The sequence below is a fragment of the Streptomyces sp. NBC_01508 genome (genome assembly GCF_045040315.1).
Taxonomy (GTDB): domain Bacteria; phylum Actinomycetota; class Actinomycetes; order Streptomycetales; family Streptomycetaceae; genus Streptomyces.
Genome location: NZ_CP109419.1, coordinates 685565 through 743235, shown reverse-complemented (window position 1 = coordinate 743235; position 57671 = coordinate 685565). Strand labels below are relative to the sequence as shown.

Sequence of the window (57671 nt, the reverse complement as noted above, 5' to 3'; positions counted from 1 at the left end):
CCGTGGCCGCCACACCGCCCTGCTGTACGCCGGTGACGAGGCGACGCCCGTACGCGCGGTCAGCAGAGGATCCTCGGAGAAGCACTCGAAGTGCCGCCCGCCGAGTGGCGACCGGTGCAGATTCAGCGTCGGGGCGAGCAGCACCTGGACGCCCTTGCGGCGCGCCTCGGCGGCCAGCAGCCCGCCGAGCTTGCGCACCAACTCCTCGTCCCAGGAGGCCGCGAGAGCGGTCGGTGACGGCAGTACGAGGGAGGTCTGCCGCTCGTCCCAGGCCTCGCCGCGTACCCCGGCCGGTCCGTCGGACATCGTGAGAGGGCGCAGCCCCACGGCCGGTTCGGCGTACGTACGCCAATTGCTGGCGCCCGTCAGCAGACGGACCTTCTGCCCGATGTCGAGCTTCTCCAGCAGTCGCTCGGTCTCGGTCTCGTCCTCGGCCATGCGGGCCCCCTTCAATCCCTGCTTCAATCCTCTTGGAGAGCGCTCTCCCATCGCCTCGCCCCAGACTCGCCGGACGGTGCGGGGCCTGTCAATGCCGGTCTCCGGGCTGCGACGACGCACAGCGGGCGCACACGGTGCGCGCGGGCTCCCCGGGTGAGCCGTCAGGTGAGCCCTTGTCATTGCACAAGCGACTGCCCTAAGTTGACCGATTGCGACGTGTCCCAGACGTCCGTACCAGCCAGTGGGGGAGCCGCGATCATGGCCGCAACCGGTCGGCACCGCAGATATCAGCCGAGCCGTATCAACCGTGCGTCGCTCACCGTCACGGCGAGCGGCGCGGGCATCGCGCTGCCACTCATCGGGGCGGGCACGGTCAGTGCGGCGCCGGTGGACACGTGGGAGAAGGTCGCGGCCTGCGAGTCCACGAGCAACTGGCAGATCAACACCAGCAACGGCTACTTCGGCGGGCTCCAGTTCAGCCAGTCCACCTGGGAGGCGTTCGGCGGCGGCCAGTACGCGGCGCGCGCCGACCTCGCCACCAAGGACCAGCAGATCGCCATAGCCGAGAAGGTCCTCAAGGGACAGGGTCCGCAGGCGTGGCCCCACTGCTCGGTCAAGGCCGGCCTCACGCGCGGCGGCGACGCCCCCGACGTGTCACCGGGGAACGCCGCGTCCGCGCGCAAGGCGAGCGACACGACGAAGAGCGCGCCTCGCAGCGATCCCAAGAAGGCCGCGTCGCCCACGTCCGTGCCGACCGAGCGCGAGGGCTACACCGTGGCGGGAGGCGACTCGCTCTCCGGGATCGCCGCCTCCGAGGAGATACGGGGTGGCTGGCAGCGGCTGTACGAGGAGAACCGCAGGGTCATCGGCAGCGACCCCGATCTGATCTTCCCCGGGCAGAAGCTCGTCCTGCGTGTCCCGTCCCCGGCGAAGGACAAGCCGGCCGCCGAGGCGCCCGCCCCTCCCAAGAAGGAGGAGGCGAAGAAGCCCGCCGCGAAGGCGCAGCCGTCCAAGCAGGCCGAGAAGCCCAAGCCGAAGCCGCAGGCGCAGAAGCCGAAGGAACAGCCCAAGCAGCAGGTCTCGAAGCCGAAGACGGCCGAGAAGCCGAAGCAGTCGTCCGACTTCAGCGCCCCGGTCAGCGCGGGCACCGGCACCCCGTACCGCAAGGCCGGCTCCTGGGCGAGCGGCTACCACACCGGCGTCGACTTCCCCGTTCCCACCGGCACGTCGGTGAAGGCCGTGGCGGGCGGCACGGTCGTGTCGGCGGGCTGGGAGGGTTCGTACGGCTACCAGGTCGTCATCCGGCACGCGGACGGCAAGTACAGCCAGTACGCCCACCTGTCGGCGCTCAACGTGCGTGATGGTCAGAAGGTGAACGCGGGTCAGCGCATCGCGCGTTCAGGATCGACCGGAAACAGCACGGGACCGCATCTCCACTTCGAGATGCGTACGGGGCCCGGATACGGCTCCGACATCGACCCCGTCTCGTACCTCAGGGCGGGTGGCGTCCGCCTCTGAGCGGACGGTCCGCCGCACCGTACGGCGCATCGCCTTGTGCTCCGGCCTGTGCTCCGGCTTGTGCGCCCCCCGGCACGGGATCAGGTGCCAGGCCGCGCGGTCCGGCGAGGCGTGGTGGTGCGCGGCCGTCGCCCCGGGCGTCCCGGCGTCCGGCGCCGTATCGGCCGATTCCAAGGCGTTCGCCGTCGCGGTCGCCGCCGTCTGCGCTGCGAGCCGCTCCGACGTCAGGAGGACCAGTCCGCCGGCGGTCAACACGCCGAAGCCGAGGGCCAGCAGGGCGCCCGTCAGGCCGTACCGGAATCCCTCGTTGAAGAGGGTGAGCCCGACGGCGGCGGCGACGACCGGATTCACGACCGTGACCGTGGCCAGCGGGGCGGCGAGCCCCGCACCTCGGTAGGAGGCCTGCGACAGCAGCAGACCGGCCGCCGCGAGGCCCGCTATGACCAGCATGCTCGGGACCTGACCGGTGAACGTGCCCTCGGTCCAGTTGACGGCGACGGTCTTGGTGAACACCGAGGCGATACCGAAGGCCACACCGGCCGACGCGGCCAGCAGCACACTACGGACGGCCGGACGGTGCACGGCCTGCGCGATCAGGAACAGCAGGGCCACCACGCCCACGGCGGCGCCCGCCACCACCATGCGCTCGCCCGAGCCCAGCGAGTGGGAGCCGGCGGAGCCGGTCAGCGCGAGCAGTCCGGCCAGTCCGAGCGTCGCCATGAGGGCGCCGCGCCAGGCGGCGGCCCCCGCCTTGCGGCGGACGAAGACGGCCGCCATCGGCAGCGCGAAGACGATCGTCAGCGCGCCCAGGGGCTGTACGAGGCTCAGCGGGCCGTACGCCAGCGCCACGACGTGCAGCAGCGCACCGACGCCGTTCAACGCCACAGCGGCCCACCACACGCCGTGGTGCAGGGGCGCGTAGGGACGGGCGGGCGTATCCGCCGCGACGCGCTCCTGAAGGATCGCCCCGGCCGCATACGCGACCGCGGAGACCAGTGACAGCAGCACGGACAGCGCGAGTGCACTCATATATCCACGATCTCTCGCCTGGTGCGATTAGTCGTCGTCCTGAAGACGGCATTCCGACGTACTGCTGTAGTAGTACGTCGGGAGGGCCGGAGTCATTCCCGCGGTGGTGGCCCCCGCCCCCGGGTGTAGGCGCCGGGTGTACGAGGTGCCCCGGTCCGGGCACCTCTCGCGACCACCGGACGTTACGGAAAGTGACGGCAGGTGGTCATCGGGGAAGGAGCGCGGATGGATCTCGTGGAGGTGGGATCCGTGGGCGGGTTCTTCGCCCTGCGGACGGGGGCGGTCGAAAGGCTCGCGACACCGGGGGCGCACGGCGGCGGGTACCTCCCGTTCGCACAGATCTACGCGGGCGACATCGAGCCCCTGTCGGCGCGCGTCGACACGGTCGCCGCGAAGCTCGGCGCGCCCGAGCGCCGGGTCGCCGCCTCCGTCGCGCAGTTGGGGCTCGCCGCGCGGCTGTGGTCGGTCGCGCTGGGCTCGGCCGCGCTGCGCGGCGAGGTCCCGGACCTTGACCCCGCCCGGCTGTTCTGGGATCCCCGCGGCTCCTCACCCGACGACCTCCGGCTGCCCGAGCCACGCGTCTTCCCGGTCACCGGGACCGCCCCCGGCGGCGCGGTCACCGGTGCCACCCCCGTCACGGACCTCGCGGCGGCGGTGCGCGAGGTGGTCCAGTACGGCCACCTCGTCCCCCTGGCCGAGGCCGTGCGCGCCGACGGCCCGATCTCCCCCCGCCTGCTGTGGGGCAACGCCGGCTCCGCCCTCGCGGGAGCCGTACGCGAACTGCGTGCCTGGAGCCGGCGGACCGGCCGGCCCGATGCGGGCGAGCGGGCCGCCGCGATCGGCGCGGAGCTGTTCACCCACCCCGACCTGCGATCCACCGGCGTTTCGCGGGACGGATCCTTCCGGCGCCGCAGCTGCTGCCTCTACTACCGTTGCCCGTCCGGCGGCCTCTGCGGGGACTGCGTCTTCGACCGGCCGCCGCCGCGCCCTTCCGTGGAAGAGGTTTCCGGGTGACCATGACATTGCTGAGATCGTCGGGCGACGGGGGTATGGCGTGAAGGTCGGGCTGCTCACCCGGGAGTACCCCCCGGACGTGTACGGAGGCGCGGGCGTCCATGTGGAGTTCCTGGCGCGCGAGCTGCGTGAGCTGACCGACCTGCGCGTGCACTGCTGGGGCGAGGACGGCGGCCGTGACGGGGAGCGCGCCCCGGGTGTCGTACGGCACCGGGCCGCGCCCGGACTCGAAGGTGCCAACGACGCGCTGCGCACCTTCTCCGTCGATCTCGCGATGGCCGCCGCCGTCGAAGGCAGCGACCTGGTGCACTCGCACACCTGGTACGCGGCGCTCGCCGGCCATGTCTCCAAGATGCTCCACGGCATCCCGCATGTGATGACCGCCCACTCGCTGGAGCCGCTGCGGCCCTGGAAGGCCGAGCAACTGGGCGGCGGATACGAGCTGTCCGGCTGGGCCGAGCGCTCCGCGATGGAGGCGGCGGACGCCGTCGTCGCCGTCTCGCACGGCATGCGCGCCGACATCCTCGACTGCTATCCCTCGCTCGACCCGGACCGGGTGCGGGTGATCCACAACGGCATTGACACCCGCCTCTACCACCCGGACCGCGGCACCGGTGTGCTGGAGCGGATCGGCATCGACTCCGACCGCCCCTTCGTGCTGTTCGTCGGCCGCGTCACCCGCCAGAAGGGCGTCCCGCACCTGCTGCGCGCGGCCCGCGCGCTCGACCCCGAGGCACAGCTGGTGCTCTGCGCGGGCGCGCCCGACACGCCGGAGATCGGCGCCGAGTTCCGCGAACTGGTGGACGAGCTGAGCGCGAGCCGGGACGGGGTGTTCTGGATCCCCGAGATGCTGCCGCGTCCCGAGGTGGTCCAACTGCTCAGCCACGCGACCGCGTTCGTCTGTCCCTCGGTGTACGAACCGCTGGGCATCGTGAATCTGGAGGCGATGGCCTGCGGCACCGCGGTCGTCGCCTCGGCGGTCGGCGGTATCCCGGAGGTCGTCGACGACGGGAGTACGGGCCTGCTGGTGCCGTACGACGAACGGCACCCGGAGGACTTCGAGTCGGCCCTCACCGAGACGCTCAACCGGGTCCTGGACGATCCGGAGTCGGCGGTGGCGATGGGCGCGGCGGGGCGGGACCGGGCGGTGCGCGAGTTCGGCTGGGACCGGGTGGCCCGTCGTACGTACGAGGTGTACGAGGAACTGCTCAAGTCCCGTCAGCACGGGTAGAAGCACAGATCCGGACGACCGGTAGTGGGTCGCGAACAAGGGAGCGGCGATGCGCGGTGGACCTTCGGTGCTCGGGATCGTGCTGGCGGGCGGGGAAGGCAAGCGGCTGCTGCCGCTGACGGCCGACCGCGCCAAACCGGCGGTGACCTTCGGCGGCACGTACCGCCTGGTCGACTTCGTCCTGTCGAATCTCGTCAACGGCGACATCATGCGCAACTGCGTGCTGACGCAGTACAAGTCGCACTCGCTGGACCGCCACGTCAGCACCACCTGGCGGATGTCCAGCCTGCTGGGGAACTATGTGACGCCGGTGCCCGCCCAGCAGCGGCTCGGACCGCGCTGGTATCTCGGCAGCGCGGACGCGATCCTCCAGTCCCTCAATCTCGTCCACGACGAACAGCCCGACTACATCGCGGTGTTCGGGGCCGACCATGTGTACCGCATGGACCCCCGGCAGATGCTGCGGCGGCACATCGAGAGCGGCGCCGGGGTCACCGTCGCCGGTATCAGGGTGCCGCGCGCCGAGGCGTCGCAGTTCGGGATCATCACGCCGGGCCCGGACGGCACCCATGTCGACCGGTTCCAGGAGAAGCCGGCCGACGTGCCGGGGCTGCCGGGCGACCCCGAGCGTGTCTTCGCCTCGATGGGCAACTACCTGTTCACCACCAAGATCCTCGTGGACGCGCTGCACCGGGACTCCGAGGACCGGACCTCGGTCCACGACATGGGCGGTTCGATCCTGCCGATGCTCACCGAACAGGGCATGGCGCAGGTGTACGACTTCGACGACAACCATGTGCCGGGCGAGACACCGCGCGAGCACGGTTACTGGCGTGATGTGGGCACGCTCGACTCGTACTACGACGCGCACATGGATCTGATCTCCCGCCAGCCGGAGTTCAATCTCGACAACAGACGCTGGCCCATCTACACCCACGCCGGCCAGCTCCCGCCGGCGCGGTTCGTGGCGGGCGGCATCGCGAGCGAGTCGATCGTGGGTCCCGGCTGTGTCATCCGGGGTCAGGTGACCCGCTCCGTGCTGTCTCCGGGCGTGGTGATCGAGGAGGGCGCGGTGGTGCAGGGTTCGGTGCTGCACGACAACGTACGGGTGGGGCGCGGCGCGGTCGTCCGCGGCTCGATCCTCGACAAGAACGTGGACGTCCCGCCCGGCGCCACGATCGGTGTCAATCCGGGCCGGGACGAGGAGCTGTACACGGTCTCGGAGAACGGGGTCATCGCGCTCGGGAAGGGCCAGGTCGTCATCTGACGGCTGTCCCGTGAATGGCCCCCGGCGGGGCGGCCCAACTCGGCCCGCCGAGGCGCAAATGTTGCTCAAATCTGATTGGGCCCGTCGGCAGTCGCGGAAGAATCCCGGGCGGGGATCTTCACCGATCACGGGAGAGCCGATGGCCGAGGAAACGCAGGAAATGAAGCGCGCGGTAATCGATCTGCGGATGAAAGAGTACGACACGCTACGCAACGAGGTCACGCAGAGGATCAACGCCAGGCAGCAGATGGCGGGTTACGCCGCCGCGATCACCGCCATCACCGCGACGTGGGGCGGAGAACTCGGCCCGTGGCGGTTCCTCGTCGTGGCGGTGGTGTTCATCGGGTCCGTCGGATATCTGCGCGACAGCAACAAGGCGATCCAGCGTGTCGGTCTCTACCTCCAGGAGTTGGAGAGCGAGATCAACGACCTGGGGCTGGAGTTGTACGGTCGGCGACTCCTGTCGTGGGAGACACGGCGACAGGAACAGCGCGATCGGGAGAAGACCCTGTGGCGGGTCACGGGAATTGTCGGCGGATGGCACCTGCGCAGGCCGGCCAGGGAACTTCCCACACCTCGCGTCGCGGGCGAGGAGTGAGGTGAGGGCCGAGGCCGAGGGCTGACACCCGCCGGCGGTCGGTTCGAGCCGTGCTTCGAGCGGTGCTTCGAGCCGTGCTCCGGGCACGGTGATCACCGCCGTATGATGCTCTGCGTGAGCCAGTTGCTGACCCTCGAAAAGCCATCCAACGCGCGAACTCGGCGTCTGTGTACGTCTCGTGGCGTATTCGCGGTATTGGACACGGAGCCGGCGGATCTCGTTCCGTACCGGGGGACCGCGCTCCTCGTGCCGGGATTCATGGGCAGTAAAGAAGACTTCCTCCCCGTGCTTTCCGGCTTGAGCCAAGGGGGATACCGCGTCCTCGCCATGGACGGCCGGGGCCAGCACGAGACCGGCCCGGCGTCATCGGCGCCCTCGTACGCCAAGTCCGAACTCGCTCGCGACGTGGTGGCTGTCGCCAGGCGGCTCGACGCGGGTGCCGTGCACCTTCTGGGGCACTCCTACGGTGGGTTGATCGCCCGCGCGGCGGTCCTCGACACCTTGGGTGACGCGTCCCTGTGGGCATCACTCACTTTGATGAACTTCGGTCCCGGACCGGTCTCCGCCGCACAGCGGGAGCGGCTTCGGATGCTGCTCTCAGGGCTGGAGTCCATGACGCCGGCGGAGATCTGGCCGTTCATCGAGAATCAGGAAAGCGATGTGGCGGTGGGAGTACGGGAGTTCCTGCGCCGCCGCTGGCTCGCGAATGCTCCGGAACACCTGACGGCGGCGGCGGATCAGATGCTCGGCGAAACCGATCTCACCGCACGCCTGGCCGATATCGATCTCGCGAAGGCCGTTGTCTCCGGTTCACCTGATGCCACTTGGCCGCCGGAAGAGGTGGAACACATGGCGCACCGTCTGGGAGCGGACCTCATCTCGCTGCCGGGAGGCGGACATTCGCCCAATGTCCACCTCCCGGATGAGACGGCCACGGCCCTGATCGATTTCTGGGACCGGTGCGGGACAGCTTTCTAGCGCGGTGGGCTCAGTCCAGTCGGTGCACCGTGTGGTCCCCGAACCTCAGCTCGGCGATGTGCGAGAGCATGCCGGCATACGAGGTGAACAGCGGTTCGGGGACGTCCTCGGGTGGCTCGCCCTCGTAGTCGGCGTCCCACAGACTCTCGGTCGAGAAGCCGTAGATCTGAAGGTCATCGGGATCTGCCAGGTTGATCGCGAGATCCGAGTGTTCGGTGTCGTACTCGCCGCCGAAGACGTACATACGCGCCCGCTCGACCAGGAGGTCGCGTTCGTCCGGGTCCTCGGGCATGGCGTCGACGTCGATCTCCCGCCAGGTCTCCCTTTCGCGATCCGCGCAGTAGCAGTCGAAGTCGTAGCCGTCGAACCGGGCGTGCACTCGCGATTCGGTCGAATGAACGAAGGACAGGGTTGTCATCGCCCGGCGGTACCAACGCGGCAAGGTCAGCTGATTTCTGCACTCGCACCCGTGAAGTGTGTGCTCCAGCTCCCTGGTGAACGTCAGCTCCGGAAATCCGCGCAGAAACGACAGATAACCGCTCCGCTCGGCGTCCGAAAGATCAGCGGCGCAGACCCAATTCCGTGCGTCAGCGGCGGTACCCGTCTCATACACGGCCTGAGTTTCCCCGGTGAAGTGGGAGCATCCAGAGATGGAGTGAGAGTGCCGAACTGTCATCCGAATGTCCCTTGGTTCACATTTCACCCGCCACGCACCACGCGTCGAGGGCCGCGACGAGGACCGCGGCCTCGTGACGGACGGCGATTTTGTCACACCGCGTGGCCACGGCCGCAGACGCGTCACATCATCCGCCGCCGCCTCCCCAGCCACGTCTGCGCGATCACCACGACCGCCAGGAACGCGCCGCTGACGACCTGTTGGTACGCCGAGTCGAGCGAACCGATCTGGTTGATGACGTTCTGGATGACCTTCAGCAGCAGCACGCCCACCAGCGAACCGCTGATGAAGCCGAAGCCGCCGGTCAGCAGCGTGCCGCCGATGACGACCGCGGAGATCGCCTCCAGCTCCATGCCGGTGCCGAGGATCGTGACGCCCGAGACCAGCCAGGCCGCGTTGAGCGCCCCGGCCAGTCCGGCGCACAGGCCGGAGAGGGTGTACACGGTGATCTTCGTACGGGCCACGGGCGCGCCCATCAGCGCCGCCGCGTCCTCGTTGCCGCCGACCGCGTACACGTACTGGCCGAACCGGCTGCGCCGCAGCATCACGGCGCCCGCGACGAAGAGCGCCACCGTGATCCACACCGGCACCCCGATGCCCAGCAGCTTCTCCTGGCCGAGGCTCGCGAAGAAGGACTTCTCGTCCACCAGATAGGTGTGGGAGCCCTCGTCGGTGATGGCCAGCAGGATGCCGCGGGCGGCGAGCATCGCCGCGAGCGTGACGATGAACGGCGCGAGCCGGGCCTTCGCGATCAGCAACCCGTTGACCAGGCCGATCAGACCGCAGACGGCGAGCGGCAGGAGCAGCGCCACGAGCGTGCCGTACTGCGAACCCCAGGCGCCGAGCACCCCGCCGAGCGCGAAGAGCGAGCCGACGGACAGATCGATCCCGCCGGTGATGATCACGAAGGTCATACCGAGGGCGACGATCGCCAGGAACGCCGACGAGACCGCCATGTTCTGAAGGTTGTCGCCGGTCAGGAAGGTGTCGAAGCCGATCGACGCGCCGACGGCGACGAGCAGCAGCGTGACGAGCGCGCCGTGCTGCTGGGCGAGCGCGCTGAGCCGTTCGGCCCGGCTCGCGCCGAGCGGCGCGTCGTCCGTGTCCTTGCCGGAGGCCCCCTTGCCGGGGGAGGGGCCGGTGCCAGTGGCGCGGGCCGGACGCTCCGTGTGGGTGTGGGTCATCGCCTTCCCCGTTCGCGAGCCGCGTAGACCGCGAGCACGATCACGACGGCCTGGGCGATCTGCGTCCAGGAGGGCGGCAGATCGTGCTTGATGAGCGTCGCCGTCAGCAGTTGGATCAGTACGGCGCCGGCCACCGTGCCGCCGATCCGGATCCGGCCACCGCTGAGCGGGGTGCCGCCGACGACGACCGCGGTGATCGCCGACAGTTCCATCAGGGTGCCGAGCGAGGTCGGGTCGCTGGCCTGGAGCCTCGCGGTGGCCAGTACACCGGCGATCGCGGCGAGCACGCCCGCGATGACGTAGACGAGGATCAGGACGCGGCGCACCGGGAGTCCGGCGAGCTGCGCGGCGGGCCGGCTGTCGCCGATCGCCAGGAGCTGCCGGCCGAAGGTCGTCCGCTTCACGGTGAATCCCACGGCGAGTGCCAGGGCGGCGGCGATCAGTACGAGATACGGGATGCCGAACAGGTCGCCCGAGCCGAGCGCGGACATACCGGGGTCGCGTACGTCCTTGAGCTGCGGCAGCAGTACGAGGGCGATACCGCGTCCCGCGACCATCAACGCCAGTGTGGCGACGATGGGCTGGACGCCGATGAACGCGATGAGCGAGCCGTTGGCGAGACCGATGACGGCGCCGCCGAGCATCGCGACGATCAGCGCGATCCATGGCCCGTAGCCGAGATACAGCGACAGCAGGGACGTCGACAGGGCCATCACGGAGCCCACCGACAGGTCGACGCCCTCGCTGCCGATGGCCAGTGCCATGCCCAGCGCGACGATCAGCACCGGTGCCACCTGGACCGCCTGGGTACGGAAGTTCTCCGTGGACAGGAAGTGCGGGGTGAGCGCGATGTTGACCAGCAGCAGGACGGCGACACCCGCGTACACCCCGTAGTCCTGGAGCAGGCGCAGCAGTCGCGCCCGGTCGACGGGGGCGCCCTTCAGGGCGAGTTCAGTCATGGTCCGTCTCCCCTCCTGAGGAGGTCGTGTCGACGGGCACGGCGTCTGACGCGGCGTCCGGCGCGGCGTCCGGCACCACGATCGCCGCGGCGTCCGGAGCGACCGTCTTGAGCGCCGCGTCCGACTCCGGGGCCGCCGCGATCGCTTGCAGCAACCGGTCCTCGGTGACGTCGTCCCCGGTCAACTCCGCGATCACGGCGCCGTCCTTGAGGACCACCACCCGGTCCGACCCCTCGATCAGCTCCTCCATGTCGGAGGAGATCAGCAGCACCCCGAGCCCCTCGTCGGCGAGTTCGTCGATCAGGCCCTGCACCTCGGCCTTGGCGCCGACATCGATGCCACGGGTCGGTTCGTCCAGCAGCAGCACCTTGGGCCGCATCGCCAGCCAGCGGGCCAGCAGCACCTTCTGCTGATTGCCGCCGGACAGTTCGCCGACCTTCTGGTACGGCCCCGACGCCTTGATCCGCAGCCGCTTCATGAAGGTGTCCACGATCTTGTCGACCTTGGCGTCGTCCACCAGACCGAACCGGGAGAGTCCGGGCAGCGCGGCCAGCGCGATGTTCTCCCGCACCGAGAGGCCCGGGACGATGCCCTCGGCCTTGCGGTCCTCCGGCAGCAGGCTGATGCCGGCCCGGATGGCGGCGGGCGTGGAGCCCGTACGTACGGCGGAGCCCGCGACCACCACCGTCCCGGAGTCCGGCGGCAGCGCGCCCGCGATGGCCTTGGCCGTCTCGCTGCGGCCCGAGCCGAGCAGCCCGCCGAGGCCCACGACCTCACCGGGCCGTACCTCGACCGACACCTGGTGCAGCGTGTGGCGAACCGTCAAGTCCTGTGCGCTGAGCACCGGTTCACGGCCCGCGTGGTGGTCACCGGTGAACTTGGTGACCCCCTCGCCGCTCACCTCGCCCATCTCCCGGCCGAGCATCAGCGACACCAGCCGCAGCCGGTCGAGTTCCGCGATCGGCCCGGTGTGCGCGAGCTTGCCGTCGCGCAGCACCGTGACCTGGTCGCAGACCTCGTACAGCTCGTCCAGCCGGTGGCTCACGTACACCACCGCGATGTCACGCTCCTTGAGCATCCTGATCACGCCGAACAGGGTGCGCACCTCGCGCGGTTCGAGCGACGACGTCGGCTCGTCCATGATGACCACACGCGCGTCGACGGAGACCGCCCTGGCGAGCGCCACCATCTGCTGCGCGCCGACGCCCAGCGTCCGCAGCGGACGTTTGACGTCGACCCGCAGCCCGAGCGAGCGCAGCGCGTCGTCGGCCTCGCCGTGCATCCGGCGGAAGTCGATCAGCCCGAATCTGTTCCGGGGCTCGCGCCCCAGGAACAGATTGCGCGCCACGCTCATCAGCGGGACGAGATTGACCTCCTGGTAGATGGTGGAGATCTCGGCGTGCTGCGCCTCCAGCGGGGTCTGGAAGCGCACGGGACGCCCGGCGTGGACGATCTCGCCCTCGTCGGGCTGGTACACACCGGTGAGCACCTTGATGAGGGTGGACTTCCCGGCGCCGTTCTCGCCGATGAGCGCGTGGACCTCGCCCGGAAGGGCGGCGAAGTCCACGCCGTCGAGCGCGCGTGCGCCCGGGAACGTCTTGGTCAGACCGGTGACCGACAGCACGTCAGAAAGCCTTGCCCAGATCGGCCTTGGCGTTGTCCGGGGTGTACGCGCCGTCCTGGATGACGATGTCCTGCGCGACCTTCTCACCCTTGGTGAAGGCGTCGAGGGTCTGGAAGGCGAGCGGCCCGAAGCGCGGGTTGGACTCGACGACTCCGGAGATCCAGCCGTCGACGATGCCCTGGACGGCGTTGCGCGTGCCGTCGACCGTCACGATCTTGACCGCCCCGGCCTTCTTGCCCGCGCCCTTCAGGGCGTTGACCGCGCCGAGGCCCATCTCGTCGTTCTCGGCGTAGATGCCCTTGATGCCGGGGTTCGACTGGATCAGCTGCTCGGTGACCTGCTGGCCCTTCTCGCGGGCGAACTCACCGGTCTGCTCGAACACCACCTTCAGGTCAGGGGCCTTGGCCGCGATCTGGTCCTTGAAGCCCTTGGTGCGCTCGGTGGTGACGTTGTTGCCCGCGGCGCCGAGCAGGATCGCGACCTCGCCCTTGCCGCCGGTCGCCTCGATCATCTGGTCCGCCGCGCGCTTGCCCTGCTCGATGAAGTCCGAGCCGATGAAGCTCACATAGTCCTTGCAGGCGGTCGCGTTGATCTTGCGGTCGATCGTGACGATCGGGATCTTCTTCGCCGCGGCGGTGCGCAGCACCGGGCCCCAGCCGTCGGAGTTGAGGGGCGCGATCACCAACAGGTCGGCGCCCTTGGCTATCAGGTCCTGGACGTCGCTGATCTGCTTGGAGAACTGCGTCTGGGCGTTGGCGGACAGGAGTTTGATCCCGCGCTCCTCGGCCTCGGCCTTGATGGACGCGGTCTCGGCGATCCGGAAGGGGTTGGCCTCCTTCTCGGACTGCGAGAAGCCGACCGTGGCGCTCTTGAGGTCGATCTTCTCGCCGCCGAACTGCGTGATGTCACAGGTCTTGTCGTCCGCGCCGGGCGTGGCGACGACCTGGCCGCTGTCCTTGTCGCCGGCCGACGAGCTCTTGTCGGAGCCGTCGTCCTCCGACTTGGCGCAGCCGCCGAGGGCGAGCGCGCCGACGAGACTCGCGGCGAGGACGGTAGTGGTGGTGGTACGGCGGACGGCGGAAAGCTTCATGGGGATCCCCATCTCGGCGCGGCCCCGGCGACCGGGACGCTCGCGGGAGGTCGGCTCGTACGGACTGGCGTGGACTGGCGGACTTGCGGACCGCCGGGCGGCCGGTGTTGACCGGCCGGCCGCCCGACGGACTGCTGGAGTGTGGGTGGTGAGTCGTTCGGAACGGTTTTTACATCGTTGTACGGAGGCTGTAAAGCCTTCGCGCGATAACGGCTGTGCGTGTGGGGGCCGTTGGCGCTCTCAGTGGCGGTCCCGGCGGCGGCCGAGGGTGCTCTCCCGCTCCACCAGCCTGAAATCGGCGCGGAGTTCGCGGGGACCGGTGCCGACCGGGTCTCCGGTGCCCAGCAGCCGGTTGACGACGGACCGCACGGCGAGCCGGGCGATGGTCTGTTTGTCCGGCGAGATCGTGGTGAGGGTCACAGCTCCGTAGCGGCCCTCCGTGATGTCGTCGAAGCCGACGACCGCGACGTCCTCGGGGACCCGCAGCCCCCGCTCGGACAGCACCCGCATCGCCCCGATGGCGATCAGGTCGTTGTACGCGAAGACCGCGTCCGGCGTCACGCCCGAGTCGAGCAACTGGTTCATCGCGTCGGCCCCGTTGGCGTGGTCCCAGCCGCCCGTCGGGGCGATCAGGGAGTCCGGCGACGGCAGTCCCGCCGCCTTCAGCTCGGCGCGCCAGCCGCGCAGCCGCAGATGCGACGGTTCGTTGACCCGGTCGGTCCTGGCGCCCAGGAACGCGATCGTGGACCGGCCGAGACCCAGCAGATGCCGTACGGCCAGCCGGGCGGCGGCCACGTTGTCGATCGCGATGTGGTCGTACGGCAGGTCGTACTCCCGCTCCCCGAGCAGCACCAGCGGCGCGTCCTGGTCCCGGCCGAGCAGATCCTCGGTCTCCAGCTCGATGGGGCTCAGGATCAGCCCGTCGATCACCCGTGCCCGGAAGCCCTGGCTGACCAGGATCTCCTGCTCGCGGCGGCCCCCGGTGTGGTCGAGCAGCACTGTGTACTCGTGCTCCGCCGCCACATCGATGACCGAGCCCGCCAGCTCGGCGAAGTACGGGTTGCCCAGCTCGGGCACCGCCAGCGCGATGATCCCGGTGCGGCCCTTGCGCAGATGCCGGGCCGTGAGATTCGGCCGGTAGCCCAGCTCGTCGATGGCCAGCTGGACCCGGGCCCGCATCGCCGGCGTGACATGCCGGTAGTTGTTCACCACGTTCGAGACGGTCTTGATGGAAACGCCCGCTCGTTCCGCGACGTCCTTGAGGCTGACGGTCACCGTATTTCCCCTCCGAGGCCGGCCCGAAGGTCGCCCCTGCCCAATCTGTACAACGTTATATACGTTGCGGGACGGCTCTTTGTCATGGCCCTGGACAGAGAGTGGAACGGCATGTTGTCATGCCAACTGCCGTTCCTTCCAACGTTGTACAGACTGTCGCAACGAGCCGCCACCCTCAGTAAGCAGGAGGATTTGTGCGCATCAGAAGAAATCTGGCCCTTTTGCTCGCCGCCGTCCTGGGCGTCGCCGGACTCACTGCGGTCCCGGCGGCATCGGCCGCGGACGACCCGGTCGTGCCCCACGGACTCAAGGGCGAGTACTACTCCTCGTCCGCGCCCGGCGCCTTCGACTTCCACGAGTTGAAGGCCACCGGATTCGACCCGCGGATCGACTTCGACAACCTCGACTCCCGCCTCTCCACGGCCACCGGCAGCGCCGACCACGCCACCGTCCGCTGGACCGGGAAGATCGTCCCTGAACAGAGCGGCCCGCACACCTTCTCGATGATCGGCGACAACGGATTCCGGCTGTGGGTCGACGGCGAGATCGGCATCGACCACTGGGTCAACGACTGGGAGAAGGAGCAGACCGCCGACCCGGTCGAGCTGACCGGAGGTCAGGCGTACGACATCAAGGTCGAGTACTTCGAGGACATCGGCGGTTCGAATCTCCATCTGAACTGGACCGAACCCGGTGGCTCGAAAGAGCCGGTGCCCACCTCCGCCTTCCGCCTCCCCGACGGCTACGCGTACGACGGTGCCATCGCCACCACCGTCCTGGCCGACGGCCGCACGCTGCGGATGGAGTTCGCGCAGCGGCTCGCCGCGCCCCCGGCCGGTCTCGCCGACCATCTCGACGCGGTCATCGGCGGCGCCGAGTGGCCGATGACCTCGGTCAAGAAGGACCCCGAGGACGCCCGCAGCCTCCTCGTCGGCCTCAAGGAACCCGTGGTCGGCCAGGGCGGCTCCGCCGATATCCGTTACGACGGCCGGGGCGGCCTCGTGTCGCGGGACGCCGACCCCGTCGGCGCGTTCTGGAGCAGCGGGCCCAACACGTCCGAGTACCAGCTCTCCACCCCGTGGGCCAAGGACGTCGGCCCCGACAACGCGCTGCCCGAGTACCCGCGGCCGCAGATGACCCGCGACGCCTGGCGCAGCCTCAACGGAGAGTGGCAGTTCGCCGCCGCCGAACAGGGTGAGCGCCCGCCGGTGGGCAAGAAGCTGCGCGAGAAGATCCTGGTGCCGTACCCCGTCGAGTCGCGGCTCTCCGGTCTCGAACGGCACGAGGACCGGATGTGGTACCGCCGTACCTTCACCGTCCCGAAGGGCTGGGACGTCGGCGACGGCAGGAAGGGCGGCGACGGCCAGCGCCTCAAGCTCAACTTCGACGCCGTCGACTGGCAGTCCACCGTCTACGTCAACGGCAAGAAGGTCACCGAACACAAGGGCGGCTACGACCGGTTCTCCGTCGACATCACCGACGCGCTCAAGCCCGGCCGTACGCAGGAGCTGATCGTCGGCGTGTACGACCCGACCGACGCCGCCGGCGGCGAGAACCCGCCCATGGGCAAGCAGCGCCTCGACCCGAGCGGGATCTTCTACACCTCATCGTCCGGCATCTGGCAGACCGTCTGGATGGAGCCCGTCGCCGCCGACCACGCCGACTCGCTGAAGCTCACCCCGGACGTCACGGGTCAGAAGCTGGCGGTCGAGGTGCGCGGGGTACGTGACGGAGTGCCCGTCACGGCCACCGCGTACGACGGCAAGCGCAAGGTGGGCACCGTCAAGGGCCGCACGGGCGCACCGCTCAGTGTGCCGGTGCCGGACCCGCGCCTGTGGTCACCGGAGGATCCGCACCTGTACAAGCTCGACGTCAGAGTCGGCGGCGAGCGGGCCGTCGACCGGGTGGGCAGCTACTTCGGTATGCGCTCCATCGCCGTCGAGAACGTCGACGGGGTGCCGCGCACCGTGCTCAACGGCAAGCCCGTCTTCCTGATGGCCACCCTCGACCAGGGCTTCTGGCCGGACGGACTGCACACCGCGCCGACCGACGCGGCGCTGGCGTTCGACCTCAAGAAACACAAGGAGCTGGGCTACAACTCCGTGCGCAAGCACATCAAGGTGGAGCCGGACCGGTGGTTCTACTGGGCGGACAAGCTGGGACTCCTCGTGTGGCAGGACATGCCATCGATGCCGAAGTCCCCGGCCGCCCCCGCCGCGGCCCAGTTCGAACACGAGATGAAGGAGATGATCGACCAGCACGCCAGCAGCCCCTCGGTGATCATGTGGGTCCCGTTCAACGAGGGCTGGGGCCAGTACGACCAGGCCCGGATCGCCGACCAGGCCAAGGGCTGGGACCCGACGCGGCTGGTCAACAACATGAGCGGCGTCAACTGCTGTGGGGCCGTCGACGGCAAGAACGGCGACATCGCCGACGCGCACGGCTATCCGACGCCGGTGCTTCCCGCGCCGGACGGGAAACGGGCGCTGGTCACCGGTGAGTACGGCGGCCTCGGACTCGCCGTACCCGGCCACGCCTGGCCGGTCCAGCACACCTATGTCGGCGTCGACCAGGACAAGTACACCGACGAGTATCTGGGGCAGCTCGACAACGTACGCGACCTCGCCTGCCGGGGGAGCAACGGAGCCGTCTACACCCAGATCACCGATGTGGAGGGTGAACTCAACGGGCTGCTCACCTACGACCGCAAGGTCATGAAGCCCGACGTCCAGCGGCTCAAGGCGGCACACGAAGCCCTGATCCGCGACGCCTCCGACCCGGCCTCGATGGAGTGCGCGAGCTCCTGAGCCGGATTACCGGGGCGCCGGGCGGGCCGCGAACGGCCCGCCCGGCGCCCGCCCGTTGGCCGAACACCTCGGCGCGCCGGGAATAAGCAGGTCGGAGCCCGGACTTGAAACTGACTGGCGCCGCAGCGCGGCCACCGACGTCAGCAGCCAGAGCGAGGGATCACATGCCCAAGGCGTACGTCTACACCCGGTTCGGCGGCCCGGAGGGCGAAGCCTTCATCGACCTGCCGAAGCCGGCCCCCGGCCCCGGAGAGCTCCTCGTCGCCGTCCGCGCGGCCGGCGTCAACCCGGTCGACTGGAAGCAGCGCACGGGCTACACCCGGCCGGGCTCGACCCCGAAGCCGCTGCCCACCGTGTTCGGCAGCGACGCGTCCGGAGTGGTCGAGCGGGTCGGCGAGGGCGTGCGCGGATTCGCCGTGGGCGACGCCGTTTTCGGCAACCCCGTCACCGGCGGATACGCCGAGTACACCCTGCTGCCCGCCGCCATCACCGCGCACAAGCCGCACGCCGTGTCGTTCACGGACGCGGCGGCCCTGCCGACCGCGGCGGCGACCGCGTACGACGGAGTCAAGCAGCTGGACCTGCCCGCCGGCGCGACGCTGCTGATCACCGGCGCCGGGGGCGGTGTCGGCGTGGCCGCGACGCAGATCGCGGTCGCCGGCGGCATCCGCGTCGTCGGCACGGCGAGCGCGGGCAAGAAGGACTTCGTGGAATCGCTGGGCGCCGTCCATGTCCCGCCGGGTCCCGGGCTCCAGGAGCGGGTGCGGGCCGCCGCGCCCGACGGCGTCGACGCCGTCTTCGACCTCGTCGGCGGCGCGGACCTGGAGGCCGTCGCCGGACTCGTTCCCGACCTGGCGAAGCTGATCAGCGCGGGGGACAAGCCGCGGGTCGTGACCCTGGGCGGCGCGGCGGTCGTGCGGCTCCGCACGGCCGCCGTCCTCGAAGAGGTGGCCGACCTGGTGGTGGCCGGCTCCCTGCGGCCGTACGTGACACGGACGTTCGCGCTGGCCGAGGCGGCGCGGGCGCTGCGCGCCGTCGAGGACGGGCACGCGCTCGGTAAGATCGTCATCGAGGTGGGCGCGTGAGCACCGCCGAACCGTTCCGGGCGCCCGGCCGCCCCTCGTACCACCCGCTCGACAATCCCGTACTCGCCGGGCTGACCGGCCCGCACGCCCACTTCGCCGAGCGGCGCGGCCGGGTGCTCGGCTACCGGGCCGAGGTGTCGCCGTGGCTGGTCATGCCGGACGAGCCCGACGCGCGGGACTGGGCGGACGCCGCCCCGCTGGTCGGAGTCGACGGCACGGCCGCGCTGGCCGGGGCGCGTGTGCTGCCCCCGGACGGCTGGGAGGTCACGTTCCAGGTGGACGGTGTGCAGCTCGTCGACGAGTCGGTGGACGCGGTCCCCGACGAGGAGGCGGTGGTCCTCGGCGTCGGGGACGTACCGCAGATGCTGGCCCTGGTGGACCGCACCAGGCCGGGGCCGTTCCGGCCGCGCACCATCGAGATGGGTACGTATCTGGGCATCCGCCGCGACGGCGAACTGGTGGCGATGGCGGGGGAGCGGATGCGCCCGCCGGGCTGGACGGAGATCAGCGCGGTCTGTACGGCCCCGGAGTTCCGCGGCCAGGGACTGGGCGCGCGGCTCGTCCTGGCGGTGGCTGCGGGGATCAAGGCGCGTGGCGAGACCCCGTTCCTCCAGGCGGCGGGGGACAACGAGAACGCCGTCCGGCTCTACGAGGCACTGGGATTCCGGCTGCGCCGCCGGATGCCGTTCCTCGGGATCCGGGTCCCGGAGCCGTCGCGCGTCCCGGCGACGGCCGGCGGCTGAGCCGAGCCGAGCCGAGCCGAACTGGACTGAATTGAGCTGAGCTGACACGGTCTCAGCCGCACCGCGCATGTCGGTGGGGCGGGCCGGCGGTCTGTGGAGACCGCGGGCCCGCCCCACCGGTCGGGGTGCCTGGCTACGTCCGAATCGGCTCACCGCTCCGAGTCGTCCGGCCGGCCCGCTTGCGCATCTGCCCCGCCCTCATCGCAGCGGCCCCACAGATGAGGCCCAGCAGGGCGACGAGGCCACCCGCGATGACGCTGCTGAGGAACACGCCACGGTCGGGGCTGGAACCGACGACCCATGGTGCGGCGACCATCCAGGCGCCCATCAGGACGAGTGCCCAGCTGAAGCCGTATGTCCGGGTCGGTGTCGCGGAGAATACGAGGGCCAGGACTGCGATCGCGATGCCCATGACCACGTTGTGGACCACGAGACCCGGCTGGCTGGTCGTGTAGTGAAGGATCCACGGTGAGAGGGCGATGAACAGGCCGGCGAGAAAGATCGGGCCGTCCAGCAGCGCCACATCACGTCCACCGAGCACGCGGGCGTACCTGGCCCGCATCTCTGGTACGTCAGGGTGAGCGCCTATGTCTCCCCTGGTGTGTGTGACACCAGGGTGAGAACCAACGTCTCCCCTGGTGTGCGAAACATCGGCCATGAGTCTCGACTCCTTCGGTCATGAGAGGTTCGACCGTGCTGCACCGGATCGAGCGGTACATGACTATTCTGCCCCCTATTCACCTTTATGTGTAGTTGAGCGTGAACAAATTGCCCGGTACCTCATGGCAAACTGTTCGAGGCCGCTCGGCCGGACGGCCGTATCCGTGAGGGCTTGACGGGCCGCCCGGACGGGTGAGCGCCCGGACGGGTGAGCGCCCGGACGGGTGAGTGACGAGTGATGGGGAACGGCGACCGGCGATGACGTTGACAGATGACGGGACCACGCTCGGCGAGAGCGGACCGGATACCGCGTACGGCGCCGACGGCCACGGCCCTGAGGAGCGCGGCCCCGGCGAGCGTGGCCCTGATGCCTACGGCCCCGGTATCGACCCCGAGCGCATGGCTGTCTGCCTCGCCGTGCTCGACGAGCTGGACAAGCTGGACGTCGACCACCCCGACGCGGTGGCCGTCCGCCGCGCCACCGCCGGGATCTACCGGACCGTCAAGCAGCGCCGCCGCCAGGAGCGCCGGGCGGCGAAGACCGCCAACGACAAGGCGGTCACCGAGGCGACGGCCACCGGATCCGCCGAGCGCATCGACGACGAGACGCAGGGCCTGCTGCCGTCGTCATCGGCCGCCGGCGAGATCGCGGGCATCCTCCAGCGACCGCGCTCCTGCTACATCTGCAAGACGCGTTACGTCGAGGTCGACGCCTTCTACCACCAGCTCTGCCAGCCGTGCGCCGCCGAGAACCGGGCCCGCCGGGACGCCCGTACGGACCTCACCGGCAAGCGGGCCCTGCTGACCGGGGGCCGCGCCAAGATCGGCATGTACATCGCGCTGCGCCTGCTGCGCGACGGCGCGCACACCACCATCACCACCCGCTTCCCCGGCGACGCGATCCGCCGCTTCAAGGCGATGGAGGACAGCGCCGACTGGATCCACCGCCTCAAGATCGTCGGGATAGATCTGCGCGACCCGGCCCAGGTGGTCGCGCTCGCCGACTCCGTCGCCGCCGAGGGTCCGCTGGACATCCTCATCAACAACGCCGCGCAGACCGTACGCCGCTCCCCGCAGGCGTACAGCGAACTGCTGGCCGCCGAGTCCGCGCCGCTGCCCGCCGGTGAACTCCCGTCCTCGCACGTCATCGGCGCGTTCGGCAGCGGTGCGCGGGCCGTGCTGCCCGCCGGTGGCGGCGGTGGCGAGGCGCTGAGCGCGTCGGACATCACCGGTCTGGCCCTGGTCGGCGGCTCGGCCACGCTCGCCCGTATCGAGGCGGGCACGGCGATCGACGCGGGCGGTCTGGTGCCCGACCTGCACGACACCAACAGCTGGATCCAGACTGTCTCCGACGTCGACCCGGTGGAGCTGCTCGAAGTCCAACTCTGCAACTCCACCGCGCCGTTCATCCTGATCAGCCGACTGCGCCCGGCGATGGCGGCAGCGGCGGCCGAGCGCACGTACGTCGTGAACGTCTCCGCGATGGAAGGCGTCTTCAGCCGCGGCTACAAGGGCGCCGGCCATCCGCACACGAACATGGCGAAGGCCGCGCTCAACATGCTGACCCGGACCAGCGCGCAGGAGATGTTCCAGTCCGACGGCATCCTGATGACCGCCGTCGACACCGGCTGGATCACCGACGAGCGCCCGCACCCGGACAAGATGCGCCTCGCCGACGAGGGCTTCCACGCCCCGCTCGACCTGATCGACGGCGCGGCCCGCGTCTACGACCCGATCGTGCGCGGCCAGGGCGGCGAGGATCTGTACGGCTGCTTCCTCAAGGACTACGCGCCGGCCAACTGGTAGGCGGCCGACCGATGGCGGGCGGGGCGCCGTCCGCCGTGGTCTCCTGACATTGTCCGGAAGTGACCCACTTCTCAGACCCCATCGAGCGCGCCCCCGCTCATTTGGTTAATGTAAGGCGCACGGACGCCACCCAGGGACCCACGAAGGTTCCTCGGCCGTCCGGGGTCCGGCCTGCAACCAGGCCACCGCCCCGCCCGAAAACCGGCGCCACCGCGACCGAACCAGCCCTTGCCCCTGCCCCGTTCGGCGGTCGGCGCCCGGTACGAGTCCGGAGTCGGTGCGTCCGGGGTTACGCGACACAAAGGAGTGCGCGGTGACACCTGAAATGGCTCAGCACGACAACAGCCCGGCGGAACAGGGCGGTGGACGGGGCCGCGGCCCCGAGAAGCTCCGGAACATCGAGGTGTGGGCCAGGGCCGCGCCGATCAGGCTGGCGGGCTACGAGGACGACCTCGCGGAGCCGCACATCCTCCAGGGCATCGACTAGAGCTGTAACGGAGCGGCCCACCGGGTCCGCCCGGTGGGCCGGTCCTCCTGTGCTGACGCACGGGAGGACCCTCCTGCTCCACCTGCGCCCCCCGCTTGCGCGGCAGTCCCGTGTCCGGCAGATATGGAGTCATATTCCGGACAGGACGAACAGCTGGGAGACCCTGTGCGACGCCTACCCATTCGCCGTCGGCACGCCGCGCTCGCCGTGCTGTCGGCCGGCATCCTGATCGTCGCCGGCTGTGGCGACGACGGCGTCGGCAAGGACCCGCGAGCGGCGAGGGCCGCGAAGGCGGCGGCGTCCACGAAGGTCCTCCTGCAGCCGCTCGCCGCCCCGGGCCCCGACCCCTTCACCGAGTCGACCGCGGCGCCGATGCCGGACGCCGACGCCCCCTCGGCCGCACCGGCGCCGAGCGGTCCCGGTGAACCCAGCGGCCCCGCCACCGGCACCCAGGCACTGCGCTCCGTCTCGGGCGCCACCGCCGGGCTGTACGGCGGTACGAAATCGGCCACCAGTTGCGACGTCGAGGCCCAGGTCCGCCTGCTGACCGCCGACCGAGCCAAGGCCACCGCCTTCGCCCGTGCCGCCGATGTCGGTGTGACATCCGTACCGAAGTTCCTGCGCGGGCTGACCCCCGTCGAACTGCGCGCCGACGTACGCGTCACGAACCACGGCTACCGGGACGGCGCGCCCATCGCCCACCAGGCCGTACTCCAGAGCGGCACCGCCGTCCTCGTGGACGACCGCGGACTGCCCAGGGTCCGCTGCGCCTGCGGGAACCCGCTGCGCCCGGCCGTCGCGCCGCGGGCCGACGCGGTCCACCAAGGAACGCCCTGGCAGGGCTACCGGCCCGACCGCGTCGTCGTGGTCAACCGCAGCACCCAGGCCCTTACCTCCCTGGTGATCGTCGACGCCGCCGAGAACGCGTGGATCGAGCGGAGGACCGGTACCGACGGCGACCGGGACAAGAAGCCCGACGTACCGCCGCCGTACCCCCCGGACACCGACATCGTCGATCCGTCCCTGGAGCCGCCCGCGCCGGACCGCACCGCCCCGGACAGCCCGGACCCCGGCCGCTCCGACCCGGTCACCCCGGAGCCCGACGAGTCCGACAGCGGCCCGGCCCCCTCGCCCGACTGCCTCACACCGGATGCCCCGGCGCCCGACGAGCCGCGGTCCGAGAACCTGGCGCTCCCGCGCGACTGCCCCTCGCCGCCGGAGGATCCGGACGGCGGCATCGGTCCTGACGGCCCGGTGATGCCGATGTCCCCGGAGCGGCCGGGCGGCCCCGACGCACCGCTCGACGGCGACCCGGGCGCGCTGTCCGACGACGGCTTCGCCCCGCCGGCGCCCGAGGGCGGCCCGGCCGGGTCCGGTAGCTTCCAGGGCTGACCGCCGGACCAGTCGTGATATCCGACAATTGATGACAGAGTGACTCCATGGTCGATCGGGAAGCGGGGCCCCCGTCGCTCCCCGACGACTGGCCCGCGAAGCCGGAACTGAGCCTGGTCCTCAACGGCATGGGCTGCTTCGACTGGGACCTCGGCAGCGGTCTGCTCCACCTGGACGCGGTGGCGCTGGAGATTCTCGATCTGAGCCACGACGACTACGACGGCACCCGCGCGAAAGTCATGGAGCGCCTGCCGCCCGGCGAGGGCGCCCGGCTCGACGCCGTCGTGGGGGAGGCGATCAGAGCCGGCGAGGGGTACGGCGCGTACTTCCGCGTCCGGCGCCGGGACGGCACCCTGCGCTGGACCCACTCACAGGGCTCCGTCCGCCGTGACGGCACCGGCCGTCCGCGCCGTCTCATCGGCATCGTCCGCGACGCCACCCAAGAACTCGCCGACTCGATGGCGCGGCTCGAACTCGACGAGGAACGCCGGCGCAGGACCACGGTCGTCGAGGGCGCGACGGCCGCCCTCGCGCACGCCAGAACGGTTCAGGACGTCATCGACGTACTCAAGGAGTCCGACGGCCTCGAACACCTCGGCGCCGACAGCATGGTCATGGGTCTCCTCGACTCGGGGCGCATCCATCTGGTCGCCGAGGGCCCCGCGGGCTCCTTCGTGCCGGGGACGCGCGTCACGCGGGTCGACGAGGAGTACCCGATGAGCGAGGTGATCCGCACGCTCAGCCCGCGGTTCATCGAGTCCGCGGCCGACTTCGCGGCCTCCTACTCGGGTCTGTGGCCGCACATCAGCCACCTCGGCATCACCTCGGCGGCCTATCTTCCGCTGATCGCACAGGGCCGCCCCATCGGGGCCGTCGGGCTGCTCTACGGCGACAAGATCGGCTTCACCACCGAGGACCGCAATCTGCTGGTGGCCCTCGGCAGCGGCATCGCCCAGAGCCTCCAGCGCGCCGTCCTGTTCGAGCAGGAGCACGATCTCGCCGAAGGGCTCCAGCAGGCGATGCTGCCGCGCCGGATCCCGGCGGTGCCCGGCGCGGAGATCGCCGTCCGCTACCGCTCGGCCCGGCTCGGCAGGGACATCGGCGGCGACTGGTACGACATCATCCCGCTGCCCGGCGGCCGGGTCGGTGCCGTCATCGGGGACGTGCAGGGCCATGACACCGACGCGGCGGCCGTGATGGGACAGCTGCGGATCGTGCTGCGCGCGTACGCGGCCGAGGGCCACACCCCGGCCACGGTGATGGCGCGGGCCTCGGTCTTCCTGCACGAACTCGACACCGACCGCTTCGCGACCTGCGTCTACGCGGAGGCCGACCTGGCCACGGGCGTCGTCCGGCTGGTCCGGGCCGGCCATGTCGATCCGATGATCCGCGACACCGACGGCAGTTGCCGCCGGCTGCCCGCCGAGGGCGGACTGCCGCTCGGTCTTTCGGCGGAGTTCGGCCGGCTCGACTATCCGGTGAACACCGTCGAGCTGGATCCCGGCCAGACGCTGGTCCTCTACACCGACGGACTGGTGGAGCTGCCCGGAGCCGACCTGGACGAAGGGATGCAGAGACTGGCCGGCCTGATCGCCGCCGGTCCGCGCGACCTCCAGAAGCTGGCCGACCAGCTGTGCGAAGTGGTCGACGAGCGGGGCGGCGAGGACGACGTCGCCGTACTGCTGCTGCGCAGGCGGGGCGCGTACGCCGGCAGGACCGGCGGCAGGCTCCGGCAGCACGTCGGGCAGAACGACCCCGAGGCGCTGTCGTCGGCCCGGCACATGGTCCGGGCGGCGGTCCGGGCGTGGGGCGCGGGGGACCGGTCGGACGACATCGAGCTGGTGGCCGACGAGCTGATCACCAACGCGCTGACGCACACCGACGGCGGCGCGGTCGTGACCGTCCGGGTGCTGCCGGGGGCGGAGCGGCGGCTGCGGCTGGAGGCCGAGGACCGGTCGAGCGCGCTGCCCCGGATCCAGCACGCGGGCGCGTCGGGGGTCTCGGGCCGCGGTCTGGTGCTGGTGGACGCGCTGTCCGACGAGTGGGGTGTGGAGTCGCGCGGCAGCGGCAAGTGCGTATGGAGCGAGTTTGTCGTCTCGGGCCGCCCGGAGCGGGGCGGTTGAGCGGCCGGTTGAGCGGCCGGTTGAGCGAGCCGTGGCTGGTACGGGGCGTTACAGTGACGCTAACTGAGCGTAACGCTTACGTACTTGACCGTAACCGATCGCAGGCGATTGACTTGCGGTTCCAGGATTCCCTCCCCGAGACATGAGGACCCCTTGACCACCGAGCTGCTGGCACCTCTCGATCTGGCCTTCTGGCATCTCGAATCCCCGGACCATCCGATGCACCTCGGCGCCCTCGCCGTCTTCGGGGCGGCGCCGGACGGCATCGGCGACGAGGCGCCGCTGGACCTGCTGGCCACCCGCGCGGCGGCCGTCCCCCGGCTCCGGATGCGGGTGCGGGACGTGCTGCTGCCCGTGGGCGGCGCCGCCTGGAGCGTGGACAAGGACTTCGACGTACGCCGACACGTCAGGCGCCTGGAACTGCCGCCCGGAGACTTCGCCGAGCAGACCGCGCGACTGGCCGGGGAGCTGATGGAACGGCCACTGGAGCGCGGCATCCCGCCGTGGGAGATGTACGTCCTGACGGGCGCCGGCCGGCCGGCCGGTGAAGGGTCCTTCGCCGTACTGGTGAAGCTGCACCACGCACTCGCGGACGGCATGCGCGCCGTGGCCATCGGCACCGGGATCTTCGACCAGATCGCCGACGCACGGGCCGCCGGCACCCGCCGCGCCCGCCCCGCGCCGCCCCGCTCCTGGCTGCCCGGCCCCTGGCAGGTGGCCGACATGGCGAAGGGCCGGCTCGGCGAGCTGGGCCGGGCGCTCGGGATCGGCGCCTCGGTCGTCCGCGCCAGCCGGCTCGACCCGCGCGGTACGCCTGCCCTCACCGCGGGCTCCAGCGGCACCCGGCAACTGGCCACCGCCGTCCTCACGTTGGAGGACGTACGGCAGGTGCGCAAGGCGCACGGCGGCACCGTCAACGACGTCCTGCTCGCCACCGTGGCGGGCGCGCTGCGCCGCTGGATGCTGGAGCGCGGCGAACAACTGCCGGACCGTGACCCGCGCTCCGACCCGCGCGCCCTGGTGCCGGTCTCGGGGCGGCGGCCGAGCCGGGCCCGGCAGGGCGCGGGCTCCGGCGGGGGCTCCGGCTCGGGCAACGTGCTCTCCGCGTACCTCCTCGGCCTGCCGGTCTCCGAACCCGACCCGCTGTCCCGGCTGACCGCGGTGCGCCGGGCCATGGACCGCAACAAGAAGGACGGTCCCTCGCGGGGCGCCGGAGCGGTCGCCGTACTCGCCGGTCAGCTGCATCCGCTCGCGCACCGGCTCGGCGCGCCGCTCGCGGGCAGCGCGGCCCGGATCCTCTTCGACGTGCTCGTGACGAGCGTGCCGCTGCCGCGGGCGACGCTCTCCTTCGGAGGCTGCCCGCTGCGTGAGATCTATCCGATGGCGCCGCTGGCGCGCGGCCAGTCCCTGGCCGTGGGGCTGACGACCTACGGCGGACGGGTCCATGTGGGACTCGTCGCCGACGGCAAGGCCGTGCCCGACCTCGGCGGGCTGGCGAAGAACATGAACGAGGAGCTGGACGAACTGCTCCGCGCGACGGCGCCCACCGAAGCCGCACCCGCGACGCCTGCCGAACGCCCGGAACCGGCACCCGCGATGCCTGCCGAACCCGCCGAAGCCACCGTGACGGCAGAACCCGCCGAAGCCGCCGTGACGGCCGAACCCGCCGTGGCCGTTGGGGCAGACCTGGCCGGATAGGTCGGACAGTTCCCGACGCGAGCGTGCGGCCGGGTGTCCCGAAGGTGTTGACGTCACCCAGTCATCCGATGAATATTCTGGGTGTCAACTTCGGGAGGCACACCGCGATGCGGCAGAACACGCTCGGACGTGGCGAGGTCGGCGTATCCGAGCTCTCCCTCGGAACGGCCGGGATCGGCAATCTCTACACCCCCGTCGAACCGGACCGGGCCGCGGCGGCGGTCGACGCCGCCTGGGACGCGGGTATCCGCTACTTCGACACCGCACCGCACTACGGTCTCGGCCTCGCCGAACGCCGCCTCGGCGAAGCCCTGCGCTCCCGGCCCCGCGCCGACTACACCCTGTCGACCAAGGTGGGCCGGCTGCTGGAACCCCTGCCGTTCGCGGACGGCGACGACCTGGCCAACGGCTTCGCCGTACGTGCCACACACCGCCGCATCTGGGACTTCAGCGCCGACGGCGTACGCCGGAGCATCGCCGACAGCCTGGAGCGGCTGGGGACCGACCGGATCGACACGGTCTACCTGCACGACCCGGACGACCACGCCGCCGAGGTCTTCGGACAGGCGTACCCCGCGCTGGAGCGGCTGCGGGCCGAGGGAGTCGTCGGCGCGATCGGCGCCGGAATGAACCAGACGGCCATGCTCACCCGCTTCCTCCGGGACACGGACGTCGACGTCGTCCTGTGCGCGGGCCGCTACACCCTCCTCGACCAGTCCGCCCTCACCGAACTCCTCCCCGAGGCCGCCGCACGCGGCCGGAGCGTGATCGTCGGCGGCGTCTTCAACTCCGGGCTGCTCGCCGACCCGCGGCCCGGCGCGACGTACGACTACACGGCCGCCCCGCCCGCCCTGCTGGAGCGCGCCCTGCGTGTCAAGGCCGTCGCCGAGCGGCACGGCGTCCCGCTGCGCGCCGCCGCCATCGCCTACCCGCTGCGGCATCCGGCCGTCGCCAGTGTTCTCGTCGGGACGCGGTCCGCCGACGAGGTCCAGGACGCGGCGGACATGTACGGCCGCACGGTCCCCGACGCGCTCTGGGACGACCTGCGCGCCGACGGCCTGCTGGAGGTCGGCGCCCGATGAGCGAAGCGCCGCCCCGACCGCCGACCGTGTCGGCGCCCGTCGTGGACGCCCACCACCACGTGTGGGACCTGTCCCTACGGGACCAGGACTGGATCACCGGGCCCGCCATGACACCCATCCGGCGGAATTTCGGCATCGCCGATCTCGCACCGGAGGCCCGCGCGGCCGGAGTCGGCGCCACCGTCCTCGTCCAGACCGTCACGGTCCCCGAGGAGACCCCCGAATTCCTCGCGCTCGCCGACGCGAACGAGCTGATCGCCGGGGTCGTCGGCTGGACCGACCTCACCGCCCCGGACGTCGCCGACACCCTTGCCGCGCTGCGCGAGCTGCCCGGCGGCGACAAGCTCGTGGGAGTACGCCACCAGGTCCAGGGCGAGCCCGACCCCGAGTGGCTGCTGCGCCCCGACGTACGGCGCGGGCTCGCGGCCGTGGCCGCCGCCGGGCTCGCGTACGACCTGATCGTCCTGCCGCACCAGCTCCCGGCCGCGACGGCGGTCGCCGCGCTGCTGCCGCAGCTGACCTTCGTGCTCGACCACCTCGGCAAGCCGCCCGTCGCCACCGGCGGCCTCACCCCCTGGGCCGGCCACATCCGGGCGCTGGCCGCCAGGCCCAACGCCGTCTGCAAGCTCTCCGGCCTGGTCACCGAGGCCGCGTGGGACTCCTGGACGGCCGACACGCTGCGCCCGTACGCGGAGACGGTGCTCGACGCGTTCGGCTCCGCGCGGCTGATGTTCGGCTCGGACTGGCCGGTGTGCCGACTGGCCGCCTCCTACGGCGAGGTCGTGGCCGTCACCCGCACGCTGACCGGCGACCTCGGCGAGAACGAGCGCCGTGCGGTCTTCGGCGGAACGGCCACCGCGGTGTACGGGCTCTAGGGCGTGTTGCGAGAGTAGCGCCGTCCGCCCGAAGGGCGGGGCCGACGGCGTCTGGTGCGTGCGATCGCAAGGCGGAGGATCGTTCTCGTACTGGACGTACTTGGATGATTGCGACAACGCGGCGAGTGCGCGTGCCAGGCGTCGTCGGCCAGGCGGGACTTTCGAAACATGCCCTGGGGTCTGTCGGATGGATCTTGCTGCGCTCGCGGTCCCTGGCACGCACGCTCGCCGCGTTGTCTCCCTCCTCCGCCTTGCGATCGCACGCACCGACGTGACATCAGCCGCTGCGCGGCGGGCGCTCGCTGATCCGGCCTGACCCAGACGGCAGACCGTGGTCCTGTCCGGCCCCGGACAGTGTGGCCGCAAACGTCGGCCGGGTCGCGCGGCTCGTAGCCTTGTCTGTCCTCAATCGCCGGACGCGCTTGAAAAGCCCGTCCGGCGATTGAGGACGAACCGGCCACCGGACGGACCCGGCGCAACCTCCGGACACCACCCGCGCCCGCCGGGCGTCCGCGCCGGTGCTGCGGCAGGCTTGAGGCATGCCGGAAGTCCCCGAGGTCGAAGCGCTGAGAGAGTTCCTGGACGGCCATCTGGTCGGCCGGGAGATCGTCCGGGTGCTGCCCCTGACGATCAACGTCCTCAAGACGTATGATCCACCGCTCACCGCCCTGGAGGGCGCCACCGTCACCGCGATCGCGCGGCACGGCAAGTGGCTCGACATCGTGGCGGGAGCCTCCGGCCTCCATCTCGCGATCCATCTGGCCCGCGCGGGCTGGCTGCGCTGGAAGGACGAGTTCCCCGCCGCCCCGCCCCGCCCGGGGAAGGGACCGCTCGCCCTGCGGACCGTTCTGGCCGAGGGCGACGGATTCGATCTGACCGAGGCGGGCACCACCAAGCGGCTCGCCGTCCATCTCGTACGGGACCCGGCCGACGTGCCCGCCATCGCGAGCCTCGGTCCCGACCCGCTCGCCGACTCCTTCGACCGGGACGCCCTCGCCGCGCTGCTCGCGGGGGAACGGCGCCGGCTCAAGGGCGCCCTGCGCGACCAGCGGCTGATCGCCGGTATCGGCAACGCGTACAGCGACGAGATCCTGCACGTGGCGAAGATGTCGCCGTTCAAGCCCGTCCAGAATCTGACCGGCGACGAGACCACCGTCCTCTACGACGCGATGCGCACCACTCTCGACGCGGCCGTCGAGCGCTCGCGCGGCGTCGCGGCCGGCCGGCTCAAGGCCGAGAAGAAGAGCGGTCTGCGGGTGCACGGCCGGGCCGGTGAGGCGTGCCCGGTCTGCGGCGACACCATCAGGTCGGTCGCCTTCGCCGACTCCTCGCTCCAGTACTGCCCAACCTGCCAGACGGGCGGCAAACCGCTCGCCGACCGCAGGACGTCCCGGTTCCTCAAGTAGCGCCGTACGCAAGGCAGTCACCTCCGTACGGAGGGCGCCGCCTCACCCGCCTCTGTACGGAGGGCGTCGACTCACCCGCCGACTCACCCGCCCCGTACCGTCATCAGCCGGTGCCCGTCGGCCGTACGCACCTCGAACCGGTCGATCTCGTACGGCCGCAGCGCCGAGCCGCCCCATGTGACCATCGGGCCGTCGCCTCCGGCGCGGGCGGACCACGTCATCACGGTCTCCTCCGACCCGTCACGGCCCACGGCGACCAGCGCGCACACCCCGGTCGCCGCCCCTGCCCCCGCCGCCGACTTCGACAGCTCCAGCGTGACAGCCGTGCCCCAGCCCCGCTCCGCCGCCGTCACGACGGCCGCCGTCCCGGTCCCACCGTCCGTCGCCGTCCACCGCTCGGCGGCCGGCGCCGCCGGCGTGCCGCCCCGCTGCGCCTCGACGACCGCGAACGGGCCGCCCACCGCGATCACCATCGCCGCCGCGACCAGGGCGAGGCGCCGTCCGCGGCTCACCCGCCGCCGGGCGGCCGTCCCTTCGAGCATCCGGTGCAGCAGCTCGGGACCCGCCGACACGAACGGAGCCACCCGCGCGGGGGTCTGCCGCGTGTACGCGTCGAGCTGACCCTTCACCCCGTCGAAATCGCCCAACAGCAGCGTGCAGTGCGGGCAGTCCATGAGATGGTCCTCGAAGCGGAAGGCGTCGGGCGCGTCGAGGACGCCGAGCGCGTAGGCGCCGACGTCGCGATGGATCTCGATCTCCGGGGTCCGCATGCCCCCTGATACGGGGCGCGACGGCGAATCACTCAGGCCGGCATCCCTCCGCACGCCCCGAATCCGCGCTCCGATCCGGACCCACCGCGCCCCACAGCCCCTAAACTTCCGCGTCATGCTGCGTGTACTGGCCGTGGACGACGAAGAGCCCGCCCTCGAAGAGCTGTTGTACCTCCTGCGCGCCGACCCGCGGATCCGCGGCGCGGAGGGGGCCACCAGCGCGACCGAGGCGCTGCGCCGTATCGGTGCCGCCCTCGACGCGGGTCCGGACGACCCGGCCGCCGTCGACGTCGTCTTCCTCGACATCCACATGGCGGGGCTCACCGGCCTCGACGTCGCCAAGCTCCTCGCCGGTTTCGCCGAGCCCCCGCTGATCGTCTTCGTCACCGCCCACGAGGGCTTCGCCGTCCAGGCGTTCGACCTCAAGGCCGTCGACTACGTGCTCAAGCCCGTCCGCCGCGAGCGGCTGGCCGAGGCCGTCCGGCGCGTCGCCGAACTCGTGGGGGAGCGCGGCCCCGTCGTGGACAGCGCCACCGACCAGATCCCCGTCGAACTCGGCGGTGTGACCCGCTTCGTCCCCGTCGCCGACATCGTCTACGCCGAGGCCCAGGGCGACTACGCCAGACTCCACACCGACACCGGCAGCCATCTGGTGCGTGTCCCGCTCACCACCCTGGAGGAGCGCTGGCGCTCCCGCGGTTTCGTACGCATCCACCGCCGGCATCTCGTCGCCCTCGCCCGTATCGACGAACTGCGCCTCGACGGCGGGGCCATGAGCGTGCGCGTCGGCGACGCGGAACTCGCCGTCAGCAGGCGCCACGCCAGGGCCGTACGCGATCTGCTGATGCGGCTGCCCGGCCGCTGACCAGGCTCTACGCAGGTGCGTACGGGGGAGTTGCGGGGCAGTGCCAGGGCTTCCCTCCGCCTTGACGGTCTGCCTACACTCCGGCCCTGGCACAGCGGCCCGACGCTTCAAGGGGAGGAGAGACCATGACCGCGGAATCCCACCCCAAGCGCGAGGTCGTCACCGGCGAACCCCGCCGCGTACGCCCGCTGCCCCGCTACCGCGCCCAGGCCGAGATCGACGAGCAGACCGCACTCGGCGACGCCTACGTCCGCTCCCTCATGCGCAGCCAACTCCGCGCGGGACTCACCGCGTTCGCCCTGCTCGCCGCCGTCGTCGGCACGCTTCCGCTCGCCTTCGCCGCGCTGCGCGACCCCACCGTCGTCTGGGTGGTGCTCGGCGTCGCCGCCTATCCGCTGCTGACCCTGCTGGCCTGGTGGTACGTGCGGCGCGCGGAGCGCAACGAGCGGGACTTCGCCCGGCTCGTGAAAGGCCGGCCGCTGCCGTGAGCCAGAGCTACACGGTGACGGCCGTCGCCGTCGTCGTGGTCGCCACCGTCCTCGTCGGCGGCTTCGGCCTGCGCATATCGCGCACCACCTCCGACTTCTACGTGGCCTCCCGCACCGTACGGCCCGGCCTCAACGCCGCCGCGATCAGCGGCGAATACCTCTCCGCCGCCTCCTTCCTCGGCATCGCCGGACTGCTCCTGCTGCACGGCCCCGACATGCTCTGGTACCCGGTCGGCTACACCGCCGGCTATCTGGTCCTGCTGATCTTCGTCGCGGCCCCGCTGCGCCGCTCCGGCGCGTACACCCTCCCCGACTTCGCGGAAGGCCGCCTGGAGTCCCGCCCCGCCCGGCGCGTGGTCAGCGTGCTGGTCGTCGGCGCCGGCTGGCTCTACCTGGTGCCGCAGCTCCAGGGCGCGGGCCTGACGCTGGAGATCCTGACCGGCGCGCCGAACTGGTTCGGCGCCGTCCTCGTCGCGGTCGTCGTGGTGGTGGCCGTCGCGGCGGGCGGCATGCGCAGCATCACCTTCGTGCAGGCGTTCCAGTACTGGCTCAAACTCACGGCCCTGCTCGTCCCGGCGATCTTCCTGCTGCTGGCCTGGCAGGGCGACGGACGGCCCCCGATCGACTTCACCCTGACCCAGATGTCGAGCCGCGCGGACCACCCGCTGTACGCGACGTACGGACTGATCGTCGCCACCTTCCTCGGCACCATGGGCCTGCCGCACGTCGTGGTCCGCTTCTACACCAGCCCCAACGGCCGGGCGGCCCGCCGGACCACCGTCGTCGTGCTCGCCCTGATCGGCGGCTTCTATCTGCTGCCGCCGGTCTACGGGGCGCTCGGCCGGCTGTACGCGCCCGCGCCCGCCCTCGGTACGGATGCCGACGCCGCCGTACTGCTGCTGCCCGATCTGGTGATCGGCGGCACGGCGGGTGATCTGCTGGGCGCGCTCGTCGCGGGCGGCGCCTTCGCCGCGTTCCTGTCCACCGCGTCCGGCCTGACCATGGCCGTCGCCGGAGTGCTCACCCAGGACGTGCTGCCCTCGCGCGGCGTACGGCACTTCCGGCTGGCCACACTGCTCGCGATCCTGGTGCCGCTCGGCGGCTCGCTGGCGGTCAGCGGCATGCCGGTGGCGGACGCCGTCGCGATGGCCTTCGCCGTCTGCGCGTCGTCGTTCTGCCCGCTGCTGGTGCTCGGCATCTGGTGGCGGCGGCTCACCCCGCCCGGTGCGATCGCCGGACTGCTGCTCGGCGGCGGCTCGGCGCTGGTGGCCATCGGGATCACGGTCAGTGGCGCCGTACGGTCGGGCTGGCCGCACGCGCTGCTCGCCTGGCCCGCCGTCTGGTCGGTGCCCGTCGGGTTCCTCGCGATGATCCTGGTGTCGCTGGCCACGCGCTCGCGGATACCGCCGGGGACCAAGGCCGCCATGACCCGTTTCCATCTCCCGGAGGCCCTGATGCCCCGCACCAGAGGAGGCCCCCGGTGAGCGGCGCGGCCCTCGCGGTCCTGCTCGTGCTCGGCGCGCTGCTGCTCGCCGGTGGCTATGCGCTCGGCCGCCGTACCGCGGGCGCACGACCGGACCGGACCAGCGACGTCGGTACGCCCGTCGAGCACGCGACCTTCGAGACGCTGCACACCGCGTCGCTCGCCGCGCCGCCGCTGCGCGCCGGACTCACCGAGGAGAGCGCGGGCAAGGCCGCCCGCCGGCTGCGCTCCCTGCTGGGGACGGAGGCGCTCTGTCTCACCGACCGGGACCGGGTGCTCGCCTGGGACGGTCTCGGCGAGCACCACGGCAAGCATGTGATGGACCATGTGCAGGCGCTGCTCGCCAGCGGGCGCGACACGGCCTTCGCCAGTGGCTGCGGCGATCTGGACTGCCCGCTGCGCTGGGGCGTCGCCGTGCCGCTGACCGTCGACCACCGGGTGCTCGGCACCCTCGTCGCGTACGCGCCACGGGAGTCCGCGGTCCTCGCGCGGGCGGCGGGCGAGGTCGCCCGCTGGGTCTCCGTACAGCTCGAACTCGCCGAACTCGACCGCTCCCGAACCCAGTTGATCGAGGCGGAGATCAGGGCCCTGCGCGCCCAGATCTCCCCGCACTTCATCTTCAACTCACTGGCCGCGATCGCTTCGTTCGTCCGTACCGATCCCGAGCGTGCCCGTGAACTACTCCTGGAATTCGCCGACTTCACCCGCTACTCGTTCCGCAGGCACGGGGACTTCACCACCCTCGCCGACGAACTGCACTCCATCGACCAGTACTTGGCACTCGTCCGGGCCCGCTTCGGCGAGCGGCTATCGGTCACCCTCCAGGTCGCCCCCGAGGTGCTGCCGGTCGCGATGCCGTTCCTGTGTCTCCAGCCGCTCATCGAGAACGCCGTCAAGCACGGTCTCGAAGGCAAGATCACGATGAGTCACATCACCATCAGCGCGCTCGACGCGGGCTCGGAGGCGGAGGTGGTGATCGAGGACGACGGCGTGGGCATGGACCCGGAACGGCTGCGCCGGATCCTGCGCGGCGAGGGCGGCCTGTCCACCGGTATCGGACTGCTCAACGTGGACGAGCGGCTGCGCCAGGTCTACGGCGACGACTACGGGCTCGTCATCGAGACGGGGGTGGGGGCCGGGATGCGGATCACGGTACGGATCCCCAAGTACCGCGCGGGCGTGCACGGCACCTGACCGCGGCCGGACCCGCCGTACGCGGCACGTCCCCGCTCAGAACAGATGGATCGCCAGATGGCCCAGCGGCAGCCCCAGTTGCCACGCCGGGGTCCACACCTGCGGCCCTTCCTCCTCGTGTCGCTCCGCGCCCCCGCCACCGGCCACGAGGGGAGCGCCGCCCGGCGCGCCCATCGCGTCGAGATCCGGCGCCAGCAGTTCGGTCTCCTCCAGCCACCGCCAGGCGGCCAGTGCCAGTTCGAGATCCGGGTCGGGGCGGGCGCCGCCGGTGCGCTCCGCCTGGAACGCGCGGGTCTCCAGCAGGTCGAGCTGGTGACAGACCCATTCACGCCAACCGGTGCCGTACTCGGTCAGCGTCCGCCACTCGTCCATCCGCGCCACGCCGCCGGGCCCGCCGACCGCCCCGTCGGACAGGAAGATGGTCAGGGCGAGGGCGTCGCGACCCGCTCGGTACTCAAGTGTGGTGGGCGGCATCAGATCGCCGGTGCGCAGTAGTTCGTCGGCGATGTACTCCGCGTACATCCATGCCATGGGGACGAGCAGGCCGCCACCACCGCCTTCGTCATGCCGTTCCGGACGCATTGTTTTGCGCCTTCCTTCCTCTCCGTGGACGCTGCTTCACGGAGCATTGAACCGGCGGCCGGTGCCCAGCGTGGCCAGAAGAGCAGGATCGGACAGCGGACCGGAGGCGATTGTGACGGGTGAGGCCGGCGGTGACCCGCATGTGCGGTCGCAGCTCGGTGCGTACGCGCTGGGAGCTCTCACGCCCGACGAGGACCGGCTCGTCGCCGGGCATCTGGACGGCTGTGCGAGGTGCGCCGCCGCCTACGCGGAGGTGGCCGATGGCGCGGCGCTCCTCGCGCTCTTCGACGAGGAGGACCTGTGGTAGCCGGGCAGCGAGCGGCCGAGGGCGCGCAGCGCGTAGTAGGAGCGGGACTTGACGGTGCCGGCCGGGATGCCGAGGGCCTGAGCGGCCTCGGCCACGCTCAGCCCCTTGAAGTAGATCTGCGCGAGTACGGCGCGGTGCTCCGGGCTCAGCGCCTTCACCGCCTGCCGTACGTCGAGCGCGGCGACGGAGCGCTCCGTGGCGTCGCCCGGTTCCGGGGTGGCTTCGAGGACGCCGTCGCTGACCTCGGTGGGGCGGGCGAGCCGTGAGCGGCGGGCGTCGATCGCCAGGCGGCGCCCCACGGTGAAGAGCCAGGGCCGCATGGACTCGTAGGGGCCATCGAACGCCTCCGGGTGCTGCCAGGCGCGGACCAGCGTCTCCTGGAGCAGATCCTCGGCGCGCTGCCGGTCGCCGTAGGTCAGACCGAGCAGGAAGTGGAGCAGCGCGGGGCCGTGTTCGCGCTGCAACTCCGCCAGCGCCCGCTCGTCGGTCGTCGCCGTGGCCGTGGCGGTGGTCATCGTGAACGTCCCTTCTCGCGGAGGTCGCTGCTGTCGGCGTCGCTGCCGTTGGCGTATCGGAACGCATCCGGTACGTCCGGGGACAGACGGCTCACACGGGTCTGCGACGAGCGGTCGCTCCGCGCGGCGAGTGGTGCGGTGAACGGTTCGGCCGATCCGTTTCGTCCATTTCAGGTACTTCGCCGAGTCTGTCGCATTAATCGTATTAATATGAAGATATGCATGCGTTGACCGTTTGGTCGCCTTCCTCGCCCCTGAAGGAGCCTGACCGATGACGACGCACACGCGACACGCGGCGGTCGCCGCCGCGGCCCTGCTGCTCGGCACGACCGCCGGATGTGCCGGACCGGGCACCGGGGAACCGGCCACCGACCGGCCCGTCACAAACGCCGCGGGGTCGGACGCTTCGGCGGCCGGCGGCGCCGCGGCGCAGCGCGGATTCACGCTCGTCGCCTCCGGAGACGTCCTGCCGCACGACTCCGTCATCAGCCGGGCCAACGCCGACGCGGGCGGCACGGGCCACGACTTCGTACCGATGCTCGCCGGGGTGAAGCCCGTCGTCTCGGCCGCCGATGTGGCGATCTGTCACATGGAGACCGTGTACGGCCCCGAGGGCGGGCCCTTCACCGGCTACCCGTCGTTCAAGTCACCACCCGAGGTCGCCGCCGCGCTCAGGGCGACCGGCTACGACTCCTGCTCCACCGCCTCCAACCACACCCTGGACGCCGGCGCCGAAGGCGTCAGCCGCACCCTCGGCGCACTCGACAAGGCCGGGGTCAAGCACGCCGGATCGGCGCGCTCGCCCGAGGAGGACACCCGGCCCGCGCTGCTCGACGCGGGCGGCGCCGGCGGCGCGAAGGTCGCCCAACTGGCGTACACGTACGACACCAACGACAATCCGCTGCCCGCCGGACAGCCCTGGGCCGTCGACCTCATCGACGAGGAGAAGATCGTCGCCGACTCGCGGGCCGCCCGCGCGGCGGGCGCCGACGTCGTCGTCGTGAGCCTGCACTGGGGCACGGAGTGGGAGACGGCGCCCGACGAGAAGCAGCTGAACCTCGGCGAACGCCTCACCGCGTCGAAGACCGGGGGCCGCCCCGACATCGACCTGATCATCGGCACGCACGCCCATGTCCCGCAGGCGTACGAGAAGGTCAACGGCACCTGGATCGTCTACGGCATGGGCGACCAGATCGCGGGCGAGATGATCAACAACGCCGGACAGTTCGACCCGCGCGGCACCCAGGGCTCGATCGGCCGGTTCACCTTCGCGCCGCCCGCCGCCGAGGGGGAGCGCTGGCCGGTGACGAAGGCGGAGTTCATCCCGCAGACCATGGACAACACGGTGGGACGGGTGGTCAACCTGCCGCGGGCGCTGGACGAGGACCCGTCCAGGGACGACTACCGGACCACCCGGTCGGCGATCGAGGCGGCGGTCCTCGGACGTGGCGCCGCCGCCGACGGCCTCACGATGGGCCGTTGAGCCCGCGCCTCATGAGGGGGCTCTACGGAACGACCGTCACCGGCCAGCGGCCCGCCTTCACCAGCCGCACCGCCACCGAGCCGATGAACCGGTGCCCCGCCGACTCGGACGCGCCCACCACCACGGCGTCCGCCTTCAGATCGTCGGCCGCGGTGACCAGCCCGTTGTACGGGTCACCGCGCAGGGTGTGGAACTCCCAGCGGACGTCCCAGATGCCCCGGACCCGCTCCGCGCCGGCCCGGATCTCCTCCGCGAGGTCCGCCGCGATCTCCCCGGTCGTATCGGCGACCGGGTCGCCGAGCGCGGCCCCCGACGACATCAGCGGCTGGACGTACACGATGGCGAGCAGGGCGTTCTGCCGCCGGGCGAGACCACCGGCGTACGCCGCCGCGCGGAGGGACGAGTCGGAGCCGTCCACACCGGCGACGATCACCTTGGGACCGTCCGTGCCGCGTTCGAAGGGGGAGGGCTGCTGATCCGTCACGCCAGGAGGCTACCGGCTCCCCACCGGCGGCCCCTCGGGGGTCCGCCCGGTGGCCGGTTCGCCCCCGACCGCCTGAGGGCGCCGACCGGGCCGGATATGTCGGACAGCCCCTAGAGTGCGAAATATGAGCGTCAGAATGGAGGGGGCACCGACGGCCCGCGCGGCCGGGAACCGGGGCCACGAGCGCTTCCTGAGCCGGGTGCCCGGCGCGTTCGCGGTGTTCTTCGGCGGACTCGGCCTGTACTGCGCGCTCATCGCCCTCATTCCCGCACTGCGGCGACTCCTGCGGCCCGTCTCCAGCTTCCTGGACGATGTCGCGATCCCGGTCAGCGCGAACCTCGCCTACGCCGTCTTCCTCCTCCTGCTGGCCGCCGCCGTCGCGGCCCGCAAGAAGGCCGCCTGGTGGCTGGTCGTCGCCTATCTGGCCCTGCTGGTCGCGGTCGACGTCCTCCTGCTGGCCTTCGCCGCATGGTCCTGGCTGCCCAACTTCGTCGTGTGCGGCGCCGCGCTCGCCGTACTGCTCCTGGCGCGCCGCCAGTTCTACGCCGCCAGCCGGCGCGGCTCGCTGCGCCGGGCACTGCTTGTCCTGGTGCTCGGCCTCGCCGCCGGCGTCCTGGTCGGCTGGGGCCTCGTCGAACTCTTCCCCGGCTCCCTGACGAGCGGTGAGCGGTTCGGCTGGGCCGCGAACCGGGTCTTCGGCGGACTCGTCGCCGACAGCGACTTCGACGGCAGGCCGCCCCACCCGCTGTTCTTCCTCCTCGGCCTCTTCGGGGCGCTCGCCCTCCTCGGCGCCGCCGCCACCCTCTTCCGCTCCCAGCGCATGGAAGCCGCCCTCCACGGCGACGAGGAACCCCGCATCCGGGCACTCCTCGGCGCGTACGGCTCCCAGGACTCGCTCGGCTACTTCGCCACCCGCCGCGACAAGGCCGTCGTCTTCTCGCCCAGCGGCAAGGCGGCGGTCACCTACCGCGTCGAGACCGGGGTCTGCCTCGCCAGCGGCGACCCCGTCGGCGACCGGGAAGCCTGGACACCCGCCATCGAAGCCTGGCTGGACGTCGCCCGGCACCACGCCTGGGCCCCGGCCGTCATGGGCGCCTCGGAGAACGGCGCCACCGCCTTCGCGCGCTCCGGCCTCGGCGCCATCCAGCTCGGCGACGAGGCGATCCTGCACGTCGACCGGTTCGACCTGGGCGGGCGCGACATGCGCGTCATCCGGCAGGCCGTCAACCGCGCCCGCAGGACCGGCGCCACCGTCCGCGTACGCCGCCACGCCCTCCTTACGGAGGACGAGATGCGGGAAGTCGTCGACCGGGCCGACGCCTGGCGCGACACCGAGACCGAACGCGGCTTCTCCATGGCGCTCGACCGGCTCGGCGACCCCGCCGACGGCGACTGCCTGCTCGTCGAGGCGTTCGACGGGGACGGCGCCCTCATCGCGCTGCTGTCCTTCGTGCCCTGGGGCCCCGACGGCGTCTCGCTCGACCTGATGCGCCGTGACCGGGCCGCCCCCAACGGCGTCATGGAGTTCATGGTCGCGGAACTGTGCGCGTACGCCCCCAAACTCGGCGTGCGCCGGATCTCCCTCAACTTCGCCGTCTTCCGCTCCGCCTTCGAAGAAGGCGCCCGCATCGGCGCCGGCCCGGTGCTCAGACTCTGGCGCGGACTGCTGCTCTTCTTCTCCCGCTGGTGGCAGCTCGAAGCCCTCTACCGCTCCAACGTCAAGTACCGGCCCGCCTGGTACCCCCGCTTCCTCTGCTACGGCGACGCCGGCTCCCTCGCCCGCGTCGGCCTCGCCTCCGGGATCGCCGAGGGCTTCGTCCCCGTACCGAGCCTGCGCCGGCTCCGGGGCAGGGGACGGCCCAGGACCGGCGGCAAGGGCGTCACGACGCCCACCACCACCGCCGGCCTCCCCGCCATCGACGACCTGCGCCTCACCGGCCCCGACACCGAACGCGCGACGCACGAGCAGCGCCTGCCCGAACAGGTACGCGTCCGCCACGACAAGCTGGCACGGCTGCGCGCCGAAGGCGTCGACCCCTACCCGGCCGGCGTCGCCCCGCGTACCGACACCCTCGCCGCGATCCGCGCCGCACACCCCCTCGCCGCGCCCGGCCGCCGCAGTGGCGAACAGGTCACCGTCGCCGGACGCGTGATGGCCGTACGCGACTTCGGCGGCATCCTCTTCGCGGTCCTGCGCGACTGGTCGGGCGACCTCCAGCTGGCCCTCACCCGCGACGCCGCCGCCTCACCGCCCGTGGAGCGCTTCTCCGCCGACATCGACCTCGGCGACCACCTCACCGCCACCGGCGAGGTCGGCCACACCGACAAGGGCGAGCTGACCGTCTTCGTGACGCGCTGGCAGCTCACCGGCAAGTGCCTGCGCCCGCTGCCCGACAAGCGCCGCGGTCTCGCCGACCCCGAGGCCAGGGTCCGCCGCCGCTACGTCGACCTGGTGTCGAGCCCGGACGCCAGAGCGGTCGTACGGACCCGTTCCACCGCCGTCCAGGCGCTGCGCCAGGGGCTGCTCGGCCGCGGCTATCTGGAGGTCGAGACCCCGATGCTCCAGCAGATCCACGGCGGCGCCAACGCCCGCCCCTTCACCACCCACATCAACGCCTACGACCTCGACCTCTACCTGAGGATCGCGCCCGAGCTGTATCTCAAGAGGCTCTGTGTCGGCGGCATGGAGAAGGTCTTCGAGATGGGACGCACCTTCCGTAATGAGGGGGTGTCCTACAAGCACAACCCCGAATTCACCATGCTGGAGGCCTACCAGGCGTTCGCCGACTACGACGTGATGCTCGACCTGACCCGCGAACTCGTCCAGGGCGCGGCCACCGCCGCCTTCGGATCCCCGGTCGCCCACACGACGGGCGAGGACGGCCGTCGCGTCGCGCACGACATCTCGGGCCCCTGGCCCGTCAAGACCCTCTACGGCGCCGTGTCCGAGGCGCTCGGCGAGGAGGTCGGCCCCGACACCGGTGAGAAGACGCTGCGCCGCCTCTGCGACCGCGCGGGCGTCCCGCACACCCCGCGCGACAGCCGCGGTGACGTCGTCCTGGAGATGTACGAGCGGCTGGTGGAGGAGCGGACCCAGCTGCCCACCTTCTACAAGGACTTCCCTACGGAGGTCTCCCCGCTCACCCGCCCGCACCGCCGCGACCCCCGGCTCGCCGAGCGCTGGGACCTGGTCGCCTTCGGTACGGAACTGGGCACCGCCTACTCCGAGTTGACCGACCCCGTGGAACAGCGCCGGCGGCTCACCGCCCAGTCGCTGCTCGCCGCCGGCGGCGACGTGGAGGCCATGGAGATCGACGAGGACTTCCTGGACGCGCTGGAGTACGCGATGCCGCCGACCGGCGGTCTCGGCATCGGCGTGGACCGGCTCGTCATGTTCCTCACCGGCCTGACCATCCGTGAGACGTTGCCCTTCCCCCTGGTCCGGCGCGGCTGACGCTCATCGGCTCATCCCATCGGGTGCTTTCCCCGCGCTCCGAGGTGTCGGTGAGGGACAGGACGCACCGGCCGTGCGAGCCATTGGCCATGGAAGCCATCAAAAAGGACCAGCTGATTCCGGGACGCCGGGCCGCGCTGCGTCTCGCCGCCGTCCTCGGGGCCGTCGGCCTGACCCGGCTGCTGACCGCGGGCGAGGCCCATACGCCGGGCCCGCCGGCGACCGGGAGGCCGCCGGCGGGTGCCCCGGCCGCCGGACCGCCTGCGGCGTTGCCCCGCGGGCCGTCGGCCCACAGGCTGAGCCCCATGACCGAGTTCCAGCCGCCCCGGTACCGTCCGGCCCGCCTGCCCGTGCGCACCGAGCCCTTCCTGCAGATGCCGTACCTGGGCCGCTCGATGGTGCTCACCTTCGACGACGGACCCGACCCGCGCTACACCCCCGGCATCCTTGAGACGCTGCGCGCGCACGACGTACGGGCGATGTTCTTCGTCTGCGGCGAGATGGCCACCGGGCAGCGGGACCTGCTGCGCGAGATGGCCGACGACGGGCACATCGTGGGCAACCACACCTGGTCGCACCCGGAGCTGCCGAAGCTGAGGCCGGCCAGGATCCGGGAGGAGATGGAGCGCACCAGCGAGGTGATCGAGCGGACGCTGGGCCGTCCACCGGTCTGGTTCCGCGCCCCGTACGGCTCCTGGAACCGGCACACCTTCACGATCGGCGCCGGCCTCGGCATGGAACCGCTCGCCTGGACCGTCGACACGCTGGACTGGGAGTCACCGGGCACCGGGAAGATCGTCCGCCGGGTGCTCGACGGGGCGGGCCCGGGGGTCGTGGTGCTGTCGCACGACGCGGGCGGCGACCGCTCGCAGAGTGTGGCCGCGCTGCGGGACTACCTGCCCGAGTTGCTGCGGGACGGGTACGGCATCACCGTACCGAGGCCCTGACGGCGCGGTGGGGCGGCGCACACCGCCCCACCGCGCGGGGGTCGACCGTCGCCGCTCAGCGGGTCTCCACCAGCCGGGCGAAGACCACGACGTTGCCGTCGTAGCCGCCCGCCTTCGAGTAGCCGCCGCCGCAGGTGATCACGCGCAGTTCGGAGTGGCCGGTGTCCCCGTACACCCGCGCCCCCGGGAAGTCGTCCTTGGAGAAGACCTCCACGCCGTAGATCTCGAACACCGCGACCCGCTCGTCGTAGCGGGTCACCTCGATGTGCTCGCCCTTGCTCAGCGAGCCGAGGCCGTAGAAGACCGCGGGACCCGCCTGGTTGTCGACGTGGCCCACGACGACCGCCGTGCCGCGCTGGCCGGGGGCGACGCCGTTCTGGTACCAGCCCGCCATGTTCGGGTCCTGCGGCGGCGGGGCGGCGATCCAGCCCTCCGGGTCGAGACCCACGTCGATCACGGGCGCGTCGACCTTGATCGACGGGATCGCCACGCGGGACATGGGGGCGTACGGCAGCGGCTTCACGATGGGCACGGTCGAGGGCTCGGTGACCTGTTCCCGCCGGGTGTCCAGCGCCGCCGCCGAGGCCGGCTGGGGCGGTCCGAGGGACACGTCGGCCCCGTTCCGCATCAGTGCGAGACCAGAGAGCATGACAAGGGCCAGAACGCCCCAGGGCGAGCGTTTCCTCGACTCCGAGCCGCCGTGGTCCTGGCCCATGTTTCTCCCTTCGTGGGCGCCTGGTACGCACGCTAGGCGCGGAGGTCCCGGTCGGCGAGAACTGGAGGGCGAATGGGTGGTGCGGCCGTCCGCGCCGGCCCTACTGCCCCATTCGAGTAGTCGTCATATAAATACTTCTGACGGTCTGTGACCTGCGGGTCCGTCAGGTCGCGTCGACTTCTTTCGGCGTGTCGCCTCACCGGGGTGGACCAGTGCCGAAATGCGTCGAATGTTCTGTCCGGTGATGGTTCGTCATGGAGGGCGTACTCGTCGAATTTCCCGGAGCACCGCTTTGGGGCGTCTTCCGCTGGAGGCTCAACGATGCGTGCTTCACGCGCTCTCACGGTGACTGCCGCGGCCTGCGCCGCCGTGGCGCTCTCCGCCCCGCTGGCCGGGGCCACCAACGGTCCGAGGGACATCACCGTCAACCCGTACTCCGTCCACCAGGGCGGCACGCTGCACATCACCGCCCAGGGCTGCGGCCACGGCGGCCATGTCACGTCCAACGCCTTCCCCAAGGCGCAGCTGTCGGTGAACGCCTCGGGCCACTCGGAGGCCAGGGCCCGGATCCACAACCACGCCACGCCCGGCGACTACAACCTGTCCGTCAAGTGCAGCGACAACAGCCGCATCGCGACCCACCGTTTCCGGGTGCTGGCCGGCGAAGGTGCGGAGGGCGGCCTCGGCGGCTCCATCGGCCCGAGCTCGACCGAGATGGCAGTCGGCGCCGGTCTGGTCGGCACGGCCGCGGTCGGCGGCACGTTCTTCATCGCCCGTCGCCGCCGTACCGGCAACTCGCTCGTCTGACCGGCCGGACCTCCGTACGGTGAACGCCCGTCGCCCCAAGTCCTCTCCGGGACTTGGGGCGACGGGCGTTCCGCGGGAAAGAGTCCGCGGGGAAGCGGGAGATCAGTGCTGGCGGCTCGCCGAGCGACGGCGTACGACCAGGACGGTGCCGACGGCCGCCGCGGCCACCAGGCCGGATCCGATGGCGAGTTCCGTGCCGTTCATGCCGATGAAGCTGCCGCCGAGTCCGCCCTTGACACCGCCGGGAGGCGCGATCGCCGTGGAGCTGGAGGTCGGCGTCCGGGTCGCGGCCGGGGTCGGCGTCCGGGTCGGGGCGGCAGTCGCCGTCCGGGTGGGCGTCGGGGCCGGGGTGCCGCCCGCGATGGTGAGATCGGTGGTGCCCTTCTCGCCGTTGCACGTGAAGGTCACCTCGTACATCGCGCCGGGCTTGGCGTCCCAGAAGATGGAGGCGCGCGCCGACCCGCCGGAGGGGATGGGGGTGTCGTCGAACACCCCGGACTCGGCGGTGGCGGTGCTGCTGCAACCGGTGACCGTGAGGGTCACCTGGCCGCCGGCCGCGATGACCGAAGGGGTGACGGCGAAACCGAACGGTGTGACGGGGGCCGCCGCCGTGGCCATGGCCACGGCAGGCGTAGTCAGTGCGAGTGCGACCGCTCCCAGCAGGGCGGCGGACGCGGCACGTATCGCGCGCATGGACAATCCTCCGGGTCTTCGAGGAGCAGCGCGGAACTGATTTCCGCAGATGGCGGGAAATGCACCTCGATACCGGCACGCTAGGAGCGCCTTACCACAGCCGCGATCGCAGTCGGGCGAACGGGTTGTCCTGTCACCCGACCGGCCGCGCGTGTCCGCGACCGCCGGACGGGCTCAAGAGGCCCGTCCGGCGGTCGGGGACCGGCCCTACTCACGGATGTGCGGGAACAGGTCCACGAACGGGGCCGCCGTCGCGGAGATGCCCCGGCCGTACGGCGCGTCGAAGTCCCAGATGAGGAAGAGCAGAAAGGCGATCAGGGCGCTGAACAACCCCGCCAGGAGCAGTTCCCGCCAACTGCGGCGGATCTGGAGCGTGAAGATCAGCCCCACGGTCACGACGGCGCCGGTGATGAGGCCGAACCAGACGACCCCCGGCATGGTCGCCCCCGCGTTCTCGCCACGGGCGCCCCGCGAGTCGTCGGCCGCCGCCACCTGGTCGACCAGCGGCTGGTAGGCCTGCGCCTCGTGGTCGTCGGCCGGCACGTAGTCGGTGACGCTGCGCCGGACCTGCTCCAGCAGCGCCGTGCCCTTGTCGCTGAGGCTGTTGTGCTCCGACATGTGGGGCCACTCCTTGTGGACCACGTACGAGACGTACGCGTCGACGTCGCCCCGGATGCGGTCGCGCACCTCGGCCGGGTAGACCTCGGACCGTGCCTGCACCTCGTGCAGGGCCTGGGCCTCCTGGCGTACGGACTCCTGGGCGCCGCCGCGTGCCTCCCAGACCCCGGCGATCGCCAGTCCCAGCACGATCGCGTAGACCACGCCGATCATCATCGTCATGTATTCGAGGACGTCGGGGCTCTCGGAGGGGTCGTCGTCGGCCGGTACCCGGCGGTTGTTGATGAGGACGATCGTCACGACGACCGCGCAGGCTGCGGCCATCGCGAGGGACAGGACAAGCCATTCCGACATGGGTCCCCTAACGGGAGGAGCGGGGGCGGAGGATGGCGGCGGCGAGGACCGCGGGCGCCGTGAGCAGGAGCATGAGCATCACGACCGACGTGCTGTTCGTCGGCTGTTTGCGGACCGGCGTCTTGTACGCGGGCAGGACCCGGACCACCGGCGGACCTGCCTTCGGCGGAGGCGGCGGCGGAGCCACGGACGGTGAGGGCGACGGTGCCGGCGGGGGAGCGGCGGGCGGCTCCGCGGCGCGCCGCACCGGTGGCGGCGCGACCGGTGGTGGTACGGGCGCGGGCTCGGCGACCACGGGCGGCTCGGGCTCCGGTTCGGGCGGTGGCGGTGGAGGCGGCGGAGGCTCAGATGGCTCGGGCGGGGGTTCGGGCGGCTGCGGAGGGGGCGGTGGGGGCTCCGGCGGGGGTTCGGGAGGCGGTGGCGGTGGGTGCGGCGGTGAGGGCAGGCAAGGCCCGTCCCCGATGACGACGACCGCGCCCGAACCGCCCGGCCCGGTCCAGGCCGAGACACAGACGTCGGCGGCGGCCGGCACGGGCGCGCTGAGTATGCAGAGGAGGCCGGTGACGGCCAGGGTCCGCACGGCAAATGATCGGTACACGGCGGCAGTTTCAACCAGCACCGCCCACGCCGTACCGAAATACCGCCGGATTCCCCTGATCGGGGGAATCGGGGCCTTTCCCGTTTCTTTCTGAAGTTTCTTTGAATCGCGTTGAACACTCCGCACCCTCCCGCACGTACTCAGGGCCATGAACGGCACGGCCCTGGCGCCCCAACTGGCTTACGAACTACGGGAGTTGATATGAACACCTGGCGGAACGCCTCGCTCGCGGTGACCGCGGTGGCCGTACTGGCCCTGACGACGGCGTGCGGTCAGGACAAGGGCGAGAGCCCCAACGGCCAGGCGGTCGGCGCCGCCGCACCCGCCGACGGCGGCTACGGATCGGACGGCGGCTACGGCGACGACTCGGCCACCGAACCCAGGACGGCCGGTCAACTGGCCCTGTGGGACAGCAAGAAGCTCGGCCAGGTGGTCACGGACAGCGAGGGGATGACGCTCTACCGGTTCGACAACGACACCGCCGAGCCCCCCAAGTCGAACTGCGCGGGCGCGTGCGAGAAGGCGTGGCCGGTCGTCGCGGCGGGTGACGTCAAGGCGGCGGCGGGCACGGACGCCTCGAAGATCGGCGAGGTCACCCGCGCCGACGGCACCAAGCAACTGACCCTCGGCGGCTGGCCGGTGTACCGCTACGCCAAGGACGCCAACCCCGGTGACGCCAACGGCCAAGGCGTGGGCGGCACCTGGTTCGCCGCCGCCCCCGACGGAAGGAAGGCCGCCGTCGGCGCGTCCGGCCAGGACGCCGCCGGGGGTGCCGCGGCCGATCTCGCCGGACTGTCCGTGCGAAAGGACCCCAAGCTCGGTGAAATCGTGGTGGACGCCAAGGGAATGACGGTATATCGGTTCAAGAAGGACAGTGCGTGGCCGATGGAGACGGCCTGCTCCGGGGCCTGCCTCGAAAAGTGGCCGGTAGTCGCGCCGGTCGAGAAGAACGACACCGAAGGCATCATCAAGAAGGGCTTCGTGACGTTCGACCGGCCCGACGGAATCAAGCAGCAGACCATCGACTGCTGGCCGATCTACACCTTCGCCGGCGATGCCAGGCCCGGTGACACCAATGGTCAGGGTGTGGGCGGCACTTGGTACGCCGTCGCTCCCGACTCGAAGCTGGTCGGAGCGCCCAAGTAGTCCCCCACGTCGCGCCTCCGGCCGATCGGTCCGCCGTCACGCCCGTGCGTGACGGCGGACCGTTTGCGTGCCAGAGTTCGAGTGTGACCGAGAACGGACCGCTAATTTCCGTTTCGGCTCGCTCTCTTGGCGGGCGATCAGTAGCCTCGGCTCGAACACCGGCCATGTACACGGCCGTTCCCCCGTGGCGACTTGTTGGAGATCTCGATGGAGCGTCCCGCCTGGGCACCGCAGGGCATCGACATATCGGTGCCGAGCGTTTCCCGCATTTATGACTACTATTTGGGCGGTTCGCACAATTTCGAAGTGGACAGGGAAGCGGCCCGTAAGGCAATGGAGTTCATGCCGGGGCTTCCCAAGATCATGCAGGCGAACCGGGCGTTCATGCGCCGCGCCGTGCGTTTCGCCATCGGCGAGGGCGTGACCCAGTTCCTCGACATCGGTTCCGGCATTCCGACGTTCGGCAATGTCCACGAAGTCGCCCAGGCCGCCGACCCGGACGCCAAGGTGGTGTACGTCGACCACGACCCGGTCGCCGTGGCGCACAGCAAGGCGGTGCTCGAAGGCAACGACAAGGCCGCCGTCGTGGCCGCCGATCTCCGCAGACCCCGGCAGATCCTCGACAGCCCCGAGGTCCGGGGCCTGCTCGACCCGGGCCGGCCGGTCGCTCTGCTGCTCGTCTCCGTCCTGCACTTCCTCGAAGACGAGGACAAACCCTTCCAGGCCGTGGCCGAGTTGACCGACGCACTTGCCCCCGGCAGTGTCATCGCCGTCTGCCACGCCGCGTACGCGGGCATCCCGCTGCCCCAGGAACAGGTCGCCGGCACGGTCGGCGTCTACAAGGACATCCGTAACCCGCTCGTCATGCGGACGCGCGAGGAGATTGCCGGGTTCTTCGACGGGCACGAACTGGTCGAGCCCGGTCTGGTGCCCATGGGGAGCTGGCGGCCCGAGAGCCCTGACGGTCAGGAGGACCCGTACGCGATGTCGGGCTTCGCCGGAGTGGGACGCAAGGCGTGAGGGTGCCGGCGGAGGTCCCGGACGCCGAGGCGGCGGAACCGGACGGACTGGAGGACCGGCTCAGGCGGTTCGCGACGATCTGGAGCCGGGCGATCTTCCCGGCGACGGCCACGTCACTGACCCGGCCCGAGTTCGAACAGCATCTGCTGCCCCTGGCACGCCGGTTGAGGGACGCCCTGCACGACAACATCTTCGACGCCGCGCCCGCGCACGGCGTCGGGGCGGCGCTGGTGGCCGCGCACTGCACGGACCCGGAGACGCTCGCCCGCTCCCTGGGGGTCGTGGACGCCTATCTGGTGCTGTACTGCGGAGCGTCCGCCGATCCGTCCGTCGAACCGGCCGCCGAGGAGCTGCGGGCGCGCTGCGCCCGGCTCCAGCACGCGCTCGCCGCCGGGTTCGCCCTGGCGCTGCGTGAACGCACCCTGTCCGAACAGGAGGCCATCGCGCGCTCCGCGCTCGCGGCTCGCGGCGCCGCCCAGGACGCGCTGCACGCCACGGAGGCCCGGTTCCGCGCGGTGTTCGAGGGCGCGGCGATCGGCATCGGCATCGCCGACCTCGACGGCCATGTGCTGGAGGTCAACGACACCCTCACCCAGATGTTCGGCGGCCTCGAACACCATGTCCGCAGCAGGAAAGTCAGCGAGTGGGTGCACCCCGACGACTCGGCGCCCGTCTGGCGGATGCACAGCGAGCTGATACGCGGCGAGCGTGAGAGCTTCCGTACGGAGAAGCCGTTCTTCCGCAACGACGGTACGGTCCTGTGGACCAATCTGACGGTCTCGCTGCTCCGGGACGTCGACGGGGTGCCGCAGTACCAACTGGCGCTGCTGGAGGACACCACCGAGCGGCGCCTGCTCAATCTGCGGCTGCGCTACGAGGCGACGCACGACGCCCTCACCGGACTGCCCAACAGGACGCTGTTCTTCGAGCGCCTGGAGAAGGCGCTCGCTCCCGCCAGGGAGACCGCGAAGGACGGCGTGAAGGACGGCGCCAAGCACGCGACGAAGGACCGCGCGAAGGACGGCGCGAAGGACCGCGCCGAGCACGCGGCGAAGGGCGGCGCCGACGGCGGTGCCAAGGACGGCGCGAACGGACCCCGGCAGCCGGCCCGCTTCGGCCTCTGCTACCTCGATCTCGACGGCTTCAAGGCCATCAACGACAGCCTCGGCCACGCCGCGGGCGACCGGATGCTCGTCGAGGTCGCCGACCGCCTCCAGAGCTGCGCCACGGCGCCCGGCGAGATGGTGGCCAGGCTCGGCGGCGACGAGTTCGTGGCGCTGACCACGGGACCCGACACCCAGCGCGAGGTGGGTGACCTGGCGTCGCGGATACTCGGCGCCCTCGCCACCCCGATCAGCCTGGACGGCCGCGAGTTCACCGTCCGGGGCAGCATCGGCATCGTGGAGGGCAGGGCGGGCGAGCGCACCGCCGCCGAGGTGCTGCGCAGCGCCGACATCACGATGTACCGGGCCAAGTCGGCTGGCGGCAACCGGTTCGAGCACGCCGACCCCGAGGCCGACGCCCGCGCCATCACCCGGCACGGGCTCACCACCGCCCTGCCGACCGCGCTGGAGCGCGGCGAGTTCTTCATCGAGTACCAGCCGCTGGTGCATCTCGCCGACGGCACGGTGCACGGCGCCGAGGCGCTGGTGCGCTGGAGCCACCCGACCCACGGGGTGCTCAGCCCCGACCGCTTCATCCCGCTCGCCGAGCACACCGGGCTGATCGTGCCGCTCGGACGCTGGGTGCTGGAGCAGTCCGTACGGCAGGCCAGGCAGTGGCAGGAGGAGCTGGCGGCCGGCACCTTCGCGGGTCCGCTGCGGATCAACGTGAACCTCTCGCCCGCCCAGCTGCACCACCCGGGGCTCGTCGCCGACACCGTCGAGGTGCTGGAGCGGGTCGGTCTCGCGCCGGGCTCGCTCTGCCTGGAGGTCACCGAGTCCGCGCTGATCGGCGCGGACGAGGATCTGCTCAAGCCGCTGCGGCAGCTCGCCGAGATGGGCGTCGACATCGCGCTCGACGACTTCGGCACCGGCTACTCGAACCTCGCCAATCTGCGCCGGCTGCCGGTGAGCGTGCTCAAACTCGACCGCTCCTTCACCCAGGGAATGCAGCAGCACCCGGCCGACCCGGTCGACCTCAAGATCGTCGAAGGCATCGTCTCGCTCGCGCACAGCCTGGAACTGGCTGTGACCGTGGAGGGCGTGGAGACCGGGGCACAGGCGGAGCACCTGCGCAGACTGGGCTGCGACACGGCGCAGGGCTGGTACTACGCGCGTCCGGGCCCGCCCGGGATGCTGCACACCCTGTCGCTGGCCGACGCGGTCTGACGCCGCCCGGGCGGGCGGCCGGACCGGCACACCAAGGCCATCCGCCCGGCCATCCGCCCGGACAGGATCTACGCGCGTCCCGTGCCCGGCCCCGCGGCCCGACCGCCGCCGCCCGTACGGCTCCGTGTCCCCGTACGGCTCCGTGCCCGCGTGCTGAACAGCACCTTCTGCAACTCGCGGGCGGCGCGCGGGGGCGCGACGTCGCTGCGGTGCGCGAGCGCGATCGTACGGCGCAGCCCCGGCGGCGCCAGCGGCGTCACCCGCAGATCGCGCCCCGCCTGCTCCGCCACCATGCTCGGCACCACCGCCACCCCCAGCCCGGCCCGTACGAAGCCGAGTACGGCGTCCATCTCGCCGCCCTCGACGGTGAACGTCGGCTCGAACCCCTCGGCCCGGCAGGCGGCGACGGTCAGTTCCCGCAGGTCGTAGCCGTGCCGGAACATGACCAACTGCTCGCTGCGCAGATCGGAGATCCGGACCGGCCGGCGTGGACCGGGCGCCGCCGCCGAGGAGACCACCACCAGGTCCTCGTGCAGCAGCTCGACCGTCGTCAGCGCCGGTGAGGGCGTCGGCAGGGGGAGCACCACCAGGGCGAAGTCCAGGGCGCCGCGAGCCAGTTCGCGTACGAGATCGTGCGAACCGCTCTCCTCGATCAGCAGCTCGATGCCCGGGTGCCGGTCGTGGAAGTCGCGCAGAACCTCGGGCAGCAGACCGGTGCACAGGCTCGGCGGCGCGCCCAGCCGCACCCGGCCGCGCCGCAGCTGGACCAGCTCCTGCACCTCGTGGCGCGCGGTCTCCGCGTCGGCGAGGATCCGCCGGGCCGTCGGCAGCAGGGCCTCGCCCGCGTCGGTGAGCGCGACATTGCCCCGCGCCCGGCCGAACAGCTCGGCACCCAGCTCCTTCTCCAGGGCCCTGATCTGCTGCGAGAGCGAGGGCTGCGAGACATGCACCCGCTCGGCGGCCCGGGTGAAGTGCAGGGTCTCCGCGACGGCGACGAAGTAGACGAGCTGCTGGAACTGCATCCGCCCATGATAGGCCGACGATAGGCACAGGCTATGGACATGAGCCGAACCATGTCTTGGACCTCTCGGCATACCTCGCCTTAGCGTACGTGTCATGGCTCTGGCAACGCGTACGGACAGACGGGCGGACCGGAAGGCCGGCGAACCGGGCGGCGGGCGCCCCGGCAGACGGCCCTCGATGCTCGGCACCCTCTGGGGCTCCACGGTCGGCAAGAAGGCCGTCATGGCCGTCAGCGGCCTGATCCTGCTCGGCTATCTCGTCGCGCATCTGCTCGGCAACCTGAAGATCTTCTTCGGCCCCGGCGAGTTCAACGAGTACGGACACTGGCTGCGGACCATGGGCGCGCCCGTCCTGCACCAGGAGTGGGCCCTGTGGATCGTGCGCGTCGTGCTGCTCGCCGCCGTCGTCCTGCACGGCGTCTGCGCGTACCAGCTCAGCCGCCGCGACATCGCCGCCCGCCCCACCTCCTACGTACACAAGCGCCGCCGCGCGAGCTACGCGACGCGCACCATGCGCTGGGGCGGCATCATCCTGGCGCTGTTCGTCGTCTGGCACCTGCTGGACCTCACGACGCTCACCGTCAACGAGAACGCGCAGCCGGGCCGCCCGTACGAGAACGTCGTCGCCACCTTCTCCACCTGGTACGGCAACGTCATCTACATCACCGCGATGCTCGCCCTCGGACTGCACGTCCGGCACGGCTTCTGGAGCGCCGCACAGACCCTCGGCATGGGCAGCGCCACCCGTGACCGGGTACTGAAGATCATGGCCAACGGCCTCGCGCTGGTGCTGACCGTCGGCTTCGTCTCCCTGCCCGTAGGCGTCATGACCGGACTGGTGAGCTGACATGGACGACCGCCTCCCGCCCACGTATACCGACTACACGACCGGCGAACCCCTCGCCGACACCAAGGCCCCGGCCGGGCCCGTCGCCGAGCGCTGGGACACCCGCCGCTTCGAGGCCAAGCTGGTCAACCCGGCCAACCGCCGCAAGCACACCGTCATCGTCGTCGGCACCGGACTCGCCGGCGGCGCGGCCGGCGCCACGCTCGCCGAACAGGGCTACCACGTCGTCCAGTTCTGCTACCAGGACTCCCCGCGCCGCGCCCACTCCATCGCCGCCCAAGGCGGCATCAACGCCGCGAAGAACTACCGCAACGACGGCGACTCCATCCACCGCCTCTTCTACGACACCGTCAAGGGCGGCGACTTCCGGGCCCGCGAGTCCAACGTCCACCGGCTCGCCCAGATCTCCGTCGAGATCATCGACCAGTGCGTCGCCCAGGGCGTGCCCTTCGCCCGCGAGTACGGCGGCCTCCTCGACACCCGCTCCTTCGGCGGCGTCCAGGTCTCCCGCACCTTCTACGCCCGCGGCCAGACCGGCCAGCAACTGCTGCTCGGCGCCTACCAGGCGCTGTCGCGGCAGATCGCCGCCGGCACCGTCGAGATGCGTCCGCGCACCGAGATGCTCGACCTGATCGTGGTCGACGGCCGGGCGCGCGGCATCGTCGCCCGCGACCTGATCTCCGGCAAGGTCTCCACACACTTCGCCGACGCCGTCGTCCTCGCGTCCGGCGGCTACGGCAACGTCTTCTACCTGTCGACCAACGCCAAGAACAGCAACGCCACCGCCGTCTGGCGCGCCCACCGGCGCGGCGCGCACTTCGCCAACCCCTGCTTCACCCAGATCCACCCCACCTGCATCCCGCGCTCCGGCGACCACCAGTCCAAGCTCACCCTGATGAGCGAGTCGCTGCGCAACGACGGCCGTATCTGGGTGCCGAAGGCGCACGGCGACACCCGCCCGCCCGCCGAGATCCCCGAGGACGAGCGCGACTACTACCTGGAGCGGATCTACCCCTCCTTCGGCAACCTCGTCCCGCGCGACATCGCCTCACGCGCCGCGAAGAACGTCTGCGACGAGGGCCGCGGCGTCGGCCCCGGCGGGCAGGGTGTCTATCTCGACTTCGCCGACGCGATCCGCAGGCTCGGCCGCAAGGCCGTCGAGGAGAAGTACGGCAACCTCTTCGAGATGTACGAGCGCATCACCGCCGAGGACCCCTACCAGGTCCCGATGCGCATCTACCCGGCGATCCACTACACGATGGGCGGACTCTGGGTCGACTACGACCTCCAGACCACCGTGCCGGGGCTGTTCGCGATCGGCGAGGCCAACTTCTCCGACCACGGCGCCAACCGGCTCGGCGCGTCCGCCCTGATGCAGGGCCTCGCCGACGGCTACTTCGTACTGCCGTCCACCATCAACGACTACCTCGCCCGCAACCCGCACCAGGACGTCATCGACGACGACCACCCGGCGGTCGCCGAAGCCGTCGCGGACACCGAGGACCGGCTGCGGCTGCTGCTCGCCGTCGACGGCGACCGCACCCCCGACTCCTTCCACCGCGAGATCGGCGAACTGCTGTGGGAACACTGCGGGATGGCGCGCGGTGAGGCCGGACTGCGCAAGGCGCTCGACCGCATCCCGCAGATCCGCGAGGAGTTCTGGCGCCGCATCAAGGTGCCGGGCACCGGTGAAGAGTTCAACCAGTCGCTGGAGAAGGCCAATCGCATCGTCGACTATCTGGAACTCGCCGAGCTGATGTGCCTCGACGCACTGCACCGCGCCGAATCCTGCGGCGGCCACTTCCGCGAGGAGTCGCAGACCGAGGGCGGCGAGGCGGAACGGCGCGACGACGCCTTCTCGTACGCGGCGGCCTGGGAGTTCACCGGCACCGGCGGCGCGCCCGTCCTGCACAAGGAAGACCTCGTCTTCGAGTACGTCCACCCCACCCAGCGGAGCTACGCATGAGGCTCACCCTGCGCGTCTGGCGGCAGAGCGCCGCCGACGCCACCGGCGCCATGGTCACGTACGACATCGACGGCATCTCCGAGGACATGTCGTTCCTGGAGATGCTCGACTCGCTCAACGAGCAGCTGATCCTCGACGGCGACGACCCGGTCGCCTTCGACCACGACTGCCGCGAAGGCATCTGCGGCGCCTGCGGCGTCGTCATCAACGGCGACGCCCACGGCCCCGAACGCACCACCACCTGCCAGCTCCACATGCGGCACTTCGCCGACGGCGACACCATCGACGTCGAGCCGTGGCGGGCCGGGGCGTTCCCCGTGGTCAAGGACCTGGTCGTGGACCGGTCGGCCTTCGACCGGATCATCGGCTCCGGGGGCTACATCAGCGCCCCCACCGGTTCCGCCCCCGAGGCGCACGCCACGCCCGTGCCGAAGGCGGACGCCGACTTCGCGTTCGAGCACGCCGAGTGCATCGGCTGCGGGGCGTGCGTGGCCGCGTGCCCCAACGGCTCGGCGATGCTCTTCACCTCGGCCAAGGTCAACCACCTCAATGTGCTGCCGCAGGGCGCGCCGGAGCGCGAGACCCGGGTCCTGGACATGGTCGCCACGATGGACGACGAGGGCTTCGGCGGCTGCACCCTGGCCGGCGAGTGCGCGACGGCCTGCCCGAAGGGCATCCCGCTGCCGTCGATCACGGCGATGAACAAGGAGTGGCTGCGGGCGACCCGCAGGGTCGCCCGGTAGGGCGGCCTGTCCGGCGGACAGGACCTGGGGCCTCTCGTCGTCGCGGTCCTCAACGCGCGGAATCGGCCGGGCGATCGGGAACGGGGACCCGGTCAAGTCCCGCGACCCTTGCCAGCCGGGTGAACGAGTCAAGGAGGGCGTCGCGGTCGTACGTGCTGGTCGTCACCAGCACCTCGTCGGCGCCGCTCTCCTCGATCACCGACTCCAGGGCCTCGGCGACCTGCTCCTCGGTGCCCTGGATGTGGCCGCGCAGCCCCGACTCGTACAGCTCCCGCTCCTTCGCGGTCATCGTCAGCGTCTCGATTCGCCCGGCGGGCGCGAGCGGCGGGAAGACGCCGTGCGTCCGGGAGTGTGCCATCGACCAGGACTCGGGCATCAGCAGCCGGCGCGCCTCCTCCTCGCTCGCCGCGACCGCGACCGTCCCCGCGATGATCACGTGCGGGCGGTCCGACCAGACGGACGGGCGGAAGGCGGCGCGGTAGCGCTCCACCGCCCGCAGCATGCGCTCGCGCCCGCGCAGATCGCCCACCACCATGGGCAGACCGGCCGCCGCGGCGATGTCGGCGCCCTCGCCCATGGCCAGGACGTACGGCTCCGGCCGCAGGCCCTCGGCGGGCAGGGCGTGGACCTGCGGGTAGAGGCTCTGGTCGCCGGTGAACCAGCCCAGCAGTTCCTCGATCCGCTCGGCGAAGTCCTGCGGGTCGAGGGCCTGTTTCTCCTTGCCGAGCGCCCGCCGTATCCCGTCCGTGAAGCCCACGGAGCGCCCGATACCCATGTCGATCCGGCCGGGGAACAGCGACTCCAGCACCCCGAACTGCTCGGCCACCACGAGCGGCCGGTGGTTGGGCAGCATCACGCCACCCGTACCGACGCGGATCGTCGAGGTCGCGGCGGCGACGGCCGCCGCCAGGACCGTCGGCGCCGAGCCCGCGACACCGGGCACGCTGTGGTGCTCGGAGACCCAGAACCGGTGGTAGCCGAGCGCTTCCAGCCGCCGCGCGAGGCGCACGGTGTCGCGCAGCGCCTCGGGCGCTTCCTGGCCCTCGCGGGTGCGGGACCGGTCGAGTACGGAGAATCGGGTGTTCGCGATCACTGACGTCACGTTCAGTGCAACAGCGACGCGGCGCGAGGATTCCCCGGCCCTTCTCTAGGCTGGGCGTGTGACGGACAACAAGCGTGCGACGGACAACAGCAG

Annotated in this window: 51 protein-coding genes and 1 pseudogene (2 of these 52 running past the window's edge); 33 read left to right on the top strand and 19 right to left on the bottom strand. The window is 71.3% G+C overall.

Translation table 11 applies throughout. From position 1 onward, the window contains the following. Positions 1–438, bottom strand: a pseudogene (locus OG700_RS03425) (glycoside hydrolase family 3 C-terminal domain-containing protein); it reaches 2096 nt to the left of the window's first position. 258 nt (positions 439–696) lie between these two features. Here OG700_RS03425 and OG700_RS03420 point away from each other — a divergent pair. Next, positions 697–1956 (top strand): peptidoglycan DD-metalloendopeptidase family protein, encoded by a 1260-nt coding sequence (locus OG700_RS03420; protein ID WP_405608650.1) that lies wholly within the window; start codon positions 697–699, stop codon positions 1954–1956. On the opposite strand, the gene OG700_RS03415 is transcribed toward OG700_RS03420, so the two are convergent. Beyond that, positions 1837–2985 (bottom strand): DMT family transporter, encoded by a 1149-nt coding sequence (locus OG700_RS03415; protein WP_405608648.1) that lies wholly within the window; start codon positions 2983–2985, stop codon positions 1837–1839. The genes OG700_RS03420 and OG700_RS03415 overlap by 120 nt on opposite strands. Before the next feature lie 225 nt (positions 2986–3210). Between OG700_RS03415 and OG700_RS03410 the strand changes: the two genes are divergently transcribed. The 5 genes from OG700_RS03410 (at position 3211) to OG700_RS03390 (ending at position 8073) form a co-directional block, all read left to right on the top strand. Further along, positions 3211–3999: a (2Fe-2S)-binding protein gene (locus tag OG700_RS03410; RefSeq protein WP_405608645.1), complete on the top strand. Its 789-nt coding sequence runs from the start codon at positions 3211–3213 to the stop codon at positions 3997–3999. A gap of 40 nt (positions 4000–4039) precedes the next feature. Beyond that, positions 4040–5230, top strand: coding sequence for a glycogen synthase (glgA, locus tag OG700_RS03405; protein ID WP_405608642.1), 1191 nt, complete (start codon positions 4040–4042; stop codon positions 5228–5230). 49 nt (positions 5231–5279) lie between these two features. Beyond that, complete coding sequence (glgC, locus tag OG700_RS03400) at positions 5280–6497, top strand: glucose-1-phosphate adenylyltransferase (RefSeq protein ID WP_405608639.1); 1218 nt, start codon at positions 5280–5282, stop codon at positions 6495–6497. 160 nt (positions 6498–6657) lie between these two features. Beyond that, on the top strand, positions 6658–7095 hold the full coding sequence (locus tag OG700_RS03395) for a hypothetical protein (protein ID WP_405608636.1): 438 nt from the start codon (positions 6658–6660) through the stop codon (positions 7093–7095). A 105-nt stretch (positions 7096–7200) separates the two neighbouring features. Continuing rightward, on the top strand, positions 7201–8073 hold the full coding sequence (locus tag OG700_RS03390) for an alpha/beta fold hydrolase (protein ID WP_405621400.1): 873 nt from the start codon (positions 7201–7203) through the stop codon (positions 8071–8073). A 10-nt stretch (positions 8074–8083) separates the two neighbouring features. Here the strand turns inward: OG700_RS03390 and OG700_RS03385 are convergent, their stop codons facing one another. From OG700_RS03385 to OG700_RS03360, 6 genes are all read right to left on the bottom strand, one after another. Continuing rightward, positions 8084–8491: a hypothetical protein gene (locus OG700_RS03385; RefSeq protein ID WP_405608633.1), complete on the bottom strand. Its 408-nt coding sequence runs from the start codon at positions 8489–8491 to the stop codon at positions 8084–8086. Positions 8492–8871: 380 nt separating this feature from the next. Further along, positions 8872–9933, bottom strand: a complete 1062-nt coding sequence (locus tag OG700_RS03380; protein ID WP_405608630.1) for an ABC transporter permease — start codon at positions 9931–9933, stop codon at positions 8872–8874. Beyond that, positions 9930–10892, bottom strand: a complete 963-nt coding sequence (locus OG700_RS03375; RefSeq protein ID WP_405608627.1) for an ABC transporter permease — start codon at positions 10890–10892, stop codon at positions 9930–9932. Before OG700_RS03375 ends, OG700_RS03380 begins: the two co-directional genes overlap by 4 nt. Continuing rightward, positions 10885–12516 carry a sugar ABC transporter ATP-binding protein gene (locus OG700_RS03370; RefSeq protein ID WP_405608625.1) on the bottom strand — a complete coding sequence of 544 codons (1632 nt, stop codon included), beginning with the start codon at positions 12514–12516 and terminating at the stop codon, positions 10885–10887. Before OG700_RS03370 ends, OG700_RS03375 begins: the two co-directional genes overlap by 8 nt. A 1-nt stretch (position 12517) precedes the next feature. Continuing rightward, on the bottom strand, positions 12518–13606 hold the full coding sequence (locus tag OG700_RS03365; protein WP_405608622.1) for an ABC transporter substrate-binding protein: 1089 nt from the start codon (positions 13604–13606) through the stop codon (positions 12518–12520). Positions 13607–13846: 240 nt separating this feature from the next. Further along, positions 13847–14881 carry a LacI family DNA-binding transcriptional regulator gene (locus OG700_RS03360; protein ID WP_405608619.1) on the bottom strand — a complete coding sequence of 345 codons (1035 nt, stop codon included), beginning with the start codon at positions 14879–14881 and terminating at the stop codon, positions 13847–13849. Positions 14882–15075: 194 nt separating this feature from the next. Here OG700_RS03360 and OG700_RS03355 point away from each other — a divergent pair, with 194 nt between their 5' ends. The 3 genes from OG700_RS03355 (at position 15076) to OG700_RS03345 (ending at position 19516) form a co-directional block, all read left to right on the top strand. Next, complete coding sequence (locus tag OG700_RS03355; protein ID WP_405608616.1) at positions 15076–17688, top strand: PA14 domain-containing protein; 2613 nt, start codon at positions 15076–15078, stop codon at positions 17686–17688. Positions 17689–17852: 164 nt separating this feature from the next. Beyond that, entirely contained in the window at positions 17853–18773 is a 921-nt protein-coding gene (locus OG700_RS03350; protein ID WP_405608613.1) for an NADP-dependent oxidoreductase, read from the top strand. Next, the gene (locus OG700_RS03345; RefSeq protein ID WP_405608610.1) at positions 18770–19516 is read left to right on the top strand and encodes a GNAT family N-acetyltransferase; all 747 of its coding nucleotides are present in this window, start codon (positions 18770–18772) and stop codon (positions 19514–19516) included. The genes OG700_RS03350 and OG700_RS03345 overlap by 4 nt, the downstream gene beginning before the upstream one ends. A gap of 133 nt (positions 19517–19649) precedes the next feature. Here the strand turns inward: OG700_RS03345 and OG700_RS03340 are convergent, their stop codons facing one another. Continuing rightward, complete coding sequence (locus OG700_RS03340) at positions 19650–20078, bottom strand: SPW repeat protein (protein ID WP_405608607.1); 429 nt, start codon at positions 20076–20078, stop codon at positions 19650–19652. Positions 20079–20575: 497 nt separating this feature from the next. Here OG700_RS03340 and OG700_RS03335 point away from each other — a divergent pair, with 497 nt between their 5' ends. The 8 genes from OG700_RS03335 (at position 20576) to OG700_RS03300 (ending at position 31045) form a co-directional block, all read left to right on the top strand. Continuing rightward, entirely contained in the window at positions 20576–21982 is a 1407-nt protein-coding gene (locus tag OG700_RS03335) for an SDR family NAD(P)-dependent oxidoreductase (RefSeq protein WP_405621398.1), read from the top strand. A gap of 313 nt (positions 21983–22295) precedes the next feature. After that, on the top strand, positions 22296–22469 hold the full coding sequence (locus OG700_RS03330; protein WP_405622256.1) for a hypothetical protein: 174 nt from the start codon (positions 22296–22298) through the stop codon (positions 22467–22469). 165 nt (positions 22470–22634) lie between these two features. Further along, entirely contained in the window at positions 22635–23861 is a 1227-nt protein-coding gene (locus OG700_RS03325; RefSeq protein ID WP_405608604.1) for a DUF6777 domain-containing protein, read from the top strand. A gap of 47 nt (positions 23862–23908) precedes the next feature. Further along, positions 23909–25984, top strand: coding sequence for a SpoIIE family protein phosphatase (locus tag OG700_RS03320; protein WP_405608601.1), 2076 nt, complete (start codon positions 23909–23911; stop codon positions 25982–25984). 153 nt (positions 25985–26137) lie between these two features. Further along, positions 26138–27682, top strand: coding sequence for a wax ester/triacylglycerol synthase family O-acyltransferase (locus OG700_RS03315; RefSeq protein WP_405608598.1), 1545 nt, complete (start codon positions 26138–26140; stop codon positions 27680–27682). 107 nt (positions 27683–27789) lie between these two features. Next, a complete protein-coding gene (locus OG700_RS03310) occupies positions 27790–28764 on the top strand; it encodes an aldo/keto reductase (protein ID WP_405621396.1) in 975 nt (324 codons plus the stop codon). After that, a complete protein-coding gene (locus tag OG700_RS03305; RefSeq protein WP_405608595.1) occupies positions 28761–29639 on the top strand; it encodes an amidohydrolase family protein in 879 nt (292 codons plus the stop codon). Before OG700_RS03310 ends, OG700_RS03305 begins: the two co-directional genes overlap by 4 nt. A gap of 539 nt (positions 29640–30178) precedes the next feature. Continuing rightward, positions 30179–31045, top strand: coding sequence for an Fpg/Nei family DNA glycosylase (locus tag OG700_RS03300; protein WP_405608592.1), 867 nt, complete (start codon positions 30179–30181; stop codon positions 31043–31045). Between the two features lie 83 nt (positions 31046–31128). On the opposite strand, the gene OG700_RS03295 is transcribed toward OG700_RS03300, so the two are convergent. Then, positions 31129–31815: a zf-HC2 domain-containing protein gene (locus OG700_RS03295; protein WP_405608589.1), complete on the bottom strand. Its 687-nt coding sequence runs from the start codon at positions 31813–31815 to the stop codon at positions 31129–31131. Positions 31816–31930: 115 nt separating this feature from the next. Here OG700_RS03295 and OG700_RS03290 point away from each other — a divergent pair, with 115 nt between their 5' ends. The 4 genes from OG700_RS03290 (at position 31931) to OG700_RS03275 (ending at position 35845) form a co-directional block, all read left to right on the top strand. After that, positions 31931–32680 carry a LytR/AlgR family response regulator transcription factor gene (locus tag OG700_RS03290; protein ID WP_405608586.1) on the top strand — a complete coding sequence of 250 codons (750 nt, stop codon included), beginning with the start codon at positions 31931–31933 and terminating at the stop codon, positions 32678–32680. 125 nt (positions 32681–32805) lie between these two features. Further along, positions 32806–33168, top strand: coding sequence for a hypothetical protein (locus tag OG700_RS03285; RefSeq protein ID WP_405608583.1), 363 nt, complete (start codon positions 32806–32808; stop codon positions 33166–33168). Further along, positions 33165–34652: a cation acetate symporter gene (locus tag OG700_RS03280; protein ID WP_405608580.1), complete on the top strand. Its 1488-nt coding sequence runs from the start codon at positions 33165–33167 to the stop codon at positions 34650–34652. Before OG700_RS03285 ends, OG700_RS03280 begins: the two co-directional genes overlap by 4 nt. After that, positions 34649–35845, top strand: a complete 1197-nt coding sequence (locus OG700_RS03275; protein ID WP_405608577.1) for a sensor histidine kinase — start codon at positions 34649–34651, stop codon at positions 35843–35845. Before OG700_RS03280 ends, OG700_RS03275 begins: the two co-directional genes overlap by 4 nt. 36 nt (positions 35846–35881) lie before the next feature. Here OG700_RS03275 and OG700_RS03270 read toward each other — a convergent pair whose 3' ends face one another. After that, positions 35882–36427, bottom strand: coding sequence for a hypothetical protein (locus OG700_RS03270; protein WP_405608574.1), 546 nt, complete (start codon positions 36425–36427; stop codon positions 35882–35884). Between the two features lie 70 nt (positions 36428–36497). On the opposite strand from OG700_RS03270, the gene OG700_RS03265 reads away from it, so the two are divergent. After that, positions 36498–36734 carry a zf-HC2 domain-containing protein gene (locus OG700_RS03265; protein WP_405608571.1) on the top strand — a complete coding sequence of 79 codons (237 nt, stop codon included), beginning with the start codon at positions 36498–36500 and terminating at the stop codon, positions 36732–36734. On the opposite strand, the gene OG700_RS03260 is transcribed toward OG700_RS03265, so the two are convergent. Next, entirely contained in the window at positions 36671–37249 is a 579-nt protein-coding gene (locus OG700_RS03260) for a sigma-70 family RNA polymerase sigma factor (RefSeq protein ID WP_405608568.1), read from the bottom strand. The genes OG700_RS03265 and OG700_RS03260 overlap by 64 nt on opposite strands. A 271-nt stretch (positions 37250–37520) precedes the next feature. Between OG700_RS03260 and OG700_RS03255 the strand changes: the two genes are divergently transcribed. Beyond that, the gene (locus OG700_RS03255; protein ID WP_405608565.1) at positions 37521–38732 is read left to right on the top strand and encodes a CapA family protein; all 1212 of its coding nucleotides are present in this window, start codon (positions 37521–37523) and stop codon (positions 38730–38732) included. Between the two features lie 22 nt (positions 38733–38754). Here OG700_RS03255 and OG700_RS03250 read toward each other — a convergent pair whose 3' ends face one another. Further along, complete coding sequence (locus tag OG700_RS03250) at positions 38755–39216, bottom strand: universal stress protein (protein WP_405608562.1); 462 nt, start codon at positions 39214–39216, stop codon at positions 38755–38757. A gap of 124 nt (positions 39217–39340) precedes the next feature. On the opposite strand from OG700_RS03250, the gene lysX reads away from it, so the two are divergent. After that, entirely contained in the window at positions 39341–42670 is a 3330-nt protein-coding gene (gene lysX, locus OG700_RS03245) for a bifunctional lysylphosphatidylglycerol synthetase/lysine--tRNA ligase LysX (RefSeq protein ID WP_405608559.1), read from the top strand. 89 nt (positions 42671–42759) lie between these two features. Then, the gene (locus OG700_RS03240; protein ID WP_405608556.1) at positions 42760–43617 is read left to right on the top strand and encodes a polysaccharide deacetylase family protein; all 858 of its coding nucleotides are present in this window, start codon (positions 42760–42762) and stop codon (positions 43615–43617) included. A 55-nt stretch (positions 43618–43672) separates the two neighbouring features. Here the strand turns inward: OG700_RS03240 and OG700_RS03235 are convergent, their stop codons facing one another. Continuing rightward, on the bottom strand, positions 43673–44332 hold the full coding sequence (locus OG700_RS03235; protein ID WP_405608553.1) for a class F sortase: 660 nt from the start codon (positions 44330–44332) through the stop codon (positions 43673–43675). A 321-nt stretch (positions 44333–44653) separates the two neighbouring features. Here OG700_RS03235 and OG700_RS03230 point away from each other — a divergent pair, with 321 nt between their 5' ends. Continuing rightward, positions 44654–45139: a hypothetical protein gene (locus tag OG700_RS03230; RefSeq protein WP_405608551.1), complete on the top strand. Its 486-nt coding sequence runs from the start codon at positions 44654–44656 to the stop codon at positions 45137–45139. 102 nt (positions 45140–45241) lie between these two features. Here the strand turns inward: OG700_RS03230 and OG700_RS03225 are convergent, their stop codons facing one another. The 3 genes from OG700_RS03225 to OG700_RS03215 form a co-directional block, all read right to left on the bottom strand. Next, on the bottom strand, positions 45242–45832 hold the full coding sequence (locus OG700_RS03225; protein WP_405608548.1) for a hypothetical protein: 591 nt from the start codon (positions 45830–45832) through the stop codon (positions 45242–45244). A 207-nt stretch (positions 45833–46039) separates the two neighbouring features. Then, positions 46040–46804 (bottom strand): hypothetical protein, encoded by a 765-nt coding sequence (locus OG700_RS03220; protein WP_405608545.1) that lies wholly within the window; start codon positions 46802–46804, stop codon positions 46040–46042. Between the two features lie 7 nt (positions 46805–46811). Beyond that, entirely contained in the window at positions 46812–47402 is a 591-nt protein-coding gene (locus tag OG700_RS03215) for a hypothetical protein (RefSeq protein WP_405608542.1), read from the bottom strand. Between the two features lie 201 nt (positions 47403–47603). Between OG700_RS03215 and OG700_RS03210 the strand changes: the two genes are divergently transcribed. From OG700_RS03210 to OG700_RS03200, 3 genes are all read left to right on the top strand, one after another. Then, the gene (locus OG700_RS03210; protein ID WP_405608539.1) at positions 47604–48548 is read left to right on the top strand and encodes an SCO0930 family lipoprotein; all 945 of its coding nucleotides are present in this window, start codon (positions 47604–47606) and stop codon (positions 48546–48548) included. Between the two features lie 207 nt (positions 48549–48755). Next, positions 48756–49568: an SAM-dependent methyltransferase gene (locus OG700_RS03205; protein WP_405608536.1), complete on the top strand. Its 813-nt coding sequence runs from the start codon at positions 48756–48758 to the stop codon at positions 49566–49568. Further along, the gene (locus OG700_RS03200; RefSeq protein WP_405608533.1) at positions 49565–51898 is read left to right on the top strand and encodes a putative bifunctional diguanylate cyclase/phosphodiesterase; all 2334 of its coding nucleotides are present in this window, start codon (positions 49565–49567) and stop codon (positions 51896–51898) included. The genes OG700_RS03205 and OG700_RS03200 overlap by 4 nt, the downstream gene beginning before the upstream one ends. A 68-nt stretch (positions 51899–51966) precedes the next feature. On the opposite strand, the gene OG700_RS03195 is transcribed toward OG700_RS03200, so the two are convergent. Next, a complete protein-coding gene (locus OG700_RS03195; RefSeq protein WP_405608530.1) occupies positions 51967–52920 on the bottom strand; it encodes a LysR family transcriptional regulator in 954 nt (317 codons plus the stop codon). Between the two features lie 94 nt (positions 52921–53014). Between OG700_RS03195 and OG700_RS03190 the strand changes: the two genes are divergently transcribed. Genes OG700_RS03190 through OG700_RS03180 form a run of 3 tightly spaced genes read left to right on the top strand, consistent with a single transcriptional unit; the run spans position 53015 to position 56476 of the window. After that, entirely contained in the window at positions 53015–53767 is a 753-nt protein-coding gene (locus tag OG700_RS03190) for a succinate dehydrogenase cytochrome b subunit (protein ID WP_405608527.1), read from the top strand. Between the two features lies 1 nt (position 53768). Next, on the top strand, positions 53769–55733 hold the full coding sequence (locus OG700_RS03185) for a fumarate reductase/succinate dehydrogenase flavoprotein subunit (protein ID WP_405608524.1): 1965 nt from the start codon (positions 53769–53771) through the stop codon (positions 55731–55733). Continuing rightward, entirely contained in the window at positions 55730–56476 is a 747-nt protein-coding gene (locus tag OG700_RS03180; protein WP_405608521.1) for a succinate dehydrogenase/fumarate reductase iron-sulfur subunit, read from the top strand. Before OG700_RS03185 ends, OG700_RS03180 begins: the two co-directional genes overlap by 4 nt. Positions 56477–56525: 49 nt before the next feature. Here the strand turns inward: OG700_RS03180 and OG700_RS03175 are convergent, their stop codons facing one another. Beyond that, positions 56526–57578 (bottom strand): LLM class flavin-dependent oxidoreductase, encoded by a 1053-nt coding sequence (locus OG700_RS03175; RefSeq protein ID WP_405608518.1) that lies wholly within the window; start codon positions 57576–57578, stop codon positions 56526–56528. A 58-nt stretch (positions 57579–57636) separates the two neighbouring features. On the opposite strand from OG700_RS03175, the gene OG700_RS03170 reads away from it, so the two are divergent. Further along, a protein-coding gene (locus OG700_RS03170; RefSeq protein WP_405608515.1) for a hypothetical protein crosses the window boundary here: on the top strand, positions 57637–57671 show its beginning. The gene runs 472 nt beyond the window's last position; 35 of the gene's 507 nt are visible here — the first part of the coding sequence; its start codon is at positions 57637–57639; the stop codon falls past the right edge of the window.

Coding starts and splice junctions, on each gene's coding strand:
- OG700_RS03420 (WP_405608650.1), top strand. CDS start 697: ATGGCCGCAACCGGTCGGCACCGCAGATATCAGCCGAGCCGTATCAAC.
- OG700_RS03415 (WP_405608648.1), bottom strand. CDS start 2,985: ATGAGTGCACTCGCGCTGTCCGTGCTGCTGTCACTGGTCTCCGCGGTC.
- OG700_RS03410 (WP_405608645.1), top strand. CDS start 3,211: ATGGATCTCGTGGAGGTGGGATCCGTGGGCGGGTTCTTCGCCCTGCGG.
- glgC (WP_405608639.1), top strand. CDS start 5,280: ATGCGCGGTGGACCTTCGGTGCTCGGGATCGTGCTGGCGGGCGGGGAA.
- OG700_RS03395 (WP_405608636.1), top strand. CDS start 6,658: ATGAAGCGCGCGGTAATCGATCTGCGGATGAAAGAGTACGACACGCTA.
- OG700_RS03390 (WP_405621400.1), top strand. CDS start 7,201: ATGCTCTGCGTGAGCCAGTTGCTGACCCTCGAAAAGCCATCCAACGCG.
- OG700_RS03385 (WP_405608633.1), bottom strand. CDS start 8,491: ATGACAACCCTGTCCTTCGTTCATTCGACCGAATCGCGAGTGCACGCC.
- OG700_RS03380 (WP_405608630.1), bottom strand. CDS start 9,933: ATGACCCACACCCACACGGAGCGTCCGGCCCGCGCCACTGGCACCGGC.
- OG700_RS03375 (WP_405608627.1), bottom strand. CDS start 10,892: ATGACTGAACTCGCCCTGAAGGGCGCCCCCGTCGACCGGGCGCGACTG.
- OG700_RS03365 (WP_405608622.1), bottom strand. CDS start 13,606: ATGAAGCTTTCCGCCGTCCGCCGTACCACCACCACTACCGTCCTCGCC.
- OG700_RS03350 (WP_405608613.1), top strand. CDS start 17,853: ATGCCCAAGGCGTACGTCTACACCCGGTTCGGCGGCCCGGAGGGCGAA.
- OG700_RS03340 (WP_405608607.1), bottom strand. CDS start 20,078: ATGCGGGCCAGGTACGCCCGCGTGCTCGGTGGACGTGATGTGGCGCTG.
- OG700_RS03335 (WP_405621398.1), top strand. CDS start 20,576: ATGGCTGTCTGCCTCGCCGTGCTCGACGAGCTGGACAAGCTGGACGTC.
- OG700_RS03320 (WP_405608601.1), top strand. CDS start 23,909: ATGGTCGATCGGGAAGCGGGGCCCCCGTCGCTCCCCGACGACTGGCCC.
- OG700_RS03310 (WP_405621396.1), top strand. CDS start 27,790: ATGCGGCAGAACACGCTCGGACGTGGCGAGGTCGGCGTATCCGAGCTC.
- OG700_RS03305 (WP_405608595.1), top strand. CDS start 28,761: ATGAGCGAAGCGCCGCCCCGACCGCCGACCGTGTCGGCGCCCGTCGTG.
- OG700_RS03300 (WP_405608592.1), top strand. CDS start 30,179: ATGCCGGAAGTCCCCGAGGTCGAAGCGCTGAGAGAGTTCCTGGACGGC.
- OG700_RS03295 (WP_405608589.1), bottom strand. CDS start 31,815: ATGCGGACCCCGGAGATCGAGATCCATCGCGACGTCGGCGCCTACGCG.
- OG700_RS03290 (WP_405608586.1), top strand. CDS start 31,931: ATGCTGCGTGTACTGGCCGTGGACGACGAAGAGCCCGCCCTCGAAGAG.
- OG700_RS03285 (WP_405608583.1), top strand. CDS start 32,806: ATGACCGCGGAATCCCACCCCAAGCGCGAGGTCGTCACCGGCGAACCC.
- OG700_RS03270 (WP_405608574.1), bottom strand. CDS start 36,427: ATGCGTCCGGAACGGCATGACGAAGGCGGTGGTGGCGGCCTGCTCGTC.
- OG700_RS03260 (WP_405608568.1), bottom strand. CDS start 37,249: ATGACCACCGCCACGGCCACGGCGACGACCGACGAGCGGGCGCTGGCG.
- OG700_RS03255 (WP_405608565.1), top strand. CDS start 37,521: ATGACGACGCACACGCGACACGCGGCGGTCGCCGCCGCGGCCCTGCTG.
- lysX (WP_405608559.1), top strand. CDS start 39,341: ATGAGCGTCAGAATGGAGGGGGCACCGACGGCCCGCGCGGCCGGGAAC.
- OG700_RS03240 (WP_405608556.1), top strand. CDS start 42,760: ATGGAAGCCATCAAAAAGGACCAGCTGATTCCGGGACGCCGGGCCGCG.
- OG700_RS03235 (WP_405608553.1), bottom strand. CDS start 44,332: ATGGGCCAGGACCACGGCGGCTCGGAGTCGAGGAAACGCTCGCCCTGG.
- OG700_RS03230 (WP_405608551.1), top strand. CDS start 44,654: ATGCGTGCTTCACGCGCTCTCACGGTGACTGCCGCGGCCTGCGCCGCC.
- OG700_RS03225 (WP_405608548.1), bottom strand. CDS start 45,832: ATGCGCGCGATACGTGCCGCGTCCGCCGCCCTGCTGGGAGCGGTCGCA.
- OG700_RS03220 (WP_405608545.1), bottom strand. CDS start 46,804: ATGTCGGAATGGCTTGTCCTGTCCCTCGCGATGGCCGCAGCCTGCGCG.
- OG700_RS03210 (WP_405608539.1), top strand. CDS start 47,604: ATGAACACCTGGCGGAACGCCTCGCTCGCGGTGACCGCGGTGGCCGTA.
- OG700_RS03205 (WP_405608536.1), top strand. CDS start 48,756: ATGGAGCGTCCCGCCTGGGCACCGCAGGGCATCGACATATCGGTGCCG.
- OG700_RS03195 (WP_405608530.1), bottom strand. CDS start 52,920: ATGCAGTTCCAGCAGCTCGTCTACTTCGTCGCCGTCGCGGAGACCCTG.
- OG700_RS03190 (WP_405608527.1), top strand. CDS start 53,015: ATGGCTCTGGCAACGCGTACGGACAGACGGGCGGACCGGAAGGCCGGC.
- OG700_RS03185 (WP_405608524.1), top strand. CDS start 53,769: ATGGACGACCGCCTCCCGCCCACGTATACCGACTACACGACCGGCGAA.
- OG700_RS03180 (WP_405608521.1), top strand. CDS start 55,730: ATGAGGCTCACCCTGCGCGTCTGGCGGCAGAGCGCCGCCGACGCCACC.